This window comes from Sphingobacterium anhuiense (genome assembly GCF_042686355.1).
In the GTDB taxonomy this organism is placed as follows: Bacteria; Bacteroidota; Bacteroidia; order Sphingobacteriales; family Sphingobacteriaceae; genus Sphingobacterium; species Sphingobacterium anhuiense.
Genome location: NZ_JBHUPE010000012.1, coordinates 57,672 through 115,342, shown reverse-complemented (window position 1 = coordinate 115,342; position 57,671 = coordinate 57,672). Strand labels below are relative to the sequence as shown.

Sequence of the window (57,671 nt, the reverse complement as noted above, 5' to 3'; positions counted from 1 at the left end):
GATTCCAGAAGCGACAATTGCTGGGGCTGTCATCTTGGCGATTGGAATAGGTTTACAAAATTTCCCTGAAGGTATAGCAGTCGCAATGCCACTAAGAAGAATGGGAATGAGCAGACGAAAAAGTTTTTTCTATGGACAAGCATCAGCAATTGTAGAACCAATTGCCGGTGTTTTGGGGGCAATGGCAGTAGTTACTTTTACACCCATACTTCCTTATGCACTAGCATTTGCGGCCGGAGCCATGATCTTTGTAGTCGTAGAAGAAGTTATACCTGAAGCGCAACAAAATAAAAATTCAGACATCGCAACAATCGGATTTATAGGAGGCTTCATTTTAATGATGACTTTGGATGTGGCCCTAGGATAAAATTCAATTAAGCATAAAAAAGGATCAAAATTTATTATTTTGATCCTTTTTTATTGTCGCACCGGAAATCTCAAAGAAAATAGGATAAAATAACCCACAGCTAAGCTAAAGATCATCGGTTAATTAAATAATCCAATTTTGAATATAATCTACGGTAAAAGAATTCACAGTTAAACATAACTCTCAATTATTATACAAAAGCACTAAAACCAGTAATGCTACGTCCTACAATCAATGAATTAATTTCTTTAGTACCCTCATATGAGTAAATAGCTTCCGCATCTGCTAAAAATCGAGCAACATTATATTCAAGTAAAATTCCATTTCCCCCCATCACCTCTCTAGCTTTAGATACAATATCACGGGTTCTTAATGAGCAAAAAACTTTTGCAAGTGATGCGTGCTCATCTTTTAAATCGCCGTTATCCTGCATTTCAGATAAACGATAAACCAACGTCTGCATAGCCGTTAAATTAGATAGCATTTCAACCAAATGATTTTGAATCAACTGAAAAGATGCAATAGGTTTTCCAAATTGCTCTCGCTTTCTGGTATAATCAAGTGCATTTTCATAAGCTCCTCGTGCACAACCTACCGCCATCCAGGCAACTCCAGCACGTGTCATCTGCAACACTTTAGCTGTATCTTTGAAACTATTAGCATGCTGCAATCGGTCCGATTCAGGAACGACACAATCCGTCAATGTAATCAAACCATTCTGAACGATTCGCAAAGCCATCTTTCCTTTTATTTTTTCGACAGCAAAACCTGGATTTTCCTTCCGCACGATAAAACCCTTCACTTGTCCATCATCCAGATCTCTAGCCCAAATTATCGTAATATCTGAAAAAGTACTATTTCCTATCCATTTCTTTTGTCCATTCAAAACCCAGCCAGATTCAGTTTTTTTACAAGTACAAGTCAATCCACCCGCAGCTCCGGATCCAACTTCAGGTTCGGTCAGTCCAAAAGCTCCGATCACCTTCATTTGCTGCATACGTGGTAACCATTCCTGCTTTTGCTCATCAGATCCACAAATATATATTGACCCCATTGCCAATCCACTCTGTACCCCAAAAAATGTCGCAATTGAAGCATCGACCCTGGCAATCTCTGCTGCAATAACCCCCTCCATCAAAGAACTTCCTCCAGCACAGCCATATCCATCATAAGTATATCCGCATATATTTAAAGCTGCAAACTTTTCAATAATTTCAAAAGGAAACTCATCCCGTAACCAATAGTTATTAACAATAGGACTGATCTCCTTCTCCATAAAATCACGAACTTTCAATTGCCTAATCTTATCAGCTGTCGACAATTTTTCTTCAATATGATAAAAATCTCCATTAATCGGAGGCAACTCCTTTTTCTTGCTTGTTGCCGTCAGTAATTTCATAGCACCCTTCAATTGATTATCATCCATTTTCGAAACAGCATTCAATACCTGACCCAAGTCAATTTTTTGAGAAATCTTTTGCAATTGTTCTAAATCAACAGCTTTTAGCAGATCTAGTATATTTTTCATTTTATCAAACATAGCATCATTCTTTTAGTAACAGTTGTCTACAATTTGTCCTTTCAATATACATTATTTAAAACAGAATGTTCTATAACATCGAAAAAGAGTAAATAATAATTAAAAATAAAAGGTTGATTTACAATATATTACATAATTTTAAAAAAATAATATTTTTTTCAGGTTACCTTTTAACTTTCTAAGTATTAATGTTTAAATAACAATTTTGTTTCCATTAATTTAGAAAAATGAAAAATTCATTCAAATTCGCTTTCTTAGGATTAGCTTTAACTGTAGCTTTCGCTTCTTGTGGTGGTGCTGAAACTAAAACTAATGCTACTGCTGACTCAGCTGCTGCTTTAGTTGATTCTGCTGCTACTGTTTTAGATTCTGCAGCTAACAAAGTTGACTCTGCTGCTGCAAAAGTTGATTCTGCTGCTGCGAAAGTTGATTCTGCTGTTACTAAAAAATAATTTTAGTACTGTCCGAAGACATAAAAGCTTGCATTTTAACGATGTAAGCTTTCTTTTAAAAAAAAATAAAATAAACGGGTTACCTTTTCAATTTTAAGGTATAAACCTTTAAATAAAGAAATTTTAATAAAATTTAATAAAATCAAAATGAAAAATTCATTCAAATTCGCTTTCTTAGGATTAGCTTTAACTGTAGCTTTCGCTTCTTGTAATGGTACTGCAAACAAATCAGAAACTGCTTCTGATTCAACTGCTATCGATTCAGCTAACACAGTTATCGATTCAGCTAACACAGCTATTGATTCAGCTAAAACTGTAGTTGATTCAGCTAAAGTTGCTATTGATTCAGCAAAAGCTGCTCACTAATTTCAGGGAACTGATTTTAAAAATATTAAAAGCCCCACATGTTGGGGCTTTTTTTGTTATATACCTCGCATTTAAATTGATAAGCTCCACTCATTTTTTTACCTTTGCACAAACAAAAATGTATTATGGCCTTATCATCACTTACCGCCGTATCTCCAGTAGACGGTCGCTATCATAACGCAACGCAAGAATTGGGCGCTTATTTTTCAGAATTTGCCTTAATTAAATATCGGGTTTTAGTAGAAGTTGAATATTTCATCGCTCTTTCTCAATCAGGAATTGAACAATTAAGTCATTTTGACGGCTCTTTGAATGAAAAATTACGTGATCTATATAGAAACTTTACTGAAGAAGATGCTATTTGGATAAAGAATACTGAAAAAGTAACGAACCATGATGTCAAAGCAGTTGAATACTTTTTAAAGGATCAATTTGAAAAACTTGGCCTACATGACTCTTTAGAATTTATTCATTTTGGCTTAACCTCTCAAGATATAAACAACACGGCTATTCCCTACTCATGGAAAGATGCGATCGCAGCTGTCTATACACCAGCGATAGAAGAGTTGATCCAAGAATTAACAACATTATCTAGTGATTGGTCCAATGTATCCATGTTAGCACGGACACACGGCCAACCTGCCTCCCCAACACGTTTAGGAAAAGAAATCAAAGTTTTCGTGGAACGTATCCAACGCCAATTTGATCAATTAAAAGCGGTGCCTTATTCTGCAAAATTTGGTGGAGCAACTGGTAATTTCAACGCACATCATGTTGCATACCCACAGACAGACTGGGTAGCCTTTGGAAATAAATTTGTCAATGAATCACTTGGTTTGAGCCGTTCGCAAACAACCACTCAAATTGAACATTACGACAATTTTGCAGCAAGCTGTGATGCTTTCAAACGCATTAATACGATATTAATTGATTTGTGCCGCGACATCTGGACTTATGTGTCAATGGAATATTTCAAACAAAAAATTACTGCTGGTCAAATAGGATCCTCAGCAATGCCACATAAAGTAAATCCGATTGATTTTGAAAATGCAGAAGGAAATTTAGGAATTGCAAATGCATTATTTGAACACTTAGCAGCAAAATTACCTATTTCTCGTTTACAAAGGGATTTAACAGATTCAACAGTATTGCGTAATATCGGTGTTCCTTTTGCGCATACACTAATTGCAATCAAATCTACTTTAAGAGGTTTACGAAAATTGATATTAAATGAGCAGGCATTGCAAGCAGATCTAAATAATAACTGGGCAGTTGTTGCAGAGGCAATTCAAACAGTATTAAGAAGAGAGGGCTATCCTAAACCATACGAAGCTTTAAAAGATTTAACACGTACAAACACACATGTAACGGAAGAAACAATTGCTGAGTTTGTGGACAATTTAAATGTTACAGATAAAGTTAAGGCTGAATTAAAATCAATAAGCCCTTCTAGTTACACAGGTGTAAGTCTATAAGCTTTTACGCTTTAATGACTAACATCACCTGATTTTTAACTTATATTTGTCATTCGAAATAGACAAAGATTAATATGGCAACAATTAACGTATATACTGAATCCACTCCGAATCCATCGACGATGAAATTTTTGGTCAATAAGTTATTGATCAACGGCAGCTTGGATTATGCGGATAAGGATAAAGCACAAGAATCAGCTTTTGCAAAAGAATTATTCAAATTTAATTTTGTAAACGGCGTATTTTTCGCAAGCAACTTTGTTACAGTAACCAAGAGTGAAGATGCTGAGTGGACTGATATTGAAGCATTATTAAAAGACTTTATAAAAGGTGCAGTAGAATCTGAACTTGCAGTAAAACCTATTGAACATACCGAAGACGTAGCTTTTGAAGGTTCTGATATTGAAATTAAAATTCAACAGGTATTACATGACTATGTACGTCCTGCCGTTGAACAAGATGGTGGTGCTATCGCTTATAAATCATTCAGTGATGGCGTTGTAACTGTTGAGTTACGCGGATCTTGCAGTGGCTGTCCGTCATCAAGTATCACCTTAAAATCTGGGATCGAAGGCTTACTAAAACGTATGGTTCCTGAAGTCGAAGAAGTTGTAGCTGAATCGATGTAAAAGATACAGTTATCTAAAGTAAAAAGCCGTTCTATTATGAACGGCTTTTTTTTGCATTTTTATTTATAAACGTGATATTTTTATCCGTAAAATCTACATTCGATATAATTCTTACTCCTATAGCCACCATACAATCAAGCTAATACCTATTATAACACACATACATACTTGGATAACTTCACTATTTATGACTGATGAGATAATGAAAAAATACCTCTTCTAAATAGAACAAACTAGAAGACAATTTTGAATCGTTATTTTGTCCCTAAAATTTACAATTTATAACCCCTACTCTATTAAAAATGACTAACTTTACGGCTAATTGTGAAATCAATATATTAAAATGAGTGCAGATATCAATAAACTAGAACAAATTGCATCACAAGTAAGACGTGACATCGTACGTATGGTACATGCTTGCCAATCTGGCCACCCAGGTGGATCATTAGGTTGTACGGACTACTTAGTTGCTCTTTATTTCAATGCAATGAAACGTAATCCATCTTTCGATATGGATGGCATCGGTGAAGATTTATTTTTCTTATCAAATGGTCACATTTCGCCAGTTTTCTACAGTACACTTGCACGAGCAGGATACTTTGAAGTAAGCGAATTAGCTACTTTCAGAAAAATCAATTCTCGTCTTCAAGGACACCCGACTACACACGAAGGTCTTCCTGGAATTCGTATTGCATCTGGTTCACTAGGCCAAGGACTTTCTGCTGCAATTGGTGCTGCTCAAGCTAAAAAATTAAACAAAGACACAAATTTAGTCTATGTTTTAATGGGTGATGGTGAATTGCAAGAAGGTCAAGTTTGGGAAGCAGCAATGTATGCTCCTCATAATAAAGTAGACAATCTGATTGCAGCGGTTGATTATAACCGTGCTCAAATTGATGGTTCTACAGATCAAGTTCTTTCATTAGGTGATCTTCGCGCTAAATGGGAAGCTTTTGGATGGGATGTATTAGAAGTAGCAAAAGGTAATGATATGACCTCCGTAGTTGCTGGACTTGAAGAAGCAAAATCTCATACAGGTAAAGGTAAACCAGTAATTATATTATTACATACTGAAATGGGGAATGGTGTTGATTTCATGATGGGATCTCACAAATGGCACGGTGTTGCTCCAAATAATGATCAATTAGCTTCGGCTTTAGGTCAGTTAACAGAAACTTTGGGCGATTATTAATTATATTAGATATTAGTATTTAAAACATTAGTATTTAGAAATTGACCCACAAACGTCATTTGAAGAAATCTAAGTACGAGCTATTCTATACTAACTACTCCATACTAGTAAAAAATGAAAAAATATACTTTCACAGAATCAAAAGATACCCGTTCAGGATTTGGTGCTGGATTATTAGAAGCAGGTAAACAAGACGAAAATGTTGTTGCTTTATGTGCTGATTTAATCGGTTCATTAAAAATGAACGATTTTATAAATGAATTTCCAGAGCGTTTCTTCCAAATTGGTATTGCTGAAGCAAACATGATGGGAATCGCAGCTGGTTTGACAATTGGTGGTAAAATTCCTTTTACAGGAACATTTGCCAACTTCTCAACCGGTCGTGTTTACGATCAAATTCGCCAATCTATCGCCTATTCTGACAAAAATGTTAAGATTGCTGCTTCACACGCCGGATTAACATTAGGTGAAGATGGTGCTACACACCAAATCTTAGAAGATATTGGTTTGATGAAAATGTTACCTGGAATGACAGTTATCAATCCTTGTGATTTCAATCAAACTAAAGCTGCAACAATTGCAGCAGCAAAATTTGAAGGTCCTGTTTACTTACGTTTTGGACGTCCAGTAGTTCCTAACTTCACTCCGGCTGACCAAGAATTTATAATTGGAAAAGCAGTAACATTAAACGAAGGAACTGATGTAACAATTATCGCAACAGGTCATTTGGTATGGGAAGCTATCCAAGCTGGTGAGCAATTAGCAGCATTGGGCATTGATGCTGAAATCATCAACATCCACACCATTAAACCTTTAGACGAAGAAGCTATTTTAAAATCAGTTACTAAAACAAAATGTGTAGTAACTGCAGAAGAACACAACCGTTTAGGCGGTTTGGGAGATAGTGTAGCTCAAGTTTTAGCTAAAAACTTACCAACTCCCCAAGAATTTGTAGCAGTAGATGATAGCTTCGGCGAATCAGGTACTCCTGCTCAATTAATGGAAAAATATGGTTTGAATGCGGCAGCAATTGTTGCGGCAGCACAACGTGTTATTAACAGAAAATAAAAAAACAAACATCACAACGTCAATATATGGAAGATGCTTTAATTATTTCAAAATTTGCTAACGAAAGTACGCGCGAAGAAGCATTTAATCAGCTGCTGACCAAATATCAGCAAAAAATATATTGGCATGTGAGAAGAATGGTCATTGATCATGATGATGCAGATGATGTTGTCCAAGACATATTCATTAAAGTATGGCGAAATTTGGCGAACTTCCGTGAGGATTCCCAATTATACACTTGGCTGTACCGCATTGCGACCAATGAATGTATTACATTCTTGAATAAGAAAAAACTTAAGCAGAACGTATCGTTGGATGACGATAGTTCTGCTTATTTAGCAGACTCTTTATCAAGTGGTAGTTACTTTAGTGGTGATAAAGCACAAATGAAATTACAACAGGCTTTATTAACACTTCCAGAAAAACAAAAACTTGTTTTTAACATGAAATACTTTGATGATATGAAATATGATGAAATCTCAGAAGTACTAGGAACAAGTGTTGGTGCCTTGAAAGCATCATATCATTTAGCTGTAAAAAAAATAGAAGCTTTTTTTCATAACAACGATTAAACCTTTTTTGATTTAGGCACTCTAATGATTTATAATGAAGGAAAATAACACATATCATGAGGGAATGGAAGCTAATAATCTACCCGATTCACTGCGTGTAAATCCTTTTGACGTGCCCAAAGATTACTTCAAAGATTTAAATGAATCTTTGAATGCTCAAGTCAAATTGGAATCATCACCAAAAGAAATCCGAGATGTACCCGTTGGCTATTTTGAAAAACTTCAACAAAATATCTTAGGCAAAGTAGCTGAAGAAAAGCTAAAAGATCAGATTAAAACCGATGGCTTTAGTCATCCAGATGGTTACTTTTCGTCTTTACAAAATAATATATTACTAAAAGTAACGGAAGATAATTTAAAATCTAAAGTGACTCAAGATGGATTTGAAACCCCATCTTTATATTTCAATGAATTTAACGAGCAGATAGCCGCAAAAATAATTACGGACAATTTAAAACAAGAAGTTACTACAGATGGTTTTGAAGCTCCTAATAAATATTTTGAATCATTAACGGCTAAAATTACTAAATCGATTCATACAGGCTTACCATCAGATCTTCCAGCTGAAGTTCCTATTCATTCTATTAAAAGGAAAATTCCTTGGAATAAATATGCTGTAGCAGCATCTCTAGTAGCCATTTTGGGTATTGGAAGTTATTTTGGATTCCAAAATAGCACTCAAGAACAGAAGAATCTTACACATGTGTCAGACCAGGAAATCATTAATTACCTAGCACAAACAGGAAATAGTGATGATTTATTATATGTTGCAAAATATATCGATGATGAAGACATAGTAGGAACAAATGGTAAAATTAAGGACAAAGATATTGAGGATTATCTTAAATACACGTTATAATGATGTCAAAGATTAAGAATATAATTATCATATTTTGTTTCTGTATTGTAGGTTTATCAACCACTTATGCACAGGACAATGAACGTTTTCAAATCATTGAAAATGAAAAAATTGCTTTTATTACAAGAGAATTAAATCTATCACGAAAAGAAGCTCAAGATTTTTTTCCTATTTACAATGAATATTCAAAGGAAATGTGGAATGTTAAAAAAGCTAAAACAGGAAATAGTCCTTCGAGAAATAATCTCCGTGGAAATTCTCGCGATGTTATCGCTTATGATGCAAAAGAACTAGAGATCAAGAAAAATTATCGTGAAAAATTTTCCAAAGTTATTGGAACTTCACGCTCCTCTCAATTTTTTCAAGTCGAACAGGAGTTTCGAGAATACTTGATTAAATCGCTCAATAATCGAAAAAACAATAATTAATACGCATATAAGAAGAAGTCCAAAAGACTTCTTCTTTTTTTTAAACAATTAATAAGATGCTAAATAATCGGGAACTTTTTCTGCTAAATACAGCTCAAACATCAAATTCACCAAGGATGATTGAAATAGCAAAAGCAGAAGGAGTCTATTTATATGGACCAAATGGTGAAGAATATATGGATTTGGTTTCAGGATTCAATGTCAGTAATATTGGGCATAGAAATCCAAAAGTTATCCAGGCAATCAAAGATCAGCTTGAAAAATACTTACATGTTACTGTATATGGTGAATTTGTACAAGCTCCACAAGTTGAATTTGCAACTGACTTATTAGCTGTACTTCCAAAACAATTTGAATCAGTCTATTTTACCAATTCAGGCGCAGAGGCCGTCGAAGGAAGTATGAAGGTAGCAAAGCGCTTTACTGGAAGAAGACAGATTATAGCAGCGAAAAAAGCATATCACGGCAGTACACAGGGAGCATTAAGCCTTATCGGAAATGAAGAATATCATACTGCATACGCACCATTACTTCCCGAAATAGAATTCATAACATTCAATAATAGTGATGACTTATCGCTGATCACAGAAAAGACTGCAGCTGTAATTATTGAAGCTATACAAGGAGAAGCTGGAGTACGTGTTCCTGATATTTCATATATGCAGGCTCTACGTAAACGTTGTAATGAAACAGGAACATTGCTAGTCTTTGATGAGATTCAAACAGGTTTTGGTAGAACTGGAAAGTTATTTGCATTCGAACATTATGATATCGTACCTGATATTCTCATGCTTGCCAAAGGTATTGGTGGCGGTATGCCTTTAGGAGCATTCGTTGCATCGAAGCAAGTGATGGATGTAATCAAAGACAATCCAATGCTCGGTCATATCACGACTTTTGGCGGACATCCTGTTAGTTGTGCGGCCGCAAAAGCATCTTTAGAAGTCATCAGAGAAAATCAATTGGTAGAACAAGTTGCTGAGAAAGAACAACTATTCAGAACACTATTACAACATCCTAAAATTATAGAAATTAGAGGAAAAGGATTGATGATGTGTCTACAGCTTGAAACTTTTGACCAGGTTTATAATGTGAGTAATTATTGCGCACAACAAGGAATCATGATTGATTGGTATTTACATTGTGAAACAGCATTGCGTGTAGCTCCTCCTTTGACCATCACAAACGATGAAATTGAAAAAGCTTGTAAAATTATCCTTGATGGTATAGAAAAATATACTTAGTTTTTTTATATTTAGTCTATCAACGTATAACTAAATATGAAAACGAATCGCAGATCATTTATTACAAAAAGTATTATTGGCGCTAGTTTATTAACTAACGCCAATTTATTTTCTGCTCAGGCTGAAAGCCTGGACAACCTAAATAAATCAAAAAGAATAAGTATAAGCAAAGACGATGTAATCTTATTTCAAGGAGACTCAATCACGGATAATGGTCGGGATAGAAAAAATAAAAATGCAAATGACAACTGGGCGTTAGGTTCTGGTTATGCAAATCTCGCCGCCGCGGTGCTGTTAGAAAAATATGCCGATAAAAATCTCAAGATATACAATCGCGGTATCAGTGGAAATCGAATACCAGATTTGCAAAATAGATGGCAAGAAGATACCATCGATATTCAACCCACTATTCTAAGTATTCTGATCGGTGTAAACGATTTTTGGAGAACAAAGGATAGTGGTGCAACAAATACACCAGAACAGTTTAAGAAACAATACCAGACTTTATTACAGCAGACGCTATCAAAATTACCGAACGTAAAGCTGATTATAGGAGAGCCATTCGGCGTTAAAAATGTACAACATGTTACAGAGGACTGGTTTCCCGACTTCGCAGGTTACCAACAAGCTTGTGTTGATATCTCAAAAGAATTTAATGCTTCATTAATTCCATATCAATCAATATTTGATAATGCCGAACAAAAGGCCTCAGGCTCTTATTGGACAACAGATGGAGTTCACACTTCGTTAGCTGGAGCCAGTTTAATGGCAAAAGGATGGCTCGATGTTATAAAATAAATAAAGCGCTCTATGAGCGCTTTATTTATTTTATGTAAAGCAAAGAAGATTTACATAACATCTTTATAAGGTGTTTTTTGTAGATTCGGCAAGAAATATGCAACGACGCCAATAAGCGGTAGATAAGAACATACATGATAAATAAACTCAATCGATGTATGGTCCGCCTGCCAGCCTAATAACGCTGATCCCAAACCACCCATACCAAATGCGAAGCCATAGAATAAGCCAGAAACCATACCTAATTTTTTAGGCAACAGCTCCTGTGCATAAACAATGATAGCTGGGAATGCCGATGATAAGATTAAACCTATAATAACCACTAATACACCAGTCATGGTATAATCTGCATAGGGCAATAGTAAAGAAAAAGGCGCGACTCCCAAAACTGAAAACCAAATCACATACTTTCTTCCGAAACGGTCACCAAAAATTCCACCTAACAATGTGCCCGCCGCAACAGCAATTAAGAAGTAAAATAGATACACTTGCGCTTGAATTTCCGTTAAACCAAACTTCTCCATGGTATAAAACTGAAAATAATTAGTAATACTAGCAATGTAAAAGTACTTCGAGATAATTAATAGCATCAGGACAACAACTGTTAGCACCACACGAGCTTCCGATAGATCCGGTATACGCATACCAGCACTTGCATTTTTAGCTCTATTTTTAAGCTTTTCACTATACCAACTGCCAATATAATAAGAAACAATCTGCCCTATGATTCCAATCACACAAAACCAGGCAATAGATGATTGTCCTTTCGGTAAAACAAGATAGGCGACGATAATTGGAGCCAGAGCAGTACCTGCATTACCTCCGATCTGAAAAATAGATTGTGCCATACTTCGCTTTCCGCCAGATGCCATATAAGCAACTCGGGAAGATTCAGGATGAAATATCGAAGAACCTATCCCAACCAAAAATACAGCACACAAAATCAAAGCATAACTTGGCGCATAAGCAAAAAGTGCCATGCCCGAAATCGAAAAAGTCATACCGATAATCTGCGAATAAGGCATTGGTCGCTTATCTGTAAACGAACCTACAACAGGTTGAAAAATAGATGCCGCGATCTGATATACAAGCGTTATAATTCCAATCTGAGAAAAGCTCAAATGATGTTCTTCTTTTAATAAAGGATAAACTGACGGAATAACACCCTGAATCATATCATTTAATAAATGAGCGAAACTAACTGCGAGTAAAATAGAAAACTCGGGCCTAATCTTATTATTTTGTACTTCCATAACGTAAAAAAGAGGTTCCCCACATTTAGAAACCTCTTTTATTTTTTTAAATAACTCTTACTAATAATCCTTTTAAATATTCCCCTTCTGGGAATGATGCTCTTACCGGATGGTCATCTGGTTGATGAAATTGTCTAATAAATTGTATTTCTTTGCCGGCATCCAATGCTGCCCATGCTAATACTTGCTTAAAAGTATCAATGTCCATAGCAGAAGAACATGAAAAAGTGGCCAATAAACCTCCCGATTCCAAAAGCAGTAACCCTCTCCTATTCAGATCCTTATACGCACGTGAAGCACGTTCTAACGAAGATCTTGAAGGAGCATACTTTGGTGGATCTAATACAATGACATCAAATTTTTGCTGCTCTTCAGCAAATACTTTCAATTGCTTATTCACATCAGATTGGATAGCAACATGTGCTTCTTCACTATATCCATTTAACAGAATGTTACGTCTCAACGTTTCAATTGCTAAAGCGGAACTGTCCACAGAAGTAACGCTTGCCGCACCTTCATGGAAAGCATTTAAAGTAAAACCGCCAGAATAACAAAAGCAATCCAGCACCTTTTTACCCTTCACATATTGAGCTGTTAAAGCTCTATTCTCTCTTTGATCACAATAAAAGCCTGATTTTTGACCATCTATAATATTCACCTGATAACGAATACCATTTTCAATAATCTCAACAAACTCAGGTGGAAGTTCTCCAAAAAGTAAACCATTTGTATCCGGCAATCCCTCATGCTCTCGTGATTTAAGATCTGAACGCTCATAAATTCCCTTAGGACTTAATAATTTATTCAGCTCATCAATAACCACATCCTTGATTCTCTCAACTCCTGCAGCATGCACTTGTATTGAGATATAATCAGCATACTTATCCACAATCAATCCAGGAACAAAATCTGCCTCAGCAAAAATCAACCTTGCAGTATCATTCTTTCCTTCAATCAATAAATGACGGCGTGCTTCAACAGCCTTTTGAATACGCTTGCGCCACCATTGTTCGTTGATCTGTTGATCAGGATGCCATTCTAATAAACGAACAGCTACACGAGATGAATCGTGAAAAAGTCCGAAAGCAATAAACTCATTTTCTGCATTAAAAACAGTAACAACATCCCCGTTATCGGGTGCACCATCTATACGCTTTATTGCACCAGAAAAGACCCAAGGATGAAGTTGCCAAGCTGCCTTATCTTTTCCTTTATTCAGAATAATATTTTTCATCGGAACAAAAGTACAGGTTTTCAACTTATTTGAAACATCTTGCCACCTAAATTTATCATAAGTTTAAATCTCGATGTTTATCTAAAACTCTTCAAGAAAAGAATATAAATTAAATAGGCCCATTTAAATGAGCCTATTCAACTATTTATGCGTGATTAAGTAATTTTTAAAAACAGCATAATCAACAGGAAAAGCTTCTACAACCTTATCTTTATTGTGTAATTGCTCAACGCCTAAAGGCAATTTAATTTTACTGAATACCTGCTCCGAAATAGCATCCGGAAATTTACAAGGGTGTGCTGTAGATAAAAATACAGATCCATAAGAACCTGGATGTTCACCACGGTAAGCCTGTGATCCCAACCAAGCAATAGCCGTATGCGGACAAGCCACATAATGATAAGTATGGTGCAACTGTTCCATCGCTGCCCGAGTTTCCTTATCTGTATACGTGTATGTGGTAATCATGCCTTTTAAATTATCAAGATTATAATCAAATAAATCTTGAATACGAACCCAGTTACTCGGATCCCCGACATCCATCGCATTTGCTAAAGTTTGTACAGATGGCTTGGGTTCATATTTTCCAGATTTAATAAAACGTGGAACAGTATCATTTGCATTTGTAGCCGCAACAAACTGCTCTACAGGAAGTCCCATTTTGAAAGCCAATAAGCCGGCACCGATATTACCAAAATTACCACTTGGCACCGTAAACACTACTCTGTCCGAGCCTTGCGCTTTCAATTGTGCATAAGCATAGAAATAATAAAATGTCTGCGGGATCAGACGTGCAATATTAATGGAATTAGCCGATGTTAATCTCAGTTGTTCATTAAGCTCCGGATCATTGAAAGCTCGTTTAACCAATGCTTGACAATCATCAAAAGTTCCATCAATTTCAATGGCTCTTATATTTTGGCCATTAGTAGTTAATTGTAACTCCTGAATATCAGATACTTTACCTTTTGGATACAAAATGGTAACACGTGTACCTGCAACACCCAAGAAACCCAAAGCAACTGCTCCGCCCGTATCTCCAGATGTCGCAACCAGTACATCCAATAACTTATCATCTGCACCCGAAAAAAACGCCATAACACGACTCATAAAGCGCGCACCAAAATCTTTAAAGGCATAAGAAGGCCCATGAAATAATTCTAATACCGCAGTATCAGAACTCAAAAACTTAACAGGAGCATCAAAATTAATAGCATCGGCTATAATATTTCTAAGCACATCAGCAGGGATATCATCTTCAATAAAAGCTTGAGCTATTGTAAATGCAATTTCTTGAAGCGAATATTGTTGTATATTTTTGATAAAATAGGGATCCAATTGTGGAATCTCCAGAGGCATATAAAGTCCTTTATCTGCAGGTAGTGAATTAAAAACTGCATCTTTAAAAGAAACACGTAATGCTTTATTATTGGTACTGTAAAATTTCATAATAATCTTAATTTAATACTTTAGGTCCATCAACATTAACACCCGATACATATCCATAACTTTCAATCTCTGATTCAGCTAGATGAGCCTTGATCTGTTCAACGATCTGCTTCGCCATAGCCTTATCCCTTGTGATTGCCACAACAGAAGGACCTGAACCAGAAATGCCAAAACTCAATGCACCATTTTCTAATGCAATTTGCTTCATTTCATAAAACTGAGGAATCAAAATGGCCCGAGTCGGTTCGATCAATACATCCTGCATACTTCGCGATATGAGATCATAATCATTTTTAAAGAGCCCTGCTACAAGTCCTGCAATATTCCCCCATTGAATTACGGCATCTTTTAACAACACCTTTTCTTTAATCAATTGGCGTGCGTCACGGGTAGGAACATCAACCTGTGGAAATACCACAGCAGCAACTAATTCTTCCGGTACAGGCAAAGGAATGAGATCCAGAGGGTCATGTCCTCTAATCAAGGTAATACCGCCAAATAAAGAAGGAGCAACATTATCAGCATGACCATGTCCACATGCTAATCGTTCGCCTTCCACACAAAAAGGTAATAGTTCTTCTTTAGAAAGGGGATCGCCCAGCATTTTATTAATAGCAAATAGACCTGCCACAGTACTCGCAGCACTTGATCCCAAACCTGATCCAATAGGCATATGCTTATGTAATTCAATTTCGACTCCCACTCGATCTTCTAACTCCAGATGCTGCAATAGAAACTGTACACAAGCGGACACCGTATTTTTGTCGGCATCCATCGGAAGACGTCCATCATCACCTGTGATTTTAGTGATCACAACTCCTGGTACACTCGTTTTTCGCATGATTACTTCATCTCCTGGTTCTTCTAAAGCAAAGCCCAAAATATCAAAACCACAAATCATATTCGCGACTGTCGCCGGAGCGAAAACATGAATGTGATCCAACATATTATCCAGATTTATCTTTTTCTTCGATAGAGAAGTTTTCATATTTAATATTTATTACTGTTATCCAATGCAATAACAGGTCTAGTGAAACTTTTGATTATGCGCCAACATTTACTAAATCCGCAAATACTCCTGCAGCTGTTACTTCAGCTCCGGCACCAGGACCTTTGACCACCAGTGGTCTTTCCTTATAACGTTCTGTCGTGAATGAGATAATATTATCACTTCCAGACAGTGCATAAAAAGGATGCTTGTCGTCTACAATCTGTACAGAAATAGAAACAATTCCATCTTCTAATTTTCCAATATAACGGATCACTTTATTTTCAAGACGAGCCTTTTCTTTTAGTGCTTCAAAATAACTGTTCTCGCTTTTAAGCTCTTCATAGAAAGACTCGACTGAATCTGCTTTCAAGCATGATTCAGGTAATATTGCGCCTAAATTGACATCCTCAGCTTCAATTGGATAACCTGCATCACGTGCTAAAATCAACATTTTACGCATAAAATCAACTCCTCCTAGATCATCACGAGGATCCGGCTCAGTATAACCTAGAGCCTGCGCTTGTTTTACCACATCATAAAAAGATGCCTCATCTTTAAAATTATTAAAGATATAAGAGATTGTTCCCGAAAGTATCGCTTCGATTTTAACAATACGGTCACCACTTAACATCAGGTCTTTCAAAACACGCACAATCGGAAGACCGGCACCAACGTTTGTCTCATAGAAGAAATCAACACCATGCTTATGAGCCGTCTCCCGCAATGTTTTGTATTGTTCGTATTTTCCTGAATTAGCAATTTTATTACATGTAACAATTGAAATATTAGATTGGAAAATACCCTCATAATAACTAGAAGGCAATCGACTAGCAGTATTATCTATAAATACACAATTAGGAAGATTGAAACCTTTCATACGTTCCACGAATACCGCTAAATCCGCATCCTCACCCTGTTCCAAAAGTTCACTGTCCCAATTTGCCAAATCAATACCATCTAGATTAAACAACATTTTCTTGCTGTTTGAAATACCAACCACCTTGATCTCAAGATCATTTTTACTAAGCAAGAAATCGTATTGACTCTCCAATTGCTTGAATAAAGTGGAACCAATATTTCCAGTTCCCAGATTAAAAACATAAAGTGTCTTCTTAAGTTCAGCAAAAAAAGCATCGTGAACAGCATTCAGGGCTTTTGATAAATCATTCTTCGAAATAATAACAGATATATTATATTCCGAAGATCCTTGTGCAATTGCACGCACATTAATTCCATTTCGGCCCAATGAAGAAAATAATCTTCCTGACATACCAGGAGTTTTCTTCATATTCTCGCCAACAATAGCCAATACAGACAGGTCATTTTCAATTTCCGGATTGATTAATTTATTAGCCTGTATTTCCAGTTCAAATTCATTTTCAATCAAACTCTTAGCACGTAATGCATCTTCTGGATTGACCGCAAAAGTGATACTATGTTCGGAAGAAGATTGGGTGATTAAGACCACATTAATCTGCTCTCTCGCTAATAAAGTAAACAACCTGCCACTAAATCCAGATTTACCGATCATTCCTGAACCGCTTAGGTTAATAACAGATATTTCACCTATCGAAGAAATACCTTTAATTGGTAAAGTTGTTTTTCCACTTTCAAACTGAATAAAAGTACCTGCGAAATCTGGCTCAAACGTATTACGGATCACAATAGGTATCTTCTTTAGAAAAGCAGGAATCATCGTTGGAGGATAGATGACCTTAGCACCGAAATAAGACAGCTCCATAGCTTCTGTATAAGAAAGAACAGGCAATGAAAATGCTTTTTTTACAATCCGTGGATCCGCAGTCAGCATACCATTAACATCTGTCCATATCTCGATTGCAGTAGCATTCAAAATAGAACCAAAAATAGCGGCAGTATAATCTGATCCTCCCCTACCTAAGGTTGTCATACGTCCGTTCTCATTAGAAGCTATAAATCCAGTGACGAACATAAGTTTATCATTGTTTGTTAAATACAATGACTTAACAAGTTGTTCTGTCAACTGATCGTTAACATGAGCATGTCCAAAATGAGAATCTGTTTTAATATAATGAGATGCATCAACAAATAAAGATGCTTCTAAATCCTGTTCCGAAATTTTAGATACCATGAAGGTAGAGCAACGTTCACCATAACTTACAATCAAATCTTTACTTTGCTCACTTAACTCTCTTAATGCATAGATGCCCTGCAATAATTCTTCGATCTCGTTGAAAAACAATTTGAGTTTAGTAAAAACAGGATTTTGGTGTCGCACGACTATTAATGCCTTAATAACATCGAAATGCTTAGTTTCTATCAAAGCTAAATCTTCTTGGAAAGACTTGCCTTCAGAAGCATCAATAGCCATTTTACAAAGTAAATTAGTAACTCCTGACATGGCAGACAAGACGACCAACGGTTGCTCTCCAGAGTTGTACGATTTCTTCACAATGCTAAGTACTGCTTTGATACTAGCTGCAGAGCCCACCGACGTTCCTCCAAATTTTAAAATCTTCATAATATATACTGTTTGTTTGTTTGTTTGTTTGTTTGTTTTAAGCATAAAAAAAACGCCTTCACTCTGAGAGGAAGGCGTTTATGAAATATCTTGTCTACATTTCTATACAACGAAACTACCTCCTCCTAAGTTTTATCCCGGTGGTAATAATAATCGATGTAATAATTATAGAATTTTTCATTGCTGTTGTTTTACTTTCGTAAATATAATGCATTATTTATCAACTATCAAAATAAAATCTCATTTTTTTGATATAAATTTAATAAAACACCTTCTTATATATGAATAACACATTACTACAACAAATCTAGGCACGTATCATTTATCATCACTGTAGTTTAAAGTTTACAATTTACCCATCGGAGTTAAATTGCATCTCAATAAATAAAGTGTTAAAAACGTTAAAAATTCGTTAAATACATGTCATTTTTTTTGCAAAGTAAGATGAGTTGTATTATATTCGCAACAGTGATGTCCAAAATAGTTAACATCCAACAACAAAAAAGAATAAGTTTAAAGTTGTACAAAAAAGCGATTTAATGAAAACAAAGAAAATATTAGCAACAATGCTATTTATAGGCTTATGTCTAGTGTCGCAGGCACAATCAACCAAAACCCAATCTAAACCGGAATCAGACCCGGACAATCTAGCTAAAGAATACTTCTCCCAAATAATGGGTGTTGCGGTTTCAGCAACTACAAATACAAAATTATATCAGTTTGTTTATGAATGGTTAGGAACTCCCTACCGATTAGGAGGTGACTCCAAAAGAGGAATCGATTGTTCTAAATTCTCATTTGAATTATACGAAAAAGTATTCAATACAACATTAGGATATAACAGCCGTAACCAATACTCTCAAATTAAACCTGTTAAGAAAGATGATCTAAAAGCAGGAGATTTAGTATTCTTTAAAATCCGAAGTAAAAGCATTACACATGTTGGAGTTTATATTGGTGATAACAAATTCGCACATGCTTCTTCGAGCAAAGGTGTAATGATAAGTAATTTAGGAGAGGCATATTGGAGACGTTATTACTATGATGGTGGTAGACTACCTGATGACAACAAATCGCTTACAGCCGAAATTATAAATGCTGAGAAATCTGAAAAATTTAATTAATAAATTTTTCTAAATAATATTTTCAAGAGTCCGAATGTCATGACATTCGGACTTTTTTTTGCAAAGAATTTAGTACTTTTACACGTATATAAATTTAGTACCACTATGTCGTCAAAGAAAACGCTCATATTAGATAAAGAACAGATTAAACAAAAATCGATACGTATCGCTTATCAGATTTTAGAAGATAATTTTGAAGAAAATACGCTTGTATTGGTCGGTATTGCTGATAGAGGTTATGTTTTTGCACAGAGACTGAAAAAGATTCTAGAGGAAATATCGGATAAAGATATTGAGTTACTTAAAGTGACGATGAGCAAAACAAGCCGTTCCCTAAAAGCTGAAACAGATCAACCCATCGAAAATGTTAAAAATAAAACGTTAATACTAGTTGATGATGTACTGAATAGCGGAAGAACGCTTGCATATGGTTTAGGCGTATTTTTGAATGTCCCTATTAAAAAGATGAGAACTGCAGTTCTTATTGATAGAAGTCATCCAAAATTCCCCATTGTAAGCGATTATTATGGACTAAAATTATCAACGATATTAAAAGAACATGTGGAAGTTAATTTACTAGGCTATGAAGCAGAAGATGATGCTGCATGGCTGGTATAACATCATAAAGCTATAAAAAATAAGCGTCCAACTTTTTATAGAGTTGGACGCTTTATTTTTACAGAAACTTAGGTCGAAATTTATCCCCGATTAATCTTCAATTTCATACCAGGCTTTAACCTCGAATGTGATAAATTATTATCAGCCTTCAACTTAGATAATGACACCCCTTTATTATTTGCGATCTCTGATAGCGTATCACCTTTTTTTACAGTATAAAAAGCAAAATTCGACTTTCTCTGAGTTTCAGCACTTGTTTTCTGAGCTAAACGCGTATTGACACCACTACTGCTAACAATTAATGAAGCACCAGTCTTTACAGAAGATCCCTTTACATTATTCCAAACTTTTAAATTTTGGACACTCACATCATATTTCTTCGCTATAACAGCTAAAGTTTCACCTCTTCTAACACGATGTGTACTTGTTTGAGCGCTTCGCTTATTACTCACACGCACATCATCACTCGCTAAAGCCACTACTTGACTAGGAGTTTCAACTGTTGTATTTAAAGCAAGATAAAGTTGATCCTTATTCATATCAGCTGCTAAAGCAGGAATGATCAAACGACGATGTATTTCATCAGAGCCATTAACGATACCTTTTTTATATGCTGGATTTAACACTTTTAAACTCTCCTCAGAAACGTTTATCGCTTTAGCAACCTCAGCTATCGAAATGAATTTATCAATCTCTAATACCTGCGTATTTAAGGCAATGTCTCCATCCTTAGCTTCAATACCATGATCTTGTGCATATCCTAAAGTATAAGTCATAGCGATATATGCAGGAATATAATTTCTGGTCTCTTTTGGCAGAAAAGGAGCAACTTCCCAAAATGAAGGTTGAATTTTGCCAGATCTTAAAATAGCTCGTTTCACACCACCTTTTCCACAATTATAAGAAGCTATCGCCAACAACCAATCCCCAAATTCAGCATACGCTTCCTTCATATATTTTGCGGCAGCATAGCTTGAAGCAATTGGATCTTTACGTTCATCAACATAATTGTCCATTGTTAAATTATAGATCTTTGCTGTCCCATACATAAATTGCCAAGGCCCTGTGGCACCAACGCGAGAAACATCATGTGGATTTAACGCAGACTCTATAATGGAGAGGTATTTAATTTCTTTTGGAACTCCTACTTCAGCAAGAATACGTTCATAAAGCGGAAAATAATACTGCGCCAATCCTAACATGCGGGACATATGCCCTGCATAATTCTTAGAATTATAAAGATCAATATATTTTCGAACATGTTGGTTATAGTCTAGAGGGACTTCACGTTCTAAGGAATTTAGTTTTCGAACGACAGTTACATCTTCGATATCAAATAAAATTCCTTCTACTTCTTTTTCACCGGCATTTACAAATTTGATACTATCAAGCTGCTGCAGAATAGATGCATTTTCACGATCTATACTCGCTAACATGATTGCTTGAGTAGAATTTCTCATCTCTTCAATAGACTTTTCTTGTGCAAACAAACAACATGTCGTAAATGCTAAGCCTATCGTCAATAGAGTCTTCTTGCTTTCAATCATCTTTTTTAATTATGGTTGATAAATAGAACCTAAGTAGTCCTTATTACAAAGCATGTATTTTTACTACATACCCTCATTAACAATACTGGAAACTGTACAAAATGAAATAAGATTTTACTGGTGTAAAATCTTATTCCTCAAAAACAACATAAATTACTTATTATCAGTTGTTTTCTCTTTAGTATCATCTGTAGAATCCTCTTTCTGTCCGTCTTTGAATTCTTTTACACCTTTACCTAATCCACGCATCAATTCAGGAATCTTTTTACCGCCAAATAATAATAATAATATTACAACGATTATAATTAATTCCTGACCTCCAATACCCATTATTAATAACCCTGATGTCAACATAACTTATAATTTACTGTTTTTCAATATTCACTTTAAGTATATACACTTATACCCTAAAAACAAATGTACATAATAATTTTTATTTCTATATTTTTTTAATTCGCTAACCATGATTGCGGATTCATCGGGATTTGTCCTTGCCAAACCTGGAAATCTAAAACTGGCGCGTCTAAATCCGGATCATTAGCTACTGTTCCAATAGCCTGACCTGCTGACACTTTCTGTCCTTTAGACACACTAAAACTAGCTAAATTACTATACACCGAGAAGAATTCACCATGTGAAATAATAATCACCTTCAATCCATTTAAAGTTAACGTACTTGTTACAGTTCCAGAAAATACAGCCTTAACTGTTGCGCCACTAGAAGTTTGTAATTTTAATGATTCATGACTAACAGAGACGTTCCGACCCGTCCTATCCGTACCAAAACTTTGTAATATCTTAGCATTGGAAACAGGCCATGGCAGTCGTCCACGGTTAGATCTAAAATCAGCTGAAAGTCGAGCCGCTTCCGGAGTTGCACGCAACACTTCTGAATCTGATTTACGAGCCGTAGATTTGGATGATTCCTTATTATCGTCTACTTTAGTGTCATTTTTCTTCGCGCTCCTTGCTGCAGCAGCTTCCGCAGCTCTACGAGCAGCTTCTTGTCTTCTACGCTCTGCTTCAATTTCTCTTTTAATGATAGCCTGAATTGCAGATCTTAACTTACGCTCTTCTTTTTGCTTCTGCGTAATATCGCGTTTTACACCTCGTTCAGTCGTAATTAAAGAACTCAATTCATTAGAGAACACAGCACGTTGTTGTGCAATAGTTTTCTTCTCTTGCTCTTGCTCATTCAATAACTGCTTATGCTTATTACGATCAGCCTGTAACTGTGCTATTTTTTGCTCAATCTGCTTTTTAGTTCCTTCAATCTCACTTGCTTTCAATTTTCGAGAATCATTGAATTGCTGCAAATATTTTACACGACGAAAACCTTGATTAAAATCCTTTGAAGCAAAAATAAACATCAACTTATTATAGGCATTGCGGTTACGAAAAGCGAACATAATCATCTTTTCATAATCATTACGCATTTTCTCCAACTCTGCTTTCAATTTATCTACAGCGCTGGTATTCGTATTAATCTGGCGATTAATCAAGCTTAATTCAGAACTTATCGTTGTAATTTTCTCTTCACGAAGATTAATCTGACTACTTAAAGCACTGACCTGCTTCTGAGTCAAAATCTTTTCTGTAGTCGTTTCTTTAAGCGTTTTTTGCAATTCCGCTATTTCACGATTTATTTTTTCACGTTTTTTTTCAAGCTCTGCACGAGTCTGCGAAAAACCGATTCCCAGCATCAAAAAAAACGCAGTTAGACTTAGTGTTATTTTCTTTAAATTCATCTATAGTAATCTTTTACTAGCAGTTGAGTCTGAATATAATATGTTCAATTAAATATAGTCTCAAATGCGAAAGTAATAAATCTTAAGGATTATCGTACTAACATTAATTAATTACTTTGTATTTATTGGAGATAGTAAAAGGCATTTCAATAGCTTCATTAAATGAAATTCTGCTGTAATTGAAGTTTGCTTTAATATTCATATCACCTCCTGAAATCAGTAATTCTAGACCCATCGGAAACAATTGCCCACCTCCATTTGAATAATCTGCATAACTAGCCTCCAATTTCTGTCCTTTTTCAGGCTGCTCCAAACGAAAGGAATCTAACCTATTCTGTTGATTAACTAAATATAAGTAAGTCAATGCATTCTTTTGACCACGCAACTGAATTGGTACACTCGTTTGATCAACCTCAAAGTCGGTTGTATTTAACAGATTCGTTGAAAAATTGGCTAAAAACAAATCTTGAACATTTGAAAAAGTTAAATCCTCACTTGCATATTGATACAAGTAACTAAAGGGTTTTGCTATATATTCCCCCTGAAATTTATTTAATATCTGAACACTATCTGGAGTAATCAAAACCCGGCCTATTTCTATACCCAACAATGCCGTAATAGAAATCCAGATTCTTTTATCTTTTTCAATCCTTATATTAGCTGTCACATCGTATGATGACTTTCCTAAATCTATTTTGCTTTTAGCTTTGCCAGAGAACGTAGTAAAGTCCAGATTTGACAACAAAAATTTCTGAACTACCGCATTTTTAGAATCTTCCTTACTGATCGTCTCAACTACCTCAGGCTTACTCTCTACTTTACTCATTTTTTTCTTAGTACTGCAGGATGCCAATACAACAAGCAATAAAAGTGTAACAACAGATTTATTCCACATACGATTTCTTATTTATTTTCTCTCTCAACTTCTCCATATTCGTTTCAGTAGATCCCCCCATAGCCAAAGCACTTTTCCATTGCTTCATCGCTTCGGTTATTTTTTTATTTTTAATCAAAATATCACCATAATGCTCCAATAGGACTGTTGAAGGCGATTTTGAATTTTTTATTGCCTTTTCAATCCAAAGCAATGCATCAGCATATTTACCCTGTTGAAATAAAACCCATGCATAAGTATCTTCCAATGTCGCATCATTAGGTCGTAACTTATTTGCTGTCTCTGCAAAATGAGCCGCATCATCTAAATCCTGATTTCTTAACGCTAAATAATAAGCTAAATTGTTCATCGCACTTACATTTGTACTATCTAAGTTAATCGCTTCTCTATAGGCAACATCTGAAGCAGCTTCCATTTTAAGCGAATGATAAATATCGCCCAGACCACTATAAATATTTGATTGAAAAATGGCATTCTCATTTTGACCATTATTCAAGGCTGCCTCCATCAAATTTCTAGCTAGTTCATAATTTCCTTTCAAGGTATATGCGATTGAACTGAAATACAAAATAACAGGATTATTGGGAATATTGTGTAAAGCTTCACCGCCATGTTCTATCGCTTGATCATATTGCTCCAACGCCAAATCAACATTCATGAGCATACGCCATGCATCAATTTGATAAGGATTAATACCTACTGCAATAGAAAAGGAAGACTGTGCCCCAACCAAATCATTACGCATCCAATTCACCTGCCCCTTAGCCACATGACTTTCTGCTACGCGAGGATGTACATCAACCAATATATTAGCTAATTCTTGTGCCTGGTCGAATGAAAATCCACTATTGGGAGCTAATAAGGATAAGATAATTCTGTTTTTTTCTGAGAAATCAACACTTTTAGATAAAAAGGCTTGTTTTAAGTAATCATAAGAAAGCTTAGCCTTTCCAGACAAACGGTACTCATCAGCCAGATCTAAAAATAAGTAATCGTCTTTCGCATTCGCAACACCGGTATTTAATATTGCAATAGCTTTTTTAGGATCTTTAATTCCGCGATAAGCCTGTGCCAATTGACTGTACACCTGTGCCAAAGGAGATTTTTTAATTGCCCAAGGTTCAAGAACCTGGATTACAGCAGGAAAATCATCTTTTGACAAGAGCAGAGTAGCACCTATAACGTCAAGCGTATCGGTAGCTCCCGTTCGCTCTCTAACATCTTTATATAAAGCAAAAGCCTCATCTTTTTTGTCACTGTTAAACAACAACATAATCTTCTCACGATTCAAGGCAGCAATATTGACCTTCTCCTTTGTCATCAGCAGATCCAATGAACGGATCGCACTAGGGAGATCACCTTTTCCTTTATTAACATCGATATTGAAACTTAAATATTCATTTTTAGGATTAATTTCCAAAGCTTTATTTACTTCCTCCAAAGCACGATCAGCATTACGCATCTGTCCAAATAAAACGGCTTTAGTAAAATAAGCATCATCAGCATTAGGATATCGCGTAGTAATGGCATCCAAAGAATCCATGGCCTGCTTGAAATCACCGTTCCTCAAAAAAACTTCAATATTTTTTAATTGTTGCGAATAAGGTTTTTCTTGCTTGCTCTCCTGTGCTGAAATCCTTTGTCCAACCGTAGTTAACAATGTTACCAATAGCGCGTATTTCAAATATTTCTTAAACATAAATAATCCTTCTCGTTCAACAATTACTGTATTAATATGTTGCAATATACTAATAATGGACAACTGTTAAATAGTGCTATTGCATTTCAATAGGTTATTTTTTGATGATTATGACATTACCTGGCATTTAAATTAATCTTAAGTGCTTCAGATTAAAATGAAACTGTCTAAAATAAAGTAAAATAGATTTTCGTAATCAAGAAATTAAAAGTACCTTTGCAGACCCTTGAGACACAGGGAAAAGAAGTGAATAAAATTTTATTAATTATTTAATTAAAAGCAAGTGAATACGTTAAGTTACAAAACTGTCTCTGCCAACAAGAACACCATCAACAAAGAATGGATCGTTGTTGATGCTGAAGGCGAGATTTTGGGGCGCTTGGCAAGCGAAATTGCGAAAGTAATTCGCGGAAAGCACAAGCCATCGTTTACCCCTCACGTAGATTGCGGAGATAATGTTATCGTTATCAATGCAGAAAAAATTAGATTGACAGGTAATAAATTGGGTGACAAAACTTACGTTCGCTACACGGGATACCCGGGTGGTCAACGTTTCATCACTCCAAAAGAATTATTGGCAAAACACCCTGAGCGCGTTATTGAAAAAGCTGTTCGTGGTATGCTTCCTAAAAACCGTTTAGGTCGTCAATTGTTTAAAAACCTTTATGTTTATGCTGGAACTGAGCACAAACAAGAGGCTCAAAATCCAAAACCAGTTAAATTTTAAGGAGAATCGACATGTCAACAACTAATACTTCAGGAAGAAGAAAAACTGCTGTTGCCCGCATTTACTTAACTGCTGGTAGCGGAGTCCTTACAATCAATGGTAAAGACTACAAAGAATATTTCCCAACATTGCCTTTGCAATACATTGTTACTCAATCATTAGAAGTAGCAGGTCAAGCAGGGAATTTTGATGCGAAAGTGAACGTTAATGGAGGTGGTGTAAAAGGACAAGCTGAGGCTGTACGTTTAGCTATTGCGAAAGCATTAGTTGAATTAGACCCAGAAGTTAAACCAGCTTTACGTGCTAAAGGTTTAGTTACACGTGATGACCGTATGGTTGAGCGTAAGAAACCAGGACGCAAGAAAGCTCGTAAGAGATTCCAATTCAGTAAACGTTAATCAAAGGAGGATCAAAAAATGGCAAGAACAACTTATCAAGACTTATTGGATGCAGGTGTGCACTTTGGTCACCTTACACGTAAATGGGATCCGAAAATGGCTAAGTACATTTTCATGGAACGTAACGGTATCCACATCATTGACTTGAACAAAACGCTTACGAAATTGGAAGAAGCTGCTTCAGCTATCAAACAAATCGTAAAATCAGGTCGTAAGGTTTTATTCGTAGCAACGAAAAAACAAGCAAAAGAAATCATCGCTCAACAAGCGAAAGCAGTTAACATGCCTTTCGTTACAGAAAGATGGTTAGGTGGTATGCTTACAAACTTCACAACAGTTCGTAAGTCCATCAAGAAAATGTCTACTATTGACAAAATGCAAAAAGATGGTACATACGATGTATTATCTAAAAAAGAGAAGTTGATGATTCAACGTGAGCGTATCAAATTAGAGTCTCTATTAGGAGGTATCGCTGATTTGAACCGTTTACCGGCTGCTTTATTCATCATCGATGTGAAAAAAGAACACATCGCTGTTACTGAAGCAATCAAATTGAGCATCCCTACTTTTGCAATGGTTGATACAAACTCTGACCCTTCAAACATTGATTTCCCAATCCCTGCAAATGATGATGCTAGTAAATCTATTAGCTTAATCGCTGGTATCATTGGTCAAGCAATCCAAGAAGGTTTGGACGAGCGCAAACGTGATAAAGAAGACGAAGCAGAAAAAGAAGCAGCTGCAGCTAAGGCTAAAGTTGATACTACTGAAGCTTCAGAAGCTAAACGTCCTCGTAAAGCGAAAGACGGAGAATAATATTTTTTATTCCAAACCGGATAGCGTAGCGTTGGTTTCTGGAAAAGAATTCTTTTCTTGGACTAACCTATCTGTCCGGTTTTTTGGTTTATCATTTCTCGAATAAGAAATGATAAACTTTATATTAGCTTAACAATAGTTATGCTAATATTGTCAAGAAAATAATAAGTCAAAAATTTAAAAAGAATATATCATGTCAGTACAAATTTCTGCATCAGATGTAAACAAGTTGCGTCAACAAACAGGCGCAGGTATGATGGATTGTAAAAAAGCGTTAGTTGAAGCAAACGGTGATTTCGAAGCTGCTGTTGATTACTTACGTAAAAAAGGAGCTAAAGTTGCTGCTAGCCGTCAAGACCGCGATTCTAACGAAGGTGTTATCATTGCTAAAGCTACAGCTGATGGCAAATCAGGTATCGTAGTTGAAGTTAACTGTGAAACTGATTTCGTAGCTAAAAATGCTGATTTCGTAGCTTTCGCTGAGTCAGTTGCTGAAGTTGCTTTAGCAAACAAACCTGCTACTTTAGAAGACCTAAAAGCATTAGAAATTGGCGGTACTAAAATTGCTGATTTATTAATCGATCAAACTGGTAAAATCGGTGAGAAAATTGACGTTTCTAAATACGAAACTGTTTCTGCTGAGAAAGTTGTTGCTTATATCCACGCAAACTACCGTCTAGGTGTGTTAGTTGGTTTATCTGCAAATGTTGATGGTGTTGAAGAAGCTGGTAAAGATGTAGCTATGCAAATCGCTGCAATGAACCCTATTGCTATTGATAAAGATGGTGTTGATGCGCATACAATCGAGCGTGAAATTGCTATCGCTAAAGAACAAATCATGGCTGAAGGAAAACCTGCTGAAATGGCAGAAAAAATCGCTGCTGGTAAATTGAACAAATTCTTCAAAGAAACTACTTTGTTGAACCAAGAATTCGTGAAAGATAACTCTAAATCTATTGCTCAATTCTTAGATTCAGTTTCTAAAGGCTTAACTGTTACTGCATTCAAACGTGTTCAATTAGGAGCATAAATGCAAGAAAACATGAGTTAGCTCATGCGTCGTAAACATATAATCACAAAAGGCTTGTCTCAATGAGACAGGCCTTTTGTTCTTTAAATAACTTACTCCCCCTCCCGTATTTCCAACCACCAGGAACAAAGTTTATCAAAGACATTAAAAAGCATATCATAAATAACTCGAAAAGGAAGATTATTTTTTTGTAAATTGGATGATATAATTGATTACAAACACTAAATAATATCACATGAGTACAACACAAGGAATGCTTCGTGAAGATGCACTAATGGGAAAAAACATATTGATTACCGGAGGTGGAACAGGTCTTGGTAAAGCTATGACCCGATACTTTTTACAATTAGGGGCACAATGCATCATCACGAGCCGAAAAGACGATGTTATTCAACAAACCGCAGCAGAGCTTAGTAAGGAAACTAATGGTAAATGTATAGCAATTGCTTGTGATGTTCGCGATTATGACCAAGTAGAGCAAGTCATTAATTTTGGTATTAAACAGCTTGGCTCAATTGATATTTTAGTGAATAACGCCGCCGGAAATTTCATCTCGCCGACAGAAAGATTAAGTCACCGTGCATTTGAATCTGTTTTAGGAATTGTACTTCAAGGTACCATAAACTGCACACTGGCACTTGGAAAAATTTGGATTGCAAACAAGGATAAAGATAAAACAGTACTCAATATCGTAACGACCTACGCAAGTACCGGTTCAGGATATGTCGTACCCTCTGCTTGTGCTAAATCTGGAGTATTAGCGATGACAAGATCGTTAGCAGTTGAGTGGGGACGCAAAGGAATTCGATTAAATGCAATTGCTCCCGGCCCTTTTCATACAACAGGCGCGTTCGACCGCCTCTTTCCAAGTAACCTAAGTGACACCCTCAACCCTGTCAACAGGATACCTCTTGGAAGAACTGGTAACTTACAAGAATTAGCCAATTTAGCGGCATACCTCGTTTCCGACTATTCAGCATACATCAATGGTGATGTGATCACAATCGATGGCGGAGAATGGTTAAAAGGTGCTGGAGAATTTAATGGACTCGATGCCGTTTCAGAGGAACAATGGGACACGGTTGAAAAATTGACCAGAGGAGCAAAAAGTACTTAATACATCCCTTAAAAATTACTGTATTTCTTATATTAAGACTATACAATTGCTGTTTTATTTAGATATTTGAATATAATCTCACAAATGAATGAAAAAAATAGCTTGTATAGCTCTTCTATTTTTTAGCAGCACTTCTTTATTTGCACAGCATATACAAGAAAGTGTCGTAGACTCCATTGTCCAGAAAACATTATCAACTTTTAATGTACCGGGAATAGCCGTGGGTATCGTAAAAGATAACCAGGTAATATTCGCCAAAGGATATGGTATTGCCGACTTAAATAGAATGAATAAAGTCCATGCTTCAACGAACTTTGGAATTGCCTCCAATTCAAAGGCCTTTACAACCACTGCCCTGGCTATTTTAGTAGATGAAGGTAAATTAAACTGGGATGACCAGGTACAAAAATACCTCCCGGAATTCAAGATGTATAATGATTACGTAACTAAAAACTTCACGATTCGTGATCTGCTAACTCACAGAAGTGGTTTGGGACTAGGTGCCGGAGATTTAATGATATGGCCCGATGGACATGACTTTACTCCCGATGACATTATCCATAACATCCAGTATCTAAAACCTACATCTGATTTTCGCACAAAATATGATTATGATAATCTGCTATATATTATAGCTGGAAAAGTTTTAGAAAAAGTATCAGGCCAAAGTTGGCAGACATTTATCCAGGAAAGGATATTTAAACCTTTGGCTATGAATCATTCTGCACCAAACTGGAACATGCTGCAAGATCGCCAAGATGTGATCGCTCCACATGTACCCCTAGATGGTATAAATCATGTCAGTACGCGCTATACCAATACCATTTTGGATGCAGCCGGAGGCATATACTCCAATGTGGACGATCTCAATAAATGGATGATTTTTCACCTCAACAATGCTGAGAATAATGGACATCAGCTGATTTCCAAGAAGCAATTAAAAGAATTGATCACACCACAGACAATCATGCCTGTCAGTACTGTTCCTCCTTACAACTCGTTATTCAGAGCTTATGGCCTTGGCTTTCGTCTGACAGATATGGCGGGTAAATTAGAAGTATCCCACACGGGGGGATTAGAGGGAATTGTCACGCAAATTGTTATGCTTCCACAATTAAAACTGGGAATCGTAGTGCTCACCAATCAGCAAGAAGGTGCAGCATTCAGTGCCATCAGTAATACGATAAAAGATTTTTATTTAGGTATTAACGATCAACACTGGATTACCACCTATCAAACTTCAATCGCAAAAAACAATGCTGAAGCTGATCTCATAACAAAGAAAACGTGGCAAATCGTAGAAGAGAATAAAAACATTCAGGACAAATACCGGCAAACAATACCAGGTAAATATCTTGACAACTGGCTTGGAGAAGTATCAATTAAAGCTGAAAATGGACGATTAACGTTCGCTTCAAAACGTTCTCCCCAACTCACTGGTGAACTTTACTATTATCAAGACAGCACGTATGTTGTCAAATGGTACAATCGCTTGATGTATGCAGATGCATTTGTACACTTCACTATTCAAGACAAAGAAATAGCTGGTTTTACAATGAACCCGGTATCACCACAGACAGATTTTAGTTTCGACTTTCAAGATCTAAATTTTAAAAAACACACAAACAATGGAACAAAAAAATAACCCACTTCACGGAAAAAGACTGGATACAATACTAGAATATCTAATTGCTTATTTTGAAGGTTGGGAAGGATTAGGTGAACGGATCAATATTCGCTGTTTCAACGAAAACCCCAGTATTAAATCATCGCTAGCTTTTTTAAGAAAAACACCGTGGGCAAGAAAAAAGGTCGAGGAATTATATCTTAAAATTTACGAATACGAAAACAAGTAGTTATCATTAAAGATGATTATTTCGAAGCCTATTCAATTCATTTATAAAAAAGGTTATTTACAAAACTCTTCCGTTAACGAAGCCGTAAATAACCTTTTCTTGTAATCACGCTTATCAAACAAATAATCACCTCTAAAAGTAAAAACCATCTTAAAAAATAGTTGTTATACCTGTTATAAACTTAATACATATGCATCATAAAAATATAGGTTGGATCGGATTGGGAAACATGGGATTTCCAATGGCAAAAAATCTAGAAAATGCAGGATTTCCCCTTTCCGTCTTCAATCGAACCCCAAGTAAATCAGAACCATTCACAGATCTTTCAGAAGTTTATATCAGTGCCGTCGAATTAGTCAAAAACTGTGATATTATCTTCACCATGGTTTCGAACGATGCGGCAATAATAGATCTTTATGAAGATATATTTCATCTTGAAGATATATCAGGAAAGATATTTATCGATATGAGTACGATTTCCAAAGACCTTACTTTAACGATAGCACAAAAAATTCAAGAAAAGCAAGCTCGGTTTATGGATGCACCTGTAGCAGGGAGTACTGTGCCTGCTAAAGAAGGAACATTGATTATCATGGCTGGTGGAGAAGAAAAAGACCTGCAAGAAGTATTACCCTATTTAAATAAATTAGGCAAGGCAGTAAAGCATGTTGGACCGGTAGGAAGTGGCATTTCTGCTAAACTGGCTATAAATTATTTTCTCTCTATCATCTATCAGGGCCTTGCCGAAACAGTTTTATTTGCTGAAAAAAGTGGAATTAAAACAGAAGACATGTTAGAAATAATCAATGAAAGTGCCTGTGGAAGTGGAGCCACTAAAGTAAAAACTCCACTCCTATTACAGCAAGATTATCCACCCGCATTTGCATTGGACTTCATGTTAAAAGATCTAAACCTCGCAAAAAAAGAAGGTGTTAACACCCCAATGAATACAGTACTACTGGAAACGTATCAAAAAGCACATGATGCAGGTTTAGGAAAACAGGATGTTATCAGTATTATTAATTATTTAAAACAGATTCAGTAATACCCGTTATGAAAAACCAAATATCTGTAGAAGCTCAAATGTTAATTAGAAAACCTGTTGAACAGGTGTTTCAAGCATTTATAGATCCTGCACTTACTGTACATTTTTGGTTTACCAAAAGCTCCGGAAAACTAGAAATAGGAAAAACAGTTATTTGGGAATGGGAAATGTATGATGTAAAAAGTACTGCTACAGTACAGGATATCATCACCAATGAAAAAATTACAGTACTATGGGGGCCACCCGAAACTTTAGTAGAGTTCAAATTTAAATCACTGTCTCCAGATCGTACGTATGTCACAATCCATCAAAAAGGTTTCCAGCAAGTAGGAGATGAATTATTGCAGGTATTAATAGATTCTACCGGAGGATTTACAACAGTACTCGATGGTTGCAAAGCATATCTTGAACACGGTATAAATCTAAATTTAATTGCAGATAAATTTCCCAAAGAAGCGATGTTATAAACTACCAAAACTAACAATATGAAAATTCTAAAGAAAATAGTTATTGTATTGCTTCTCATAGTGGCAGTACTTTTAATAACAGCTCTATTTCTTAAAAAAGATTACGCTGTTAAAAGAGAAATTACCATTAACAAACCAAAACAAGAAGTATTTGATTATATCAAATACCTACGCAATCAAAATAACTTCAGTAAATGGGCAATGATGGATCCTTTAATGACAAAAACATATCAAGGTACAGATGGAACTGTTGGATTTATTTCAGCTTGGGACAGTAAAGCAGATAGTGTAGGAAAAGGGGAGCAGGAAATTGTTAAAATCGAAGAAGGCAAAAGAATTGATTTTGAAATTCGATTTATTAAACCATTTGAATCCAAAGATAAGGCGTACATGATCACAGATTCAATATCTCCAACTGCAACAAGAGTAATCTGGGGATTTGATGGACACATGAGCTACCCGATGAATCTCATGCTGCTCTGTATGGATTTTGATAAAATGTTAGGCGGTGATTTAGCGACAGGCTTAGAAAGGTTAAAAACAAAACTAGAAACGGAGTAAATAAAAATACCATGACAACAATCAATCCTTATTTAACATTTGAAGGCAACTGCGAGGAGGCATTTAACTTCTATAAAAATGTTTTCAAGAAAGAATTCCAGTACATAGGTAAATTTGGTGAGATGCCTACAGCTGAGGGACAAACACCGCTATCACCAGAACAGAAAGATAAAATCATGCATGTTTCATTACCCATACACGGAGATAGTATTTTAATGGGTAGCGATAGTATTGATGGTAATTGTGGAAATTATATAAAAGGAACGAATATTACACTATCAATTAACAGTACAGATAAAGAAGAAGCAGATCGGCTCTATGATGTACTTTCAGTCAATGGAATACAGTCTATGAAAATGACTCAAACATTCTGGGGAGCATATTTTGGCATGTTAACAGATCAATTTGGCATTAATTGGATGATCAATGTTGATAATAATACCCCGGAATAGAAAATTATTATATTAATTTTAGAAAGCTGAATGATCAATTCAGCTTTCTAGGTAGTTTAATATGGCAAAAGAACATCAATACAAGCAAAAAGTAATCTGGACGGGAAATACTGGAAAAGACACCGCTTCCTATAAAGACTATAAACGTGATTTTGAAATCAGCATACCGCACAAAGCAATAATTGCAGGATCTTCAGATCCTGCTTTTTTAGGTGATCCAACAAAACATAACCCAGAAGATTTATTCCTAAGTTCACTATCAACGTGTCATATGCTTTGGTATTTACACTTTTGTGCCGAATCAGGTATACAAGTAGTACGATATGAAGATCAACCGATAGGTATTCTAACAGAAGAGAAATCTGGGGCTGGCCAATTTACAAAAGTTACACTCCAACCAACCGTCTGGATCAGAAATCCAGAATTGATGACACTTGCCACAGAATTACATACTAAGGCCAATGCATATTGTTTTATTGCAAAATCAATTCGAATTCCTGTTCATCATGAACCCATTATACTCATAGTTCTGTAGCATCTTATAAACTGATAAAAATAAATAAAGAGGACTATTTATAACATATTCATAATTTAAAATTTCTATTTTTGTAAATGACCGCAGCATATTACGAAGGAGAAAAAATAACTTTCATCGATTATAGAAAAAATAACTTTGAACAAGCTGAATACGATAATTGCCGTTTCGAAAACTGCGACTTTTCAAACAATAAATTAAACAATAGCATTTTTGCAAATTGTACATTTATAGATTGTAATTTCTCATTAGCCGAATTATCCGGAACAACATTCCAACAAGTCCTATTTAAAAACTGTAAACTATTAGGCTTACAATTTCAGCAATGCAACCGCTTCGGTTTATCTTTTACTTTTGAAAACTGCAATATCGATCATGCTTCATTTTATCAATTGAAGCTAAAAAAAACAACCTTTAGAAGTTGCCAATTACGGGAAGTAGATTTTTCTGAAGCAGATCTAACAGGATCATCTTTCCAAAATTGTGATCTAAATCAAGCAATATTTGATCAGACCAATTTGGAGCAGGTCGATTTTCGAGATGCACAAAATCTGATGCTATCACCGAATAAAAACAAATTAAAAAAAGCAAAGTTTTCACTCCTAAGTCTGCCGGGCCTACTTAGCGAATATGATATCAAAATCGAGTCGTAATTTTAAACTTTTCTAGTGTTCTTTTGTTTTCTCTATATATAGAAAGGAGAATTTAAAATGTCTAAAAAGAAAATCGCGAATGAAGATGAAGTTCAAAATTCAAACGCCGACCAATTAGCTTACGATCCAGATAAACAATCATTTTCATTAGATGTGGAAGATAGCGACCCTGATTACGATCACCCAAGTGATTATGATACTGTCGCCGAAGGGGCTGCAGATGACGATTCTACTTACGACAATTCAAACCCCTACGTTGGAGATGAATATGCAGATTTAGACGAACTCATCGAAGACGATCTCGAAGAAGGTGGAATGCGGATAGAAGGAGAAGTAAAATTGAAGCCAATAGATAAGAAACTAGCCGAAACACCGGAAGATTTACGCGATGATTTAGATGAGGAAGGCTATCCCATTAATTATGATTAATGAACCTAGCGTAAATTTCTAGAAACATATACAAATGAATATACCACAGATTCATTTTAGAAATGGATATCGTTAAATATTCTCTATAATACGATATCCAAATCTTAAATTCTTAAACCTTTTTAATCAAATATTTCTTTCTCCATAAATTAGTATCATTACCCTTTCAAATTTTATATCTTTAGCTCAGAATAATTTATTTTATGGATGTGAGCAAACCAATTATCCGAATTTCAAATCTTAGAAAATCATACGGATCAAAAGAAATATTAAAGGGCATAAATCTTGATATTTATCCCGGTCAAGTAATCGGTTATATTGGACCCAATGGTGCCGGTAAATCGACTACAGTTAAAATACTTACTGGTCTGATCAATGATTTTGAAGGAGAAGTTTTTATTAATGATATAGATATTAAAGAAGATCCGCTTACCGTAAAAAGTCAAATCGGTTATGTACCAGAAAATGCAGAATTATATGATGTATTGACGCCTATGGAATACCTTGATTTTGTAGGTAAACTGTATGGTATGGAAGATACATTAATTCAACAAAGGGCACAACAATTACTTAAAGCATTTGGTCTTGAAGAAAATTTAAATAACAGGATGGATACATTTTCTAAAGGTATGCGCCAAAAAGTATTATTAATTTCAGGTATAATACATAATCCCCAAATTATAATTTTAGATGAACCATTATCCGGATTAGATGCTAATGCTGTTATTATTGTAAAAGAATTGATTTCCCTTTTGGCTAAAGAAGGCAAAACAATATTTTACTGCTCGCACATGATGGACGTTGTCGAAAAAGTATCCGATCGCATTATGTTAATCTCAGAAGGTAATATTATAGCTGATGGAAGTTTCGAGCAATTAAAAACGAACCAATCGGATACGTTGGAACAAATTTTCTCAAAACTCACAGGAAAAGAAGATGGAAACATAGATGCATCACATATTATTTCAGCAATTCGATAAAATAATATGCAGAAATTAACATTAAAATTCATTTTGCTTTTCAGCAAATTATGGACAAGCATAGGTATCGATGTTGCCCAATTAAGGATAATAATTGAAACAAAATTAACAATAGATGATCGTCGTCCTTTAGCCTCGTTCACGAAGAATCAAAATAAGAAACCAGCTAAAAATTCAACCTGGTTTCAATTTTTTATTTTCTCCCTTATGGGGCTCATGTTCTTATCATTTGTTATTATCATCCCCGATAAATTCTTAGCAACATCATTATTCTTAACGTTTATATTATCCATATTATCATTATCGCTGATAACAGACTTCTCAACAATTCTTCTTGATAACAAGGACCAATATATTATTTTACCAAGACCAGTGAATGATAAAACAGTTGCTTTTTCAAGGATATTATACATGCTAATAAAGATTTCTACGCAATTACTGCCCATAACATTACCGGCATTAATCTATGTATTTGTCAGTTGGAATATTTTTGCAGCATCGATGTTTCTTGTTCAAATTATAATAGCAGCTTTAATTGCGGTTTTCTTTGTCAATATTTTCTATTCCTTATGTCTACGTTTTCTGTCTATTCAAAAATTTAAAGATACAATCAGTTACATCCAGATATTCTTTTCCATTTTTATTTTTCTAGGTTATCAAATTGGTCCTAGAGTAATGCAAAGTTTTACAGAAGGAGAAAACAGTATTTATCATCTAAAATTACTATGGATTTCTCCAGGAACATGGATCGCATCTTTTCAAGCCATGCTAGTTAAAGATTTCAGTGGTTTGACACTTATTTTTGCTTCTCTTAGCATCATTTTACTTATTGTGGCCATTTTAGGGTCATCACAATTATTTTCGAAAGATTTTAATAATAAAATAGCACAGTTAGCTATCGGAGACAGCCCAGTTAAAAAAGAAGAACTATCACAAGAGGGGAAAGTTTCGTTTTATAAAAAAATAGAAAAAATATTCACAAGTACACCATTGGAAAAAGCTGGGTTTTCAATCATTTGGTTAATAACTTCACGGTCTAGAGAGTTTAAAATGCAACTGTATCCCACAATGGCTTACTTACCGATCTACTTCATCTTTCTATTTCTGCAGGGGAAAAATAATACATTGGCTGAACAAATTGACCGTGTGAATACATCAGGACTTTATATTATGATTTTCTATCTATCGCTTTTTACAGTATTAACTGTTTTCCAGCTAATCACTAAAAGTGAAAAATACAAAGCGGCATGGATCTATTACGCAGCCCCTATTCAACAAACAGGAGAATTAATGTCAGGAGTTTTAAAATCAGCATTCTTAAAATATTTTGTTCCCTTCAATTTAATTTTTCTAATCATTTGTGTTCCCCTTTTTGGCGCACATGTGATCAATGACATTCTGCTAGCAACAGCCATAGGAGGTATTGAAAGTGTTCTTGTTATGTTATTCCTAGTCAAATCTTTTCCCTTTTCACAATCTATAGAAAACGGAAAAAGTAGAACAATCATCAACCTGTTTATATTAGGACTTTTAGCATTAGTAGGTTACTTACATATCGTTATTCATGAATACGAAATTATAATTTGGGTGATTACCATTATAGCGTGGATTATATTTTTAATCATGATTAAATATCTGAAAAAAGAAAATTGGAAAAGTCTAGCTTTTGATGATAATTAACAGGAAATTTCAACCTGATAAAAATATTAATTACCTTTATACTAATTCCTTATAAATTACAAATTATGTCAACAATTACAGTCAGTGCCGATATAAATGCCCCCTTAGAATATGTCTGGAAACTATTTAGCAAACCAGAGCATATTATTCACTGGAATGCTGCAAGCGATGATTGGGAAACAACAAGCGCAACCAATGATTTGCGAAATGGAGGTCGATTCAGTTTTCACATGGCCGCAAAGGATAAAAGTTTTGATTTTAATTTTGAAGGACAATATGATGAAGTGAGGCCTCTTAGGCACATAGCATATACGCTTGGAGACAACCGAAAGGTAAGTACTACATTTTTTGAAAACAAAAACGTGGTAACAATCGTTCAGAGTTTTGATAGCGAAACCTCACATTCCGAAGAACAACAACACTCGGGGTGGCAGGCCATCCTCAATAACTTTAAAAAATACGTTGAAGCACAATTTCAGCAAAAAGATGCTTAACCCTAATTAAGCATAGAAGAATTACGGGGGCTATGGCCCCCGTATTTTATTATTCAAAACATCTTACCTTGGGTCCTGATGAACTTCAACAAATAACCAAGTAGCTTAAATCTATAGATCTTAAAGAAAATATGGTATATTTTAATGATATGGATTCAAAAATAACATTCCCTCTTTCTTTCACTCCTTATTATTGATAATCATGTGTACTAATCCTAATTAACCATCATCTTATCTATTTTGATAAAGAAAAAATAAAGATGATGATCAATAAAAAACTATTAATACCTTAATTTTATTAAGTTTAAAAAATTAAAACAAGTTATTTTCAAATTTTCAAACTTTTTAATAAAATGTTTGGAAAATTGAATTTGTATTTATAACTTTAGTCTAAGCAATATGAGTAAGAAAGAAGAAGTAAAGAAAAAAATTGGTAAATCAGCAATGGAATGTTTTGCGAAATTCGGTTTGGACAAAACAACCCTTGAAGACATTGCCAAAGCTGTTGGCCTCAATAAAACATCATTATACTATTACTATAAAAGCAAAGAAGATATATTCATCGAGGTAGCACTAGAAGAAGGCGAAAACTATATTCATTCGCTACAAAGTGCTACGATTCAAAAAGTAGGAATTGAAAATAGAACTGCATTTTATCTCGAATCACGATTCAATTATTATAAAAATGTATTGAACATGAATCGCGTTTCAGTAGAATCAATGGGTAAATTACTTCCGCGATTCTTCGAGCTATATGATGCCTTGATGATTCGAGAAAAAGCATTTCTCACACAGCTATTGGAAGAAGCAGTTAAAGAGGGAGAATTGGAATTAAAAGATCCGAAAAATACAGCTTCCGTACTGATCAATTTTTCTAATGCACTAAAACACAGCGTAGAGCAACAGGCTATACTAAAACAAGAGCCTGAAATTGATTATTCGCAAAGTCTGCAAGACACCAAATTTTTAGTGTCTTTGATTTTTAAAGGAATTAAAAAGTAGCCGCAATGTAGTATTCGATAGAAACTAGAGAAAGGGTAAAAGCTATTTTTGATATTTTTTAATGTTGTTGCTAAAACTAACCAATTATAAATATGAAAAAGGTCCTTTTACTCAATCTGATCCTTTATCTCTGTATGTCAGGCACAGTCCTCGCGCAGAGCCTTATTAAAGGAAGCATTAAAAACAGCACCACCAATGAAGCCGCATACGCGATCTCGATTCGCGTTAAAAATGGCACCGATGGCACGTATAGTGACGATCGGGGTAGGTTTCAATTGAAAACCTCTAAATCACTTCCGATCACATTATTGATTTCCTCAATAGGTTATGAACCTCAAGAATTCATCGTAGAAAGTTTTTCAACACCATTAGAACTCCTTTTAAAACCAGCCCAGATTCTTGGCCAAGAAGTCGTCGTCTCGGCAAGCAGAACAGTACAAAATAAACTGTCATCTCCAGTTACCATCGAACAGATCAGTGCCAAAGATGTCGTTAACTCCCCGCAAATCAATTACATGGATATGATGCAAGGACTAAAGGGAGTAGACGTAACTGTCTCTAGTCTTGGCTTTACCAGTGTAACAACTAGAGGTTTCAATACAAGCGGTAATACTAATTTCACCCAAATCGTAGATGGTATGGACAACCAGGCACCTGGGCTAAATTTCCCGCTCGGCTCTGCAATTGGTCTAACCCAGCTCGATGTGGATAATATTGAACTTCTTTCAGGAGCATCATCTGCATTATATGGTTCAAGGGGATTAAATGGAACCATGGTTATGACAGGTAAAGATCCATTCAAATACCAAGGAGTTAGCGTATTGATCACACAAGGCGTCAATCACATCAATAACAAGAAAAAAAATGACCCTGTATCACCTTCCCCCTATTACGATTGGACAATTCGTTTCGCCAAAAAAATAAATGATAAAATCGCCTTCAAAATAAATACACAATATACTCAGGCTAAAGATTGGGTCGCCAATGATGCTAGCAATAAAAATGGACCAGGAACCAGCCTAACGGATCCCAACTACAATGGCGTAAATTTTTACGGAGGCTCTACCTCCACCGATATTTCTCCCTTTCTACAGGCAGCACTTGCCGGAAATCCGGATCTAGCTCCTATTATAGAACCACTACTGAACAAACCCAACTACGTCGCTCGTACCGGATATCCAGAATATGGATACTTAGACAATACCGCCAAACTTTTTAAAATAAATGGAGAATTTCGTTATAAGATAAGTCAAAAAATTGAAGCCATAGCCTCTGGAACATTCGGTACTGGAAATATCGTTTATACCAATGATACCCGATATCAACTAAAAGGTTTCAAAGTAGGACAATACAGATTGGAATTAAAAAGCGACAACTGGTTTGTCCGAACCTATACTACCCAAGAAAATTCTGGCCGTACACTAGTAGCAGGACCTACAGCGCAATACATTAATGAGTCTTGGAAAACAAGCTATGATGGAGAAGCTGGTGGTTGGTATCCTGAGTACACATACCAACTGATCAATTCACTTGCCGGAGGAACAGCACTCAATGATGCACACTTAGCTGCGCGAGCATTTGCAGATCAGGGACGAGCAGAGTTAGGCACTCCGCTATTCAATCGACTTAGAGATAGTATCACAAGTACACCTATTTCAGAGGGTGGTACACTCTTTCTTGATCGCAGTAAATTATACAATACCGAAGCCCAATACAACTTCAGTAATCAAATCAAATTTATGACTGTTATTGCCGGAGTCAATTGGCGTTTATATAATTTAAACAGTAAAAACACCCTATTTCCTGATAAAGATAAACCCATCAATGTAAATGAATATAGCGCCTATGTACAAATGGCGAAGAAGGTGGCCGAAGAACGACTAAACATTGCAGCCTCTTTTAGATATGATAAAAATACGCTGTTCTCCTCACCAAAAGTTACATCGCGGGCGTCTCTAGTTTTCGAAGCAATGAATCAAAATTTCATTCGCTTCTCCTACCAGAATGCCTATAGCTTTCCTTCAAATATACAAGCTCTACAAAATACTTTAAATGGATACAACAGCTATTCGTCAGGTGGTTCATCATTATTATTAAACGATAATTATCAATTTGACAAATATCCACCATATGTCTATGAAAGTGTACTCAAATTTCAAGAAACAGGTGATCCAGGTGTACTTAAAAAATTTCAGTATGACGATATCAAACCACAATCTGTAAATGCATTTGAATTGGGTTATGCTGCCTTATTGGGCAATAGATTTATGATTGATATCCTAGGATATTTCTCTACTTGGAAGAATTTCATTGGCTATGCCAATGTAGCAAACACTCCAGGGACTGATGATGTTAACGCCTTAAAAGATCACAGCACTTACATACAGTATAACATTGCTTTTAATGGAGGCGAGACAGTAAATACCTATGGTTATGCCGCCAGTCTAAGTGTTGACATGGGATATAACTTTTTGGGTAAAATTAATTACTACTCCGACTACCTGAAAAACAAAAATGATAGTCAGATCAATAATTTTAATACACCAAATTATCATATCAATATGGAATTTGGAAACAGTGGCTTTGGTAAAAAACAAGTTTGGTCATTCAATACCAGTTTACGGTACAAACCCGGATATCATTATGTCGTATCGGGAGGATTAGCTTCGGGAGAAGTACCAAGTTCTGCAGTAATAGATGCACAGATAAGCTATAAGTTGATCAAAGCACGCTCCGGAATTCGTCTCGGTGCAACTAACATAACCAATAAATACTATTCAACTGGAATCGCAAATCCCAGAATTGGAGCAGTTTATTATGTCACCTACGCTTATAATATATTATAACCAACCCTAACCTTTAAACTAATAAACCATAACCATTATGAAACAACCATTTTATCTAAAGCTTACCTTACTATTGATGATAGTAGGAATGATAAGCTCCTGTAAAGGAACAAAAGAACAGCAGGACAACTATGCTAATATCTTGACTTTTAAACCTGGCGAAGAAGCAAAGATTGAAGAGGCATTCTTATCAATAAAAGACAGTACAAGTATTTTACTTCAGGCAGGTAATTACAAATTTGACAATTTAAGTATCGTACAGGTCAAACATATTTTAATTCATGGAGAAGGCCATGATAAAACGGTCCTCAATTTTTCCAGTCAAACGCAAGGCGGAGAAGGTATCCGAATTACCGATGTCAAAGGATTTACCATCGAGAACATGACCATTCGTGACTCTAAAGGTGATTTGTTAAAAATCAGCAATAGTAGTGATGTGAAAGTTGCAAATTTACATGCACTATGGAGTCAGGCAGATTCGACAAGTGGAGGCTATGCGATTTATCCTGTGCTCTGCAAAAATGTCCTTGTTGAAAATTGCTATACAGAAGGTTCTTCAGATGCAGGAATCTATGTAGGCCAAACAGACGGAGCAATTGTTCGCAATTGTAAAGCAGCCAAAAATGTAGCCGGATGTGAAATTGAAAATACGTCAAATGCAGAAGTATATAATAATGAATTTTATAACAATACAGCAGGATTTCTAATTTTTGATTTGCCAGACTTATCGAAAAGGGGTGGTAAAGTAAAAGTTTATAACAACAACATTTATGACAACAATTTTAGAAATTTTGCTAAAAGCGGAAGTTTTGGTACCTCTTGGGGAGTAGGAAATGCTTCGCCCGGAAGTGGTATTATCATCCTGGCAGCTTCAGATATTGAAATCTACGACAATAAAATTACTGGAAACAATACCGCAGCAATTACAATTGCATCAGGCTTTGCAACAGATGACAAAGCTGCAGAAAAAATTAATGCCAACTATTCTCCTATTTCCAAAAACATTAAAATACACAGCAATAAACTTGAAATGGGACCAGAATTTCCAAAACCCGCATTCGAACATCGAATTGGACAAGTATTAGTTGCAACTCAAGAACAACTAAATAAATTGGACCCTAATCGCAAATTTAAAAGAATTCCATTAATCGTATATGACGGTTTCAGTAGTAATGTATTAACAAAAGGAACAGCATTAAACCCAGATTCGATCTGTATCAATCAACCTGAAGAAAATCTATTTGTAAACGCTGACTTCCAAAATGTTGCAAAGCCGGAAAACTGGAAACCAAATACGGATAGTGCACCATTTCAATGTAAATGATCATGCAAAAGTCTTACCTTTTAACCATAAGCATCTTGCTCAGCACATTCTTAATTTTGCTCATGCATCAAGGATGTAATAACACTAATAAAGCAAAATCCGATAATAGTACTGAAGGGTTTACATTTAAGGAAAAACTTTCAGATTACGGATTTTTTAAAGGAAACCTTAAAAATTTAGAACCAGTAAAAGGCGTTACCAGATATGATTTAAGTACACCCTTATTTACAGATTATGCTATAAAAGATCGATTTATTGTGCTTCCGCACGCAAAGCAGATCAACTATAGGGCTAGTGGTTCCTTAGAATTTCCAGATTCGAGCATTATTATCAAAAATTTTGCTTATACTAATGAAGCGCACCAAAAGATCATGATTGAAACCCGGTTATTAGTGAAGGATCCCAAAAATAAAAAATGGATAGTCATGAATTACCTTTGGAATAAAGAACAGACCGATGCGATTAGACATATTACAGGAGCTAAAGTACCGATTACTTTACTTGATGAAAATGGGAATAAACATGTCACTAATTATATGGTTCCAAATACAAATGATTGCAAAAGGTGTCATACTAACAACGGTACATTAACACCAATCGGTCCAAAAGCAAGAAATCTGAACTTTATACCTAAAGATCAAATGAACAACCAGCTAACAAAATGGACTTTAGAGGGTATACTCGTTGGCTTGCCCGAAATTTCAAAAGTAGCACAGTTACCGGTATGGACAGATAGTAAACATTACAGTTTAGAGAAGCGGGCACGTGCATATTTAGATATTAATTGTGCACATTGCCATACGAAAGGTGGCGATGCATTTAATACTGGTTTATTTTTGGATTATGAAGAAAATAATCCAAATCATTTAGGCATAAAAAAAGCACCCGTTTCAGCTGGTGGAGGAGCCGGAGGATTAGATTTTGATATCATTCCGGGAAATCCAACCCAGTCTATTCTACTACATCGCATGAATAGTGTAGAACCTGGAACAGCAATGCCAGAACTCGCGCGTACCATCATTCATAAAGAAGGTGTTGCATTGATCCGAGAATGGATACAGCAATTGCCACAATAAAAATAACTTTAGAAGCATAGCTTACAAATATACTTGACTAATGACAGATCATATCCAAACCGTTTTTGAACTTCAGCAAAAAAATAAAGCTGTACTCCAATGGAGTACAGCAAAACAACGTATAGTAAAATTACGTCAATTAAGAACTGCAATTGAAGAATTTGAAGAACAGATCTACGATGCATTACAAACTGATTTAAGAAAAAGTAAATTTGAGTCCGCCCTTACAGAAGTATTTTTCGCACTCAGTGAAATTGATTTTGCTATCAAGAATTTAAAACAATGGATGAAGCCAAAAAGGGTCCGCAGGACATTGACAAGTATATTGGCAACAAATCGCATATATCAGCAACCAAGGGGCGTATGTCTAATCATTGCACCTTGGAACTATCCATTTCAACTGATTATGAGTCCATTAATATCTGCGATTGCAGCTGGAAACTGCATCATATTAAAACCTTCAGAAATCAGCTCTGCAACGAGTAATGTCATCACGCAATTAATTAAAAATACTTTTCAAGCAGAGGACATAGCTTGCTTCGAAGGAGATCGTGCTATTTCAGAATTCCTACTCCAGCTTCCTTTTGATCACATATTCTTTACAGGAAGTACTACGGTAGGTAAAGCTGTTATGCAGGCTGCTTCCAAAAATCTAAGTTCCGTTACACTCGAATTAGGAGGAAAATCACCAGTCATCATTGACGAAACTGCCGATATAAAAGATGCTGCTTCAAAAATTGCTTGGGGCAAGCTCATCAATGCAGGTCAGACCTGTATAGCACCTGATCACGTATTTATACAAAGATCCAAACTTGAAGAGTTTATACAGCAGTACAAAGAAGCTGTTACCCGTCAGTTTTTTAATGACCAACAGCAACTGGATAGGGCACAATATAGTAAGATCATCAATCGACAACATGCCGAAAGATTAATGGGATTGATCACTGATGCTGTAGACAACGGGGCTTCCATAGCTTGGGGAGGAGAAGTACTGTGGCCCGAACTGACCATTTATCCTACCCTCCTATCTCATGTACCGCTAGACAGCAAAATTATGCAGGAAGAAATCTTTGGTCCAATACTCCCCATTATTCCCTATGACAATTTAGAGATGCCATTAAATATCATCAATAGCAAGAGTAAACCTTTGGCCCTATACATTTTCAGTAAAAATAAACTTACCGTAAAACGCTTGTTAAAAAGCACGAGTTCTGGTGGCGCGTGTATAAATGATGTTGTCATCCATGTATCTAACCCAAATCTTCCTTTTGGAGGAGTAAATGGTAGCGGAATAGGAAGCTGTCATGGTATTTTTGGCTTTAAAACATTTTCACATGAAAGGTCAGTAGCTTTTCAATCAGCATTCAACATGTCGCAACTTATCTATCCTCCTTATACAAAAAAAGAATGGGTAATGAAATTACTTCGAAAATTTATGTAAGTATAAGGATAAGAACTTGCACTTATTTTTTTACGAGCTGATTATACACTATCTTTAACAGTCAAAATTAGCTTTGATTCCTGTATGTTAAACTTCTTAAAATCAAAAATTACAAGGGTACCCACAAAGTACCATAAATCAATTCATGTACTTTCCCATTTCATTTTACTTATCGGTTGCTTATCATGCACAGCCTCGCTTGCTCAAGAAATAGATAAAAATCAACTTAAACGTCATTATGAATCTGCTACAAAACAGTTCAGTACTTATGAGCAAAAACATCGCAGGACTACCGAAACTAAAAATGTAAATTTATCCTATCTCCAATGGGGCGACAATCAAAATAAAACTAAGGTACTAATATGGCTCCATGGCAGTCTAAGTAATGCTTACGAATTTGCTCCTTTTGCATTACACCTTGTCAAAATTGGTTACCGTATCATTTCAATAGATCAATATAATGCAGGAAAAACTCCTCTGCCACCATTTGATGCTTCATTCGATGATCTCTGTATTGACATCAAATCATTAATGGACACTTTAGAAATTCAACGTGCTGTTATAGGAGGATTTTCCCGTGGAGGCTACCTAGCGACAAATTTTTATAAACTGTTTCCTACATATGTCGCAGGTTTAATACTGGAAGATGGCGGATCAGTATCCTTTAATACCAGCTACTTCAAGTTGAATCAAAGAGAATTAGAACGAAAATTACAAGAAGTCAATCTCCCCGCTGAAATAGAAGAAAAGTATTTCGGCTTTTATGATAACCACTTTGATGCTTACAAAAGCCTTTATGACGACAGTAATAAATCAGATCAATTTGAAATCTTAAGTTTTTTGAAACCGCTAGATCAAAAATGGATCACCTATCGCGGACAACAAGAATACTATCATATGCGAGACAGTCTACAGATGTCAGAAGCAATATTTGGCAACCCTAATGTCAGTAACTATGCATCGTCCATAATTAAAGTAGCTCCATTTGAAATATTTAAACACGTAAATATTCCGGTACTTATACTAGATGCCATTTCAGTTCACGATCCTATGCCTGTTTATGCAGAAAACAAAATGCTTGCTGAAATGCATTCCAATTTCATCAAACATATTGCTTTTGAAAATGTGGATCACAACATTCATTTCGCATATCCTGAAAAATTTCTAAAAGTTATTATTAAATTTCTAGATCAAGTAAAATTAACTAAAGACTGAACTAAAAGTGGTAAAGAGCATGAAACTAGAATAGGATCCGGAAATATACTATTAATGCTCGCAAGATCATTGTACAAATGATACTTCCTGCTATATTGCACCTCAAGTCATTCCCAATTTAAACTGTTTTGAAATGATAGCATTTTTTCAGTAACAATAATGAAGTAGACATCATATCGCTAAGTTTATGGCATAAAAAAAGGAGACAACTAATATATAGTGTCTCCTTTAAGTAGCGGGGAGCAGGATCGAACTGCCGACCTCAGGGTTATGAATCCTGCGCTCTAACCATCTGAGCTACCCCGCCGTTTTTCGGTATGCAAATATAGCAATAACCCTTCAAATAAAAAGCTTTTTTTTATTTTTTTTCACTGTTTTAGCGCCTTAGCGTACAAAAAAAACGCAATTACTTTATAATGAAACAAATAGTAATCATAAAAAAAACAAAAGTGAGAACATAAAATATCAGCAGCTTATGCATGCAATATTTTTAATTTTTAAAATCGAAAAGTTTTTTGTAAAATAATTGCAAAGACAAAATAAATATGTATTATTACAATAATATATATAAGTATAACCAATGCACAGTTAGAAAGTATGTTAGAGTTTTGTAGCGGGGAGCAGAATCGAACTGCCGACCTCAGGGTTATGAATCCTGCGCTCTAACCATCTGAGCTACCCCGCCGTTTTTGGGAATGCAAATATAGATTTTTTTAAGTAAATAAAAAATAAATATTCATATAATATGGCTGAAAAAATAAAATTGAACTTAGAATATATAGTAAATTCTTCACCTAGGATTTTATTCCCCTATTTACAGGAGCCAAATGCCTTATCACAATGGTTTGCCGATGATGTAAATTACCGCGAATCTATTTATGAATTTATTTGGGATGATGAAGGTCAAAAAGCCAAAATTGTAAATGTTAAAGAAAACAAACTAATCCGCTATAAATGGCTTGAGGACGAGCCTTATTACTTTGAACTAGAAATTGATCAGGACGAATTAACAAATGATGTAGCACTCCGCATTACTGATTTTGCAAAAGAAGAAGATGTAGAAAATCGCAAAATGATCTGGAATAATTCAATTGAGTATCTCCAAAGTGTAATTGGAGGATAAAAAAGTATATCTTTGCATCTTAATAAGGTCTATTAAATAGATCTCTAAAGCTTCAAAAAAAACATAGCTTTAGAAAGGAACATATGATCGGATGAAAAAGATTTATTTACTTATTCTTAAATCCTTTATAAAGCCATTTTTCGTCACTTTTTGTATCGTGATGTTTGTGCTTTTAATGCTTTTCTTATTTAAATACATAGATGATTTAATAGGTAAAGGTTTTGAATGGTATGTCATACTGAAACTAATCGGCTATCAATGTGCGGTTCAGATCTCTATGGCTATGCCGCTTTCTATGCTATTGTCATCCATTATGACTTTTGGTAATCTTGGAGAGAGTTACGAACTAGTCGCCATCAAAGCAGCAGGAGTTTCACTCAGAAGAGCCATGACTCCTTTATTCATTTTAGTAGGTTTTTTCAGTTTAAGCTCATTTCTCTTTTCGGATTACATTTTACCTATCGTAAATTTAAAGATGGGGTCATTATTATATGATGTCCGTAATAAAAAAGCTGATTTTTTAATAAAACCTGGTATCTTCAATAATACTATTCCAGGTTATTCAATACGAGCAAAAGGTAAAAATGAAAATGGTACAATCCTGTACGATTTGATGATTTACGATAATCAAGGTGGAAATGCTGGCAATACGGTTTTAATCGCTAAAGAAGGATTTATTTATAATTCTCCTGATAATAGCTATATGATCTTAAAACTTAAAGACGGTATTCGCTATGAAGATGCACGCGTAAAAAGTTCTAAAAGCTACGATCCCCGTCAGCAGTTCACGAGATTTAAATTTAAAGAAACTGAGCAAAAATTTGATATGGAATGGAATAAGATGCAGCGAACAGATGAAAATTTGTTTAAGAGCCATCACGCCATGTTAAACTTAAAACAGTTAAAAGTGTATACCGATTCTAATAAAATGAAATTAGACAGTCTTAAGCACTCTCTCTCGCTTACTGTAGATAATCGTTTTAATCTATATTCTCCATATTTTAATACCCAAGAAGGGGGCAAAAAGATAAAACCTGCTTCGGTAAAACCGTTTAATAATTTATTAGAAGATCTTGTTCTTCCCGAACAGCGTGCACAAATTACAGGAAATGCGTTGAGTCAGTTAAACTACATGAAAGACGATTTGAGTAACAAATTGCCTGATTACAAAGATTTAAATGGCAAAGACATCCGGTACCGTATTGAGTTTCATCGGAAATTTACATTAGCTGTCTCATGTCTTTTATTATTTGCTATTGGTGCGCCTTTAGGAGCGATTATTCGTAAAGGTGGGCTTGGTCTACCTGTTATCATGGCTATTATATTCTTTCTTATTTACCACATTATTTCTACCGTAGCAGAGAAATCAGCAAAGGATGGTGCAATTTCACCTATTTTAGGGATGTGGATGGCCATTATCATATTATCGCCATTAGCTGGATTTTTAACGTATAAATCAACCACTGACTCGGCCTTATTTGATATTGATCAGTACAAAATAAAAGCTGAAGCTGGATTGAATTGGATTAAAAGTAAGATTGGTAAAAAGAAGGCAAAATTGCAATAATAAGCTCATTTTGACTTGCACATTATAATTAAAAGAGAATACTACACTACCTTTGTATAAATACATTTAAGATATCAATGGATTTCAAATTAAACACGATTGAAGAAGCAATCGAAGATATAAAAGCTGGCAAAGTGATCATCGTAGTGGATGATGAAGACCGCGAAAATGAAGGTGATTTTGTTACTGCAGCCAGAAATGCAACACCGGAAGTGATCAACTTCATGGCAACTCACGGAAGAGGGTTAGTCTGCGCACCTTTAACAAAAGAGCGTTGTGATGAATTGAATTTAGAATTAATGGTAGGTAAAAATACCGCTGTTTATGAGACTAACTTCACTGTTTCAGTTGACTTACAAGGTTACGGTTGTACAACAGGAATTTCGGCATCAGATCGTTCAAAAACGATCAAAGCACTTATTGATCCTAATATTGACCCTGTTGAGCTTGGCCGTCCAGGACATATTTTTCCACTAATTGCAAAAGATGGTGGTGTTTTACGTCGTACAGGACACACAGAAGCTACTGTAGATCTAGCTCGCCTTGCTGGTTTCGAACCTGCAGGTGTATTGGTCGAAATTTTAAAAGAAGATGGTGAAATGGCTAGACTTCCGGAATTAATGGAAGTAGCAAAGCGCTTTGATTTAAAAATTGTAAGTATTGAAGACCTAATTGAATATCGTCTTAAACATGATTCACTTATCGTCGAAGAAGTTCAAGTGGATATGCCAACAGCATTTGGTGATTTCAAATTGAAAGCTTACACCCAAAAAGATACAGGAGAACATCATCTCGCGCTTTATAAAGGGGAATGGACAGAAGATGAACCAATTCTAGTACGCGTACATAGCTCTTGTCTTACAGGTGACATCTTTGGCTCATGCCGTTGTGACTGTGGTCCACAGTTACACAAAGCAATGGAAATGATCCAAAAAGAAGGTAAAGGGGTTATTGTGTATATGAATCAAGAAGGTCGTGGAATAGGCCTTGTTAATAAATTACAAGCCTATAAACTGCAAGAAAAAGGAGTTGATACTGTTGATGCCAATACACAATTAGGTTTCAAAGCCGATTTACGCGATTATGGAATCGGAGCACAAATCTTACGCAATCTAGGAGTAACAAAAATGCGTTTAATGTCTAACAATCCTGCAAAAAGAGCTGGATTAGTAGGTTATGGATTAGAAATTGTGGATAATGTTGCTATAGAAATCAAATCAAATCCTTATAACGAGCAATATTTAAAAACTAAAAGAGATCGAATGGGACATACCATTATGAAGAATCTTTAATCATACTTGTAAAAGGGAGTTCGGAAGTTCTCCCTTTTTATTTATAATTTCAATTGATGAAAGCAGAAATTAAACAGCTTATTTTATTTGACGGGGTCTGCAATTTCTGCAACAAGACAGTCAATTTTATCATCAAGAAAGACAAAAAAGATCAGTTTAGATTTGCTTCCCTGCAGTCGAAAATTGCACAGGATTTTATCAGCGGTCTGCCGTCAAATACGGACTCCATTGTATACGTTAGAAATCAAAAGGTTTTAGTAAAAAGTACTGCGGCATTATATATTGCAATGGATTTAGGATATCCCTTTAAAATTCTTGCTATTTTCAGGTTGATACCAACTTCCTGGCGAGACAGTTGTTATGATTATATCGCGAAAAATAGGTATCGCTGGTTTGGTAAAATAGATCAATGCGAAATACCAACAGAACACAACCGCAAAAAATTCATCTCATAAATATAAAAGCTATGAAAAATCCCTTATTGCTTAATCAAGCATATATAAATGGAAAATTCATTTCCCACACAAAGACATTCGATGTTATCAATCCTGCCACAGGAAATATTATAGACACCGTTCCAGATTTAGAAGTCGCTTCATGTAAAAAAGCAATTACCGCAGCAGAAAAAGCTTGGGTGACCTGGCGTAAAACAGCTGCAGTGGACCGTTGCAACCTTGTTAGAAAATGGTACGAATTAATCCTAAAAAATAAAGTCGATCTAGCTGAAATTATAACGCTAGAAAGTGGAAAACCGCTAAAGGAATCCTTAACTGAAGTTGACTATGGTAATTCTTTTGTCGAATGGTTTGCCGAAGAAGGAAAACGTGCTTATGGAGAAACAATACCAATTGCTCAAAATGGAAATCGAATGATGACCATAAAGCAAGGCATAGGTGTTGTAGCTGCCATTACACCCTGGAATTTTCCTTTAGCGATGGTAACACGTAAAGTAGCACCGGCGCTAGCGGCAGGATGTACTATTATTTTAAAGCCCGCTTCACAAACCCCATTCTCAGCAATTGCATTGGCAAAATTAGCCGAAGAAGCAGGTATTCCTAAAGGTGTATTTAATGTTGTAACAAGTAAAGACAGTTCTGGTTTTGGCAAAGAGCTAGCGACCAACACAACCATACGAAAACTCTCATTTACAGGTTCAACTGAAGTAGGAAAAACATTAACAATTCAAGCCGCCTCTAATATCAAAAAAGTATCTATGGAATTAGGGGGCAATGCGCCATTCATTGTTTTTGATGATGCAGATATAGATGCCGCAGTAAAAGGCGCAATTGCAGGTAAGTTTCGTAATTCAGGTCAGACCTGTGTATCCATTAATAGATTCTATATTCAGGAAACAGTATATCATGCTTTTGCTGAAAAACTTACAGCGGCAGTGAAGGAATTGAAAGTAGGTAATGGACTGGAGAACAACGTACAAGTCGGCCCACTAATTAATGAAAAAGGTTTAGAAAAGGTAAAACAGCACATTTCAGATGCCCTAAAACATGGCGCAAAAATAACAACAGGAGGCAACCCCTTAACAGGTCTTTTCTTTGAACCTACTGTACTTACAGATTTGTCTCATGATGCACTTATAGCACAGGAAGAAACCTTTGGCCCCATATGCGCCCTATTTAAATTCACCACAGAAGAGTCCGTTATTCAATTAGCCAATGACACACCATTTGGTCTAGCCTCATACTTCTACAGTCAAAACATCAGCCGCTGTTTTCGTGTTGCCGAACAATTAGAAGCAGGAATGGTCGGTATTAATACCGGATTAATTTCAAATGCCGCGGCGCCATTTGGAGGAGTTAAAGAATCAGGAGTCGGTAGAGAAGGATCCAAACATGGATTGGATGAATACATGGAAATAAAATATCTTTGCATCGCTGAATAATAAGAAATACATTACCAGGCGAATAAATTAAAAAAGAAAAGCACGAGTCAAAATGACCCGTGCTTTTCTTTTTTATAATTCAGTAGACCTGATATACTATTTAGCGTAGCTAGCTTGCACATATGGTGCCGCTAAAAGATAATCGATACTTTCTTTCAAGCCTTTTTCCAGATCAACAGAAACCTCTTCAAGTTCAACAAATATATGCTTCACTCCTGCAGTTTTAGCATTCTTAAAGATTGCATCAAATCCAACCATACCACTTTGACCAATTTCACGGCGATCTTTGATATGAAGAGCAGTAAATCTTCCTGGATATTTATTAAAATAATCTACAGGGCTAGATCTACCAATCACTGTCCAATACACATCCATTTCAAAAAATACATCTTGCGGATTTGTATGTTCAATCATATAGTCCAACATGATAACTTTATCTTCCACTTTCTGAAACTCATGAGCATGATTGTGATAGCCATACTTAAGACCATTTTGACGGCACAATTTACCAACCTCATTTAGATATTTACATTGCGTGTCTAGATCTTTAATTGTTTTTGGAACTTCCATCCATGGAGTAACAATATATTGCATACCAGCCGCCTTATGTGCCTCTATCGCTTTACTCCACCATTCCAGTGCTTTTGAAAAATCTCCAGAAGCTAATTCTTCATTAGAAAGATTTCTAGTGGCATGGGATGAGACAACTTTCATTCCAGCCTTCTCAACTTTACTCTTAAAATCCTGTGGAGAGTTATTATAAAATTTCCCGTCGCTAAATCCTGCGGCTTCAACTGCCGTATATCCCATCGCCGACAATTTTTTCAATACAGGAAAGTAATCTGCATCATTTTTAATCAAACTTCGAACAGAATACAATTGCAAGCCAATATCTTTCTTTTTCAATGTTTGAGCAACACTGTCGAATCCAGTAAGGCTAGATCCTGCCATCAAAAGGACAGCTACTAAAAATTTTAATTTCTTCATAATTTATTTTTCTAAAAACCTTCCTTAAAAACATTGTAGAACTTTATTAAATAATGTTTATTCATTGTAAATAGTATTAAAGACTATCGGAAGATTAAATGTAATATTATACATTATTTCAAAAAAATACAACAACAACATTTAAAATTTAGATAACAATTCAGGTACAATCATTATAAATAATATCGCACGATTACTAATCTCATCTATAGGTAGAAATAAACCTTAATACATCAATTCCTCAGATACAATAAAGTAATGACTTCATAAAGACCAATTTTAAGAGCTTATTGATCGTATTGAAAACATTGATGAATGAAATTTCATTGAAAAATCATACTTTAGAAAAATGTTATATCCCTAAATCCAGTTGGATACAATAAAACAAGCATAATAAAATCTAATCCATTAATAATTATAAATGAAAATTTACCTTACTGTTGTACTAAGAACAAAAGAAGCATATCGCGACCAAGTAAAAAAGACACTGCAGGAAATGGTTCGTTTAACACGACTTGAACCAGCTGCCGAACTGTATAATTTACATCAAGGCATAGAAGACCCGAATGTATTCACATTTTATGAAATTTGGAAAGATCAAGCAGGTCTTGATGCCCATAATGCCCAACCCTATATCAAAGACTTTGGACCAAAATATGGCGTATTTTTACAAGAAGAACCAAAACTGATTAAGACAGTTTTGATTTAAATAAGAAAAAAATATTATCAATAGCATGCTGATCTATAATCTATCATCTTCCCCTTTCCATAAAATTCACCTATAATCATGCTAAACATATTATTTATTTGCAGCCGCAACCGCTGGAGGAGCTTAACAGCAGAAACAATTTATAAAAAACATAAAACTGTTCATGTTAAATCTGCTGGCACAGAAAATAATGCAAGAATTAAAGTGAATGCCAAACATCTAAACTGGGCAGATATCGTATTTGTAATGGAAAATCATCACAAAGAGAAACTCATGCAGCAATTCCCAAATGAATGTAGTAATATAGAAATCGTAATACTAGAAATACCTGATGAATATAAGTACATGGATAAAGAACTCATTGAAGAAATACAAGATTCCGTTTCATGTTATATTTCCGATAAAGCATAAGTAACCTTGATTATCAAAAAAACAGATTTAATCTATGCTAGCCTTTTTTCCGAGCATTTTTCACTCCACAAAAACATATTGTTACCTAATAACAATATTATTCACTTTAAGTTGCCAGCCTAGTGCGGTCAATTTTCCTGCTAAACATTATCGGGCAGTTTCAAAAAGAGATACAGCATACCTTCAGCTTACTAAAAATGAAAACCATTTTTACGGGCACTATACGATCCAATATGGTAATAGCGGTAAAGACTCCGGAGAAATTAGAGGAACTATAAAGGGAGACACATTAATTGGAGACTATTTTTATATGCCACATAGTGGAGGAGTAAAAAAAAGAACACCATTTGCACTACTGCAGGATGGAAAAACGCTACGATTAGGAAATGGAGCGATAGTAAGATTCCTGGATATTCCCAGTTACTCTCCAGATGTTGCAATCAACTATGATAGTGTCAAGTTTGTCTTCACAGAAATTGCACATTAAACAAATAGCCCGCTAAAAAAGCGGGCTAATAAATTAAATTAATAACCGTGCAGATTTACTTCATCTGTTGGTTTAATATCGACCTTTTTGCCCATTTTCCTCTGAATAACAGAAAAATGATGCAACTCCTCATCTGTTAATAAGGTAATAGCAGTTCCTAAATTATTTGCACGACCAGTTCTTCCTATACGATGAACATAATCTAACGGAGAACGAGGTAATTCAAAATTAATAACGACTGGTAGAGAATCGATATGAATACCACGGCCGATCAGATCTGTAGCTACCAAAACCTGTGCATCTCCTTTTTTAAAATAATCGAGATGATCCTTTCTATTACTTTGCGATTTCTGACCGTGGATAGAAATTGCTCTAATTTTATTTTTCAATAATTTCTCCACCAATTTATCTGCCGTACGTGTAGAAGATACAAATACAAGTACTTGGTTCATCTTTTGCTCTTTGATAAGATAACGCAAAAATGGACCTTTAGTCTCCGCAGTTACATGGTAAGCGATCTGTTCGATCTGATCAATATTGGCTTCTTCACTTTCAATCTCTACAACAACAGGCTTGATTGAAAGAAGATTATTTATTTCAGTTATTTTATCATTTAATGTCGCAGAAAACAAGGTAATTTGTTTCTTCTTAGGCATTAAAGCCAAAAGTTCTCTGAGCTCATCTTCAAAACCCATTTGAAATAACTTATCAGCCTCATCAATAACCAAATGTTGAATATGACTAATGCTCAGCGCCTTGTTCTTAATTAAGTCCAATAAGCGGCCTGGAGTTGCTGTTAAAACTTCTACCCCAAGCATACCTTTCATTTGTGGATTAATAGATACACCACCATATACCGCCATAGTTTTTATCTCTCGCTTTAGATTACCAGTAAAGGCTCTAAAAACTTCATCAATCTGAATGGCTAATTCTCGGGTAGGAACAAGTACAAGTACTTCAATATTTCGATCTCTTTTAACAACATCAATTTGTAACTTCTCTAATA

58 protein-coding genes and 2 tRNA genes (2 of these 60 cut by a window edge) are annotated in these 57,671 nt (G+C 35.4%); 45 read left to right on the top strand and 15 right to left on the bottom strand.

Annotation, left to right across the window (positions count from 1 at the left end; translation table 11 throughout):
* Positions 1-367: the final stretch of a ZIP family metal transporter gene (locus tag ACFS6I_RS21445; protein ID WP_380923628.1), read on the top strand. Its footprint begins 452 nt before the window's first position; 367 of the gene's 819 nt are visible here — the last part of the coding sequence; its start codon lies off the left edge, out of view; it ends in the stop codon at positions 365-367.
* A gap of 190 nt (positions 368-557) precedes the next feature.
* Here ACFS6I_RS21445 and ACFS6I_RS21440 read toward each other — a convergent pair whose 3' ends face one another.
* Positions 558-1,907 (bottom strand): acyl-CoA dehydrogenase family protein, encoded by a 1,350-nt coding sequence (locus tag ACFS6I_RS21440; protein ID WP_380923626.1) that lies wholly within the window; start codon positions 1,905-1,907, stop codon positions 558-560.
* A 227-nt stretch (positions 1,908-2,134) separates the two neighbouring features.
* On the opposite strand from ACFS6I_RS21440, the gene ACFS6I_RS21435 reads away from it, so the two are divergent.
* The 11 genes from ACFS6I_RS21435 to ACFS6I_RS21385 all read left to right on the top strand — a co-directional run bounded on the left by ACFS6I_RS21435 (position 2,135) and on the right by ACFS6I_RS21385 (position 10,990).
* A complete protein-coding gene (locus tag ACFS6I_RS21435) occupies positions 2,135-2,359 on the top strand; it encodes a PG1828 family lipoprotein (RefSeq protein ID WP_021192479.1) in 225 nt (74 codons plus the stop codon).
* A gap of 147 nt (positions 2,360-2,506) precedes the next feature.
* Positions 2,507-2,725, top strand: a complete 219-nt coding sequence (locus ACFS6I_RS21430) for a hypothetical protein (protein WP_021192480.1) — start codon at positions 2,507-2,509, stop codon at positions 2,723-2,725.
* A gap of 125 nt (positions 2,726-2,850) precedes the next feature.
* Positions 2,851-4,200 carry an adenylosuccinate lyase gene (gene purB / locus ACFS6I_RS21425; RefSeq protein WP_132770950.1) on the top strand — a complete coding sequence of 450 codons (1,350 nt, stop codon included), beginning with the start codon at positions 2,851-2,853 and terminating at the stop codon, positions 4,198-4,200.
* A gap of 74 nt (positions 4,201-4,274) precedes the next feature.
* Positions 4,275-4,829, top strand: coding sequence for a NifU family protein (locus ACFS6I_RS21420; protein ID WP_021192484.1), 555 nt, complete (start codon positions 4,275-4,277; stop codon positions 4,827-4,829).
* A 343-nt stretch (positions 4,830-5,172) separates the two neighbouring features.
* Complete coding sequence (locus tag ACFS6I_RS21415; protein WP_021192485.1) at positions 5,173-6,021, top strand: transketolase; 849 nt, start codon at positions 5,173-5,175, stop codon at positions 6,019-6,021.
* A gap of 114 nt (positions 6,022-6,135) precedes the next feature.
* The gene (locus ACFS6I_RS21410; RefSeq protein ID WP_208702163.1) at positions 6,136-7,089 is read left to right on the top strand and encodes a transketolase family protein; all 954 of its coding nucleotides are present in this window, start codon (positions 6,136-6,138) and stop codon (positions 7,087-7,089) included.
* Positions 7,090-7,115: 26 nt separating this feature from the next.
* Complete coding sequence (locus ACFS6I_RS21405; protein ID WP_021192487.1) at positions 7,116-7,661, top strand: RNA polymerase sigma factor; 546 nt, start codon at positions 7,116-7,118, stop codon at positions 7,659-7,661.
* Positions 7,662-7,725: 64 nt separating this feature from the next.
* Entirely contained in the window at positions 7,726-8,520 is a 795-nt protein-coding gene (locus tag ACFS6I_RS21400) for a hypothetical protein (RefSeq protein WP_380923622.1), read from the top strand.
* Complete coding sequence (locus ACFS6I_RS21395; RefSeq protein ID WP_021192489.1) at positions 8,520-8,948, top strand: hypothetical protein; 429 nt, start codon at positions 8,520-8,522, stop codon at positions 8,946-8,948. The genes ACFS6I_RS21400 and ACFS6I_RS21395 overlap by 1 nt, the downstream gene beginning before the upstream one ends.
* Before the next feature lie 56 nt (positions 8,949-9,004).
* Complete coding sequence (locus ACFS6I_RS21390; protein ID WP_346597699.1) at positions 9,005-10,192, top strand: aspartate aminotransferase family protein; 1,188 nt, start codon at positions 9,005-9,007, stop codon at positions 10,190-10,192.
* Between the two features lie 36 nt (positions 10,193-10,228).
* Positions 10,229-10,990 carry an SGNH/GDSL hydrolase family protein gene (locus tag ACFS6I_RS21385; protein WP_021192491.1) on the top strand — a complete coding sequence of 254 codons (762 nt, stop codon included), beginning with the start codon at positions 10,229-10,231 and terminating at the stop codon, positions 10,988-10,990.
* A gap of 50 nt (positions 10,991-11,040) precedes the next feature.
* On the opposite strand, the gene ACFS6I_RS21380 is transcribed toward ACFS6I_RS21385, so the two are convergent.
* From ACFS6I_RS21380 to thrA, 5 genes are all read right to left on the bottom strand, one after another.
* Complete coding sequence (locus ACFS6I_RS21380; RefSeq protein WP_168127121.1) at positions 11,041-12,243, bottom strand: MFS transporter; 1,203 nt, start codon at positions 12,241-12,243, stop codon at positions 11,041-11,043.
* A gap of 46 nt (positions 12,244-12,289) precedes the next feature.
* On the bottom strand, positions 12,290-13,477 hold the full coding sequence (locus ACFS6I_RS21375) for a class I SAM-dependent rRNA methyltransferase (RefSeq protein WP_380923619.1): 1,188 nt from the start codon (positions 13,475-13,477) through the stop codon (positions 12,290-12,292).
* A gap of 141 nt (positions 13,478-13,618) precedes the next feature.
* Positions 13,619-14,926, bottom strand: coding sequence for a threonine synthase (gene thrC / locus ACFS6I_RS21370; RefSeq protein WP_380923617.1), 1,308 nt, complete (start codon positions 14,924-14,926; stop codon positions 13,619-13,621).
* A 7-nt stretch (positions 14,927-14,933) separates the two neighbouring features.
* Positions 14,934-15,914, bottom strand: a complete 981-nt coding sequence (locus ACFS6I_RS21365; protein ID WP_380923615.1) for a homoserine kinase — start codon at positions 15,912-15,914, stop codon at positions 14,934-14,936.
* A 55-nt stretch (positions 15,915-15,969) separates the two neighbouring features.
* The gene (gene thrA, locus ACFS6I_RS21360; RefSeq protein ID WP_380923613.1) at positions 15,970-18,417 is read right to left on the bottom strand and encodes a bifunctional aspartate kinase/homoserine dehydrogenase I; all 2,448 of its coding nucleotides are present in this window, start codon (positions 18,415-18,417) and stop codon (positions 15,970-15,972) included.
* 539 nt (positions 18,418-18,956) lie between these two features.
* Between thrA and ACFS6I_RS21355 the strand changes: the two genes are divergently transcribed.
* On the top strand, positions 18,957-19,541 hold the full coding sequence (locus ACFS6I_RS21355) for a C40 family peptidase (RefSeq protein ID WP_021188582.1): 585 nt from the start codon (positions 18,957-18,959) through the stop codon (positions 19,539-19,541).
* A gap of 105 nt (positions 19,542-19,646) precedes the next feature.
* The gene (locus ACFS6I_RS21350; RefSeq protein WP_380923611.1) at positions 19,647-20,159 is read left to right on the top strand and encodes a phosphoribosyltransferase family protein; all 513 of its coding nucleotides are present in this window, start codon (positions 19,647-19,649) and stop codon (positions 20,157-20,159) included.
* 80 nt (positions 20,160-20,239) lie between these two features.
* On the opposite strand, the gene ACFS6I_RS21345 is transcribed toward ACFS6I_RS21350, so the two are convergent.
* From ACFS6I_RS21345 to ACFS6I_RS21325, 5 genes are all read right to left on the bottom strand, one after another.
* Positions 20,240-21,706 carry a lytic transglycosylase domain-containing protein gene (locus ACFS6I_RS21345; protein WP_380923609.1) on the bottom strand — a complete coding sequence of 489 codons (1,467 nt, stop codon included), beginning with the start codon at positions 21,704-21,706 and terminating at the stop codon, positions 20,240-20,242.
* 153 nt (positions 21,707-21,859) lie between these two features.
* The gene (locus ACFS6I_RS21340; protein ID WP_031287456.1) at positions 21,860-22,060 is read right to left on the bottom strand and encodes a Sec-independent protein translocase subunit TatA/TatB; all 201 of its coding nucleotides are present in this window, start codon (positions 22,058-22,060) and stop codon (positions 21,860-21,862) included.
* Between the two features lie 95 nt (positions 22,061-22,155).
* Positions 22,156-23,454: a murein hydrolase activator EnvC family protein gene (locus ACFS6I_RS21335; RefSeq protein ID WP_132770960.1), complete on the bottom strand. Its 1,299-nt coding sequence runs from the start codon at positions 23,452-23,454 to the stop codon at positions 22,156-22,158.
* A 103-nt stretch (positions 23,455-23,557) separates the two neighbouring features.
* A complete protein-coding gene (locus ACFS6I_RS21330) occupies positions 23,558-24,349 on the bottom strand; it encodes a DUF4292 domain-containing protein (protein ID WP_132770961.1) in 792 nt (263 codons plus the stop codon).
* The gene (locus ACFS6I_RS21325) at positions 24,339-26,048 is read right to left on the bottom strand and encodes a tetratricopeptide repeat protein (protein WP_380923606.1); all 1,710 of its coding nucleotides are present in this window, start codon (positions 26,046-26,048) and stop codon (positions 24,339-24,341) included. Before ACFS6I_RS21325 ends, ACFS6I_RS21330 begins: the two co-directional genes overlap by 11 nt.
* Before the next feature lie 283 nt (positions 26,049-26,331).
* On the opposite strand from ACFS6I_RS21325, the gene rplM reads away from it, so the two are divergent.
* From rplM to ACFS6I_RS21210, 23 genes are all read left to right on the top strand, one after another.
* Positions 26,332-26,775 carry a 50S ribosomal protein L13 gene (gene rplM / locus ACFS6I_RS21320; RefSeq protein WP_021188576.1) on the top strand — a complete coding sequence of 148 codons (444 nt, stop codon included), beginning with the start codon at positions 26,332-26,334 and terminating at the stop codon, positions 26,773-26,775.
* Between the two features lie 11 nt (positions 26,776-26,786).
* Positions 26,787-27,173, top strand: coding sequence for a 30S ribosomal protein S9 (gene rpsI, locus ACFS6I_RS21315; protein WP_021188575.1), 387 nt, complete (start codon positions 26,787-26,789; stop codon positions 27,171-27,173).
* Positions 27,174-27,191: 18 nt separating this feature from the next.
* The gene (gene rpsB, locus ACFS6I_RS21310) at positions 27,192-27,989 is read left to right on the top strand and encodes a 30S ribosomal protein S2 (protein ID WP_021188574.1); all 798 of its coding nucleotides are present in this window, start codon (positions 27,192-27,194) and stop codon (positions 27,987-27,989) included.
* 193 nt (positions 27,990-28,182) lie between these two features.
* Positions 28,183-29,019: a translation elongation factor Ts gene (tsf, locus tag ACFS6I_RS21305; RefSeq protein WP_132842957.1), complete on the top strand. Its 837-nt coding sequence runs from the start codon at positions 28,183-28,185 to the stop codon at positions 29,017-29,019.
* Positions 29,020-29,254: 235 nt separating this feature from the next.
* The gene (locus ACFS6I_RS21300) at positions 29,255-30,136 is read left to right on the top strand and encodes an SDR family oxidoreductase (RefSeq protein WP_380923603.1); all 882 of its coding nucleotides are present in this window, start codon (positions 29,255-29,257) and stop codon (positions 30,134-30,136) included.
* Between the two features lie 88 nt (positions 30,137-30,224).
* Entirely contained in the window at positions 30,225-31,781 is a 1,557-nt protein-coding gene (locus ACFS6I_RS21295; RefSeq protein ID WP_380923601.1) for a serine hydrolase, read from the top strand.
* Positions 31,765-31,992 (top strand): VF530 family protein, encoded by a 228-nt coding sequence (locus ACFS6I_RS21290; RefSeq protein WP_021188570.1) that lies wholly within the window; start codon positions 31,765-31,767, stop codon positions 31,990-31,992. Before ACFS6I_RS21295 ends, ACFS6I_RS21290 begins: the two co-directional genes overlap by 17 nt.
* 190 nt (positions 31,993-32,182) lie before the next feature.
* Positions 32,183-33,037: an NAD(P)-dependent oxidoreductase gene (locus ACFS6I_RS21285; RefSeq protein ID WP_380923599.1), complete on the top strand. Its 855-nt coding sequence runs from the start codon at positions 32,183-32,185 to the stop codon at positions 33,035-33,037.
* A gap of 8 nt (positions 33,038-33,045) precedes the next feature.
* Positions 33,046-33,504 (top strand): SRPBCC family protein, encoded by a 459-nt coding sequence (locus tag ACFS6I_RS21280; protein ID WP_380923597.1) that lies wholly within the window; start codon positions 33,046-33,048, stop codon positions 33,502-33,504.
* Positions 33,505-33,522: 18 nt separating this feature from the next.
* A complete protein-coding gene (locus ACFS6I_RS21275) occupies positions 33,523-34,065 on the top strand; it encodes an SRPBCC family protein (protein ID WP_346597719.1) in 543 nt (180 codons plus the stop codon).
* Between the two features lie 11 nt (positions 34,066-34,076).
* Positions 34,077-34,517, top strand: a complete 441-nt coding sequence (locus ACFS6I_RS21270; protein WP_132770966.1) for a VOC family protein — start codon at positions 34,077-34,079, stop codon at positions 34,515-34,517.
* Between the two features lie 61 nt (positions 34,518-34,578).
* A complete protein-coding gene (locus tag ACFS6I_RS21265; protein WP_380923594.1) occupies positions 34,579-35,052 on the top strand; it encodes an OsmC family protein in 474 nt (157 codons plus the stop codon).
* Positions 35,053-35,129: 77 nt separating this feature from the next.
* Positions 35,130-35,705 carry a pentapeptide repeat-containing protein gene (locus tag ACFS6I_RS21260; RefSeq protein ID WP_380923592.1) on the top strand — a complete coding sequence of 192 codons (576 nt, stop codon included), beginning with the start codon at positions 35,130-35,132 and terminating at the stop codon, positions 35,703-35,705.
* A 57-nt stretch (positions 35,706-35,762) separates the two neighbouring features.
* A complete protein-coding gene (locus ACFS6I_RS21255; protein WP_021188563.1) occupies positions 35,763-36,134 on the top strand; it encodes a hypothetical protein in 372 nt (123 codons plus the stop codon).
* 203 nt (positions 36,135-36,337) lie between these two features.
* Positions 36,338-37,114, top strand: a complete 777-nt coding sequence (locus tag ACFS6I_RS21250) for an ABC transporter ATP-binding protein (protein WP_132842974.1) — start codon at positions 36,338-36,340, stop codon at positions 37,112-37,114.
* 6 nt (positions 37,115-37,120) lie between these two features.
* Complete coding sequence (locus tag ACFS6I_RS21245) at positions 37,121-38,794, top strand: hypothetical protein (protein WP_380923589.1); 1,674 nt, start codon at positions 37,121-37,123, stop codon at positions 38,792-38,794.
* Positions 38,795-38,859: 65 nt separating this feature from the next.
* Positions 38,860-39,288 carry an SRPBCC domain-containing protein gene (locus ACFS6I_RS21240; RefSeq protein WP_380923587.1) on the top strand — a complete coding sequence of 143 codons (429 nt, stop codon included), beginning with the start codon at positions 38,860-38,862 and terminating at the stop codon, positions 39,286-39,288.
* A 399-nt stretch (positions 39,289-39,687) separates the two neighbouring features.
* Positions 39,688-40,290, top strand: coding sequence for a TetR/AcrR family transcriptional regulator (locus ACFS6I_RS21235; protein WP_021188558.1), 603 nt, complete (start codon positions 39,688-39,690; stop codon positions 40,288-40,290).
* Positions 40,291-40,382: 92 nt separating this feature from the next.
* The gene (locus ACFS6I_RS21230; RefSeq protein WP_380923585.1) at positions 40,383-43,136 is read left to right on the top strand and encodes a TonB-dependent receptor; all 2,754 of its coding nucleotides are present in this window, start codon (positions 40,383-40,385) and stop codon (positions 43,134-43,136) included.
* A gap of 37 nt (positions 43,137-43,173) precedes the next feature.
* Positions 43,174-44,460: a parallel beta-helix domain-containing protein gene (locus ACFS6I_RS21225; RefSeq protein WP_380923583.1), complete on the top strand. Its 1,287-nt coding sequence runs from the start codon at positions 43,174-43,176 to the stop codon at positions 44,458-44,460.
* A gap of 2 nt (positions 44,461-44,462) precedes the next feature.
* Entirely contained in the window at positions 44,463-45,536 is a 1,074-nt protein-coding gene (locus tag ACFS6I_RS21220) for an SO2930 family diheme c-type cytochrome (protein WP_380923581.1), read from the top strand.
* A 40-nt stretch (positions 45,537-45,576) separates the two neighbouring features.
* Positions 45,577-46,977, top strand: a complete 1,401-nt coding sequence (locus ACFS6I_RS21215) for an aldehyde dehydrogenase family protein (protein ID WP_380923579.1) — start codon at positions 45,577-45,579, stop codon at positions 46,975-46,977.
* 84 nt (positions 46,978-47,061) lie between these two features.
* The gene (locus ACFS6I_RS21210; RefSeq protein ID WP_380923577.1) at positions 47,062-48,192 is read left to right on the top strand and encodes an alpha/beta fold hydrolase; all 1,131 of its coding nucleotides are present in this window, start codon (positions 47,062-47,064) and stop codon (positions 48,190-48,192) included.
* Positions 48,193-48,425: 233 nt separating this feature from the next.
* On the opposite strand, the gene ACFS6I_RS21205 is transcribed toward ACFS6I_RS21210, so the two are convergent.
* Positions 48,426-48,499: transfer RNA gene (locus ACFS6I_RS21205), tRNA-Met, on the bottom strand.
* Positions 48,500-48,803: 304 nt separating this feature from the next.
* Positions 48,804-48,877, bottom strand: a tRNA-Met gene (locus tag ACFS6I_RS21200).
* Positions 48,878-48,937: 60 nt separating this feature from the next.
* Between ACFS6I_RS21200 and ACFS6I_RS21195 the strand changes: the two genes are divergently transcribed.
* The 5 genes from ACFS6I_RS21195 (at position 48,938) to ACFS6I_RS21175 (ending at position 54,071) form a co-directional block, all read left to right on the top strand.
* The gene (locus tag ACFS6I_RS21195; RefSeq protein WP_021192118.1) at positions 48,938-49,315 is read left to right on the top strand and encodes an START-like domain-containing protein; all 378 of its coding nucleotides are present in this window, start codon (positions 48,938-48,940) and stop codon (positions 49,313-49,315) included.
* Between the two features lie 91 nt (positions 49,316-49,406).
* Positions 49,407-50,882, top strand: a complete 1,476-nt coding sequence (locus ACFS6I_RS21190; RefSeq protein ID WP_031289548.1) for an LptF/LptG family permease — start codon at positions 49,407-49,409, stop codon at positions 50,880-50,882.
* 77 nt (positions 50,883-50,959) lie between these two features.
* Positions 50,960-52,174, top strand: coding sequence for a bifunctional 3,4-dihydroxy-2-butanone-4-phosphate synthase/GTP cyclohydrolase II (locus ACFS6I_RS21185; protein WP_380923574.1), 1,215 nt, complete (start codon positions 50,960-50,962; stop codon positions 52,172-52,174).
* 56 nt (positions 52,175-52,230) lie between these two features.
* A complete protein-coding gene (locus ACFS6I_RS21180; RefSeq protein WP_380923572.1) occupies positions 52,231-52,629 on the top strand; it encodes a thiol-disulfide oxidoreductase DCC family protein in 399 nt (132 codons plus the stop codon).
* An 11-nt stretch (positions 52,630-52,640) separates the two neighbouring features.
* Positions 52,641-54,071, top strand: coding sequence for an NAD-dependent succinate-semialdehyde dehydrogenase (locus tag ACFS6I_RS21175; RefSeq protein ID WP_380923570.1), 1,431 nt, complete (start codon positions 52,641-52,643; stop codon positions 54,069-54,071).
* A 96-nt stretch (positions 54,072-54,167) separates the two neighbouring features.
* Here ACFS6I_RS21175 and ACFS6I_RS21170 read toward each other — a convergent pair whose 3' ends face one another.
* Positions 54,168-55,058 (bottom strand): sugar phosphate isomerase/epimerase family protein, encoded by an 891-nt coding sequence (locus tag ACFS6I_RS21170; RefSeq protein ID WP_132842998.1) that lies wholly within the window; start codon positions 55,056-55,058, stop codon positions 54,168-54,170.
* Positions 55,059-55,479: 421 nt separating this feature from the next.
* Here ACFS6I_RS21170 and ACFS6I_RS21165 point away from each other — a divergent pair, with 421 nt between their 5' ends.
* The 3 genes from ACFS6I_RS21165 to ACFS6I_RS21155 all read left to right on the top strand — a co-directional run bounded on the left by ACFS6I_RS21165 (position 55,480) and on the right by ACFS6I_RS21155 (position 56,665).
* Positions 55,480-55,767 carry a putative quinol monooxygenase gene (locus ACFS6I_RS21165; protein ID WP_380923568.1) on the top strand — a complete coding sequence of 96 codons (288 nt, stop codon included), beginning with the start codon at positions 55,480-55,482 and terminating at the stop codon, positions 55,765-55,767.
* Between the two features lie 78 nt (positions 55,768-55,845).
* Positions 55,846-56,178: a low molecular weight protein tyrosine phosphatase family protein gene (locus tag ACFS6I_RS21160; protein WP_380923566.1), complete on the top strand. Its 333-nt coding sequence runs from the start codon at positions 55,846-55,848 to the stop codon at positions 56,176-56,178.
* A 34-nt stretch (positions 56,179-56,212) separates the two neighbouring features.
* Entirely contained in the window at positions 56,213-56,665 is a 453-nt protein-coding gene (locus ACFS6I_RS21155; protein ID WP_380923564.1) for a hypothetical protein, read from the top strand.
* A gap of 38 nt (positions 56,666-56,703) precedes the next feature.
* Here the strand turns inward: ACFS6I_RS21155 and ACFS6I_RS21150 are convergent, their stop codons facing one another.
* Positions 56,704-57,671, bottom strand: the 3' portion of a protein-coding gene (locus tag ACFS6I_RS21150; protein ID WP_208701756.1) for a DEAD/DEAH box helicase. The gene runs 175 nt beyond the window's last position; only the last 968 of its 1,143 coding nucleotides appear in the window; the start codon falls outside the window, past its right edge; the stop codon is at positions 56,704-56,706.

Coding starts and splice junctions, on each gene's coding strand:
- ACFS6I_RS21440 (WP_380923626.1), bottom strand. CDS start 1,907: ATGTTTGATAAAATGAAAAATATACTAGATCTGCTAAAAGCTGTTGAT.
- ACFS6I_RS21435 (WP_021192479.1), top strand. CDS start 2,135: ATGAAAAATTCATTCAAATTCGCTTTCTTAGGATTAGCTTTAACTGTA.
- ACFS6I_RS21430 (WP_021192480.1), top strand. CDS start 2,507: ATGAAAAATTCATTCAAATTCGCTTTCTTAGGATTAGCTTTAACTGTA.
- purB (WP_132770950.1), top strand. CDS start 2,851: ATGGCCTTATCATCACTTACCGCCGTATCTCCAGTAGACGGTCGCTAT.
- ACFS6I_RS21420 (WP_021192484.1), top strand. CDS start 4,275: ATGGCAACAATTAACGTATATACTGAATCCACTCCGAATCCATCGACG.
- ACFS6I_RS21415 (WP_021192485.1), top strand. CDS start 5,173: ATGAGTGCAGATATCAATAAACTAGAACAAATTGCATCACAAGTAAGA.
- ACFS6I_RS21410 (WP_208702163.1), top strand. CDS start 6,136: ATGAAAAAATATACTTTCACAGAATCAAAAGATACCCGTTCAGGATTT.
- ACFS6I_RS21405 (WP_021192487.1), top strand. CDS start 7,116: ATGGAAGATGCTTTAATTATTTCAAAATTTGCTAACGAAAGTACGCGC.
- ACFS6I_RS21400 (WP_380923622.1), top strand. CDS start 7,726: ATGGAAGCTAATAATCTACCCGATTCACTGCGTGTAAATCCTTTTGAC.
- ACFS6I_RS21395 (WP_021192489.1), top strand. CDS start 8,520: ATGATGTCAAAGATTAAGAATATAATTATCATATTTTGTTTCTGTATT.
- ACFS6I_RS21390 (WP_346597699.1), top strand. CDS start 9,005: ATGCTAAATAATCGGGAACTTTTTCTGCTAAATACAGCTCAAACATCA.
- ACFS6I_RS21385 (WP_021192491.1), top strand. CDS start 10,229: ATGAAAACGAATCGCAGATCATTTATTACAAAAAGTATTATTGGCGCT.
- ACFS6I_RS21380 (WP_168127121.1), bottom strand. CDS start 12,243: ATGGAAGTACAAAATAATAAGATTAGGCCCGAGTTTTCTATTTTACTC.
- ACFS6I_RS21375 (WP_380923619.1), bottom strand. CDS start 13,477: ATGAAAAATATTATTCTGAATAAAGGAAAAGATAAGGCAGCTTGGCAA.
- thrC (WP_380923617.1), bottom strand. CDS start 14,926: ATGAAATTTTACAGTACCAATAATAAAGCATTACGTGTTTCTTTTAAA.
- ACFS6I_RS21365 (WP_380923615.1), bottom strand. CDS start 15,914: ATGAAAACTTCTCTATCGAAGAAAAAGATAAATCTGGATAATATGTTG.
- thrA (WP_380923613.1), bottom strand. CDS start 18,417: ATGAAGATTTTAAAATTTGGAGGAACGTCGGTGGGCTCTGCAGCTAGT.
- ACFS6I_RS21355 (WP_021188582.1), top strand. CDS start 18,957: ATGAAAACAAAGAAAATATTAGCAACAATGCTATTTATAGGCTTATGT.
- ACFS6I_RS21350 (WP_380923611.1), top strand. CDS start 19,647: ATGTCGTCAAAGAAAACGCTCATATTAGATAAAGAACAGATTAAACAA.
- ACFS6I_RS21345 (WP_380923609.1), bottom strand. CDS start 21,706: ATGATTGAAAGCAAGAAGACTCTATTGACGATAGGCTTAGCATTTACG.
- ACFS6I_RS21340 (WP_031287456.1), bottom strand. CDS start 22,060: ATGTTGACATCAGGGTTATTAATAATGGGTATTGGAGGTCAGGAATTA.
- ACFS6I_RS21335 (WP_132770960.1), bottom strand. CDS start 23,454: ATGAATTTAAAGAAAATAACACTAAGTCTAACTGCGTTTTTTTTGATG.
- ACFS6I_RS21330 (WP_132770961.1), bottom strand. CDS start 24,349: ATGTGGAATAAATCTGTTGTTACACTTTTATTGCTTGTTGTATTGGCA.
- ACFS6I_RS21325 (WP_380923606.1), bottom strand. CDS start 26,048: ATGTTTAAGAAATATTTGAAATACGCGCTATTGGTAACATTGTTAACT.
- rpsI (WP_021188575.1), top strand. CDS start 26,787: ATGTCAACAACTAATACTTCAGGAAGAAGAAAAACTGCTGTTGCCCGC.
- rpsB (WP_021188574.1), top strand. CDS start 27,192: ATGGCAAGAACAACTTATCAAGACTTATTGGATGCAGGTGTGCACTTT.
- tsf (WP_132842957.1), top strand. CDS start 28,183: ATGTCAGTACAAATTTCTGCATCAGATGTAAACAAGTTGCGTCAACAA.
- ACFS6I_RS21300 (WP_380923603.1), top strand. CDS start 29,255: ATGAGTACAACACAAGGAATGCTTCGTGAAGATGCACTAATGGGAAAA.
- ACFS6I_RS21295 (WP_380923601.1), top strand. CDS start 30,225: ATGAAAAAAATAGCTTGTATAGCTCTTCTATTTTTTAGCAGCACTTCT.
- ACFS6I_RS21290 (WP_021188570.1), top strand. CDS start 31,765: ATGGAACAAAAAAATAACCCACTTCACGGAAAAAGACTGGATACAATA.
- ACFS6I_RS21285 (WP_380923599.1), top strand. CDS start 32,183: ATGCATCATAAAAATATAGGTTGGATCGGATTGGGAAACATGGGATTT.
- ACFS6I_RS21280 (WP_380923597.1), top strand. CDS start 33,046: ATGAAAAACCAAATATCTGTAGAAGCTCAAATGTTAATTAGAAAACCT.
- ACFS6I_RS21275 (WP_346597719.1), top strand. CDS start 33,523: ATGAAAATTCTAAAGAAAATAGTTATTGTATTGCTTCTCATAGTGGCA.
- ACFS6I_RS21270 (WP_132770966.1), top strand. CDS start 34,077: ATGACAACAATCAATCCTTATTTAACATTTGAAGGCAACTGCGAGGAG.
- ACFS6I_RS21265 (WP_380923594.1), top strand. CDS start 34,579: ATGGCAAAAGAACATCAATACAAGCAAAAAGTAATCTGGACGGGAAAT.
- ACFS6I_RS21260 (WP_380923592.1), top strand. CDS start 35,130: ATGACCGCAGCATATTACGAAGGAGAAAAAATAACTTTCATCGATTAT.
- ACFS6I_RS21255 (WP_021188563.1), top strand. CDS start 35,763: ATGTCTAAAAAGAAAATCGCGAATGAAGATGAAGTTCAAAATTCAAAC.
- ACFS6I_RS21250 (WP_132842974.1), top strand. CDS start 36,338: ATGGATGTGAGCAAACCAATTATCCGAATTTCAAATCTTAGAAAATCA.
- ACFS6I_RS21245 (WP_380923589.1), top strand. CDS start 37,121: ATGCAGAAATTAACATTAAAATTCATTTTGCTTTTCAGCAAATTATGG.
- ACFS6I_RS21240 (WP_380923587.1), top strand. CDS start 38,860: ATGTCAACAATTACAGTCAGTGCCGATATAAATGCCCCCTTAGAATAT.
- ACFS6I_RS21235 (WP_021188558.1), top strand. CDS start 39,688: ATGAGTAAGAAAGAAGAAGTAAAGAAAAAAATTGGTAAATCAGCAATG.
- ACFS6I_RS21230 (WP_380923585.1), top strand. CDS start 40,383: ATGAAAAAGGTCCTTTTACTCAATCTGATCCTTTATCTCTGTATGTCA.
- ACFS6I_RS21225 (WP_380923583.1), top strand. CDS start 43,174: ATGAAACAACCATTTTATCTAAAGCTTACCTTACTATTGATGATAGTA.
- ACFS6I_RS21220 (WP_380923581.1), top strand. CDS start 44,463: ATGCAAAAGTCTTACCTTTTAACCATAAGCATCTTGCTCAGCACATTC.
- ACFS6I_RS21215 (WP_380923579.1), top strand. CDS start 45,577: ATGACAGATCATATCCAAACCGTTTTTGAACTTCAGCAAAAAAATAAA.
- ACFS6I_RS21210 (WP_380923577.1), top strand. CDS start 47,062: ATGTTAAACTTCTTAAAATCAAAAATTACAAGGGTACCCACAAAGTAC.
- ACFS6I_RS21195 (WP_021192118.1), top strand. CDS start 48,938: ATGGCTGAAAAAATAAAATTGAACTTAGAATATATAGTAAATTCTTCA.
- ACFS6I_RS21190 (WP_031289548.1), top strand. CDS start 49,407: ATGAAAAAGATTTATTTACTTATTCTTAAATCCTTTATAAAGCCATTT.
- ACFS6I_RS21185 (WP_380923574.1), top strand. CDS start 50,960: ATGGATTTCAAATTAAACACGATTGAAGAAGCAATCGAAGATATAAAA.
- ACFS6I_RS21180 (WP_380923572.1), top strand. CDS start 52,231: ATGAAAGCAGAAATTAAACAGCTTATTTTATTTGACGGGGTCTGCAAT.
- ACFS6I_RS21175 (WP_380923570.1), top strand. CDS start 52,641: ATGAAAAATCCCTTATTGCTTAATCAAGCATATATAAATGGAAAATTC.
- ACFS6I_RS21170 (WP_132842998.1), bottom strand. CDS start 55,058: ATGAAGAAATTAAAATTTTTAGTAGCTGTCCTTTTGATGGCAGGATCT.
- ACFS6I_RS21165 (WP_380923568.1), top strand. CDS start 55,480: ATGAAAATTTACCTTACTGTTGTACTAAGAACAAAAGAAGCATATCGC.
- ACFS6I_RS21160 (WP_380923566.1), top strand. CDS start 55,846: ATGCTAAACATATTATTTATTTGCAGCCGCAACCGCTGGAGGAGCTTA.
- ACFS6I_RS21155 (WP_380923564.1), top strand. CDS start 56,213: ATGCTAGCCTTTTTTCCGAGCATTTTTCACTCCACAAAAACATATTGT.